Origin of the sequence: Crystallibacter permensis, from assembly GCF_025960875.1 — a bacterium.
GTDB lineage: Bacteria > Actinomycetota > Actinomycetes > Actinomycetales > Micrococcaceae > Crystallibacter > Crystallibacter permensis.
Genome location: NZ_JAODLR010000018.1, coordinates 57,269 through 98,992 on the forward strand (window position 1 = coordinate 57,269; position 41,724 = coordinate 98,992).

At 64.2% G+C, this 41,724-nt stretch carries 46 protein-coding genes and 1 pseudogene (1 of these 47 running past the window's edge); 11 read left to right on the plus strand and 36 right to left on the minus strand.

Going from position 1 to position 41,724, the window contains the following annotated elements:
• The 5 genes from B0G38_RS17735 to B0G38_RS17755 all read right to left on the minus strand — a co-directional run.
• Positions 1-94: the start of a thioesterase family protein gene (locus B0G38_RS17735; protein ID WP_264670647.1), read on the minus strand. It extends 374 nt beyond the left edge of the window; the window shows 94 of its 468 coding nt (coding positions 1-94); the start codon lies at positions 92-94; its stop codon lies beyond the left edge, outside the window.
• Entirely contained in the window at positions 91-1,059 is a 969-nt protein-coding gene (locus tag B0G38_RS17740; RefSeq protein WP_264670648.1) for a 3-hydroxyacyl-CoA dehydrogenase NAD-binding domain-containing protein, read from the minus strand. Before B0G38_RS17740 ends, B0G38_RS17735 begins: the two co-directional genes overlap by 4 nt.
• 4 nt (positions 1,060-1,063) lie before the next feature.
• Positions 1,064-1,951 (minus strand): beta-keto acid cleavage family enzyme, encoded by an 888-nt coding sequence (locus tag B0G38_RS17745; RefSeq protein WP_264670649.1) that lies wholly within the window; start codon positions 1,949-1,951, stop codon positions 1,064-1,066.
• Positions 1,948-2,823, minus strand: coding sequence for a TetR/AcrR family transcriptional regulator (locus B0G38_RS17750; RefSeq protein WP_264670650.1), 876 nt, complete (start codon positions 2,821-2,823; stop codon positions 1,948-1,950). The genes B0G38_RS17745 and B0G38_RS17750 overlap by 4 nt, the downstream gene beginning before the upstream one ends.
• 175 nt (positions 2,824-2,998) lie before the next feature.
• Complete coding sequence (locus B0G38_RS17755; RefSeq protein WP_264670651.1) at positions 2,999-4,108, minus strand: CapA family protein; 1,110 nt, start codon at positions 4,106-4,108, stop codon at positions 2,999-3,001.
• A gap of 113 nt (positions 4,109-4,221) precedes the next feature.
• Between B0G38_RS17755 and B0G38_RS17760 the strand changes: the two genes are divergently transcribed.
• Positions 4,222-4,467 (plus strand): hypothetical protein, encoded by a 246-nt coding sequence (locus B0G38_RS17760; RefSeq protein ID WP_264670652.1) that lies wholly within the window; start codon positions 4,222-4,224, stop codon positions 4,465-4,467.
• Positions 4,468-4,543: 76 nt separating this feature from the next.
• Here the strand turns inward: B0G38_RS17760 and B0G38_RS17765 are convergent, their stop codons facing one another.
• From B0G38_RS17765 to B0G38_RS17810, 10 genes are all read right to left on the minus strand, one after another.
• Complete coding sequence (locus B0G38_RS17765; protein ID WP_264670653.1) at positions 4,544-5,473, minus strand: dioxygenase family protein; 930 nt, start codon at positions 5,471-5,473, stop codon at positions 4,544-4,546.
• 31 nt (positions 5,474-5,504) lie between these two features.
• A complete protein-coding gene (locus tag B0G38_RS17770; protein WP_264670654.1) occupies positions 5,505-6,569 on the minus strand; it encodes a maleylacetate reductase in 1,065 nt (354 codons plus the stop codon).
• The gene (locus tag B0G38_RS17775) at positions 6,566-8,368 is read right to left on the minus strand and encodes an FAD-dependent oxidoreductase (RefSeq protein ID WP_264670655.1); all 1,803 of its coding nucleotides are present in this window, start codon (positions 8,366-8,368) and stop codon (positions 6,566-6,568) included. The genes B0G38_RS17770 and B0G38_RS17775 overlap by 4 nt, the downstream gene beginning before the upstream one ends.
• Positions 8,369-8,505: 137 nt before the next feature.
• Positions 8,506-9,123, minus strand: coding sequence for a dihydrofolate reductase family protein (locus B0G38_RS17780; RefSeq protein ID WP_264670656.1), 618 nt, complete (start codon positions 9,121-9,123; stop codon positions 8,506-8,508).
• Between the two features lie 32 nt (positions 9,124-9,155).
• Positions 9,156-10,175, minus strand: coding sequence for a helix-turn-helix domain-containing protein (locus B0G38_RS17785; RefSeq protein WP_264670657.1), 1,020 nt, complete (start codon positions 10,173-10,175; stop codon positions 9,156-9,158).
• A gap of 65 nt (positions 10,176-10,240) precedes the next feature.
• Positions 10,241-11,248: an alpha/beta fold hydrolase gene (locus B0G38_RS17790; protein ID WP_264670658.1), complete on the minus strand. Its 1,008-nt coding sequence runs from the start codon at positions 11,246-11,248 to the stop codon at positions 10,241-10,243.
• Position 11,249: 1 nt separating this feature from the next.
• Complete coding sequence (locus B0G38_RS17795; RefSeq protein ID WP_264670659.1) at positions 11,250-11,906, minus strand: alpha/beta hydrolase; 657 nt, start codon at positions 11,904-11,906, stop codon at positions 11,250-11,252.
• Positions 11,903-12,475 carry a flavin reductase family protein gene (locus B0G38_RS17800; RefSeq protein WP_264670660.1) on the minus strand — a complete coding sequence of 191 codons (573 nt, stop codon included), beginning with the start codon at positions 12,473-12,475 and terminating at the stop codon, positions 11,903-11,905. Before B0G38_RS17800 ends, B0G38_RS17795 begins: the two co-directional genes overlap by 4 nt.
• Positions 12,476-12,542: 67 nt before the next feature.
• Positions 12,543-13,733: an acyl-CoA dehydrogenase family protein gene (locus B0G38_RS17805; protein ID WP_264670661.1), complete on the minus strand. Its 1,191-nt coding sequence runs from the start codon at positions 13,731-13,733 to the stop codon at positions 12,543-12,545.
• A gap of 32 nt (positions 13,734-13,765) precedes the next feature.
• Positions 13,766-14,719, minus strand: a complete 954-nt coding sequence (locus B0G38_RS17810) for a VOC family protein (protein ID WP_264670662.1) — start codon at positions 14,717-14,719, stop codon at positions 13,766-13,768.
• 416 nt (positions 14,720-15,135) lie between these two features.
• Between B0G38_RS17810 and B0G38_RS17815 the strand changes: the two genes are divergently transcribed.
• Together B0G38_RS17815 and B0G38_RS23355 are read left to right on the plus strand one after the other, a co-directional pair.
• On the plus strand, positions 15,136-15,366 hold the full coding sequence (locus tag B0G38_RS17815; protein ID WP_264670663.1) for a Rossmann-fold NAD(P)-binding domain-containing protein: 231 nt from the start codon (positions 15,136-15,138) through the stop codon (positions 15,364-15,366).
• Positions 15,367-15,482: 116 nt separating this feature from the next.
• Positions 15,483-15,752, plus strand: coding sequence for an NAD(P)-dependent oxidoreductase (locus B0G38_RS23355; protein WP_413542087.1), 270 nt, complete (start codon positions 15,483-15,485; stop codon positions 15,750-15,752).
• A 71-nt stretch (positions 15,753-15,823) separates the two neighbouring features.
• Here the strand turns inward: B0G38_RS23355 and B0G38_RS17820 are convergent, their stop codons facing one another.
• A complete protein-coding gene (locus B0G38_RS17820) occupies positions 15,824-16,723 on the minus strand; it encodes an AraC-like ligand-binding domain-containing protein (RefSeq protein WP_264670664.1) in 900 nt (299 codons plus the stop codon).
• A gap of 394 nt (positions 16,724-17,117) precedes the next feature.
• Between B0G38_RS17820 and B0G38_RS17825 the strand changes: the two genes are divergently transcribed.
• The 7 genes from B0G38_RS17825 (at position 17,118) to B0G38_RS17855 (ending at position 24,766) form a co-directional block, all read left to right on the plus strand.
• On the plus strand, positions 17,118-17,954 hold the full coding sequence (locus tag B0G38_RS17825) for an SDR family NAD(P)-dependent oxidoreductase (protein ID WP_264670665.1): 837 nt from the start codon (positions 17,118-17,120) through the stop codon (positions 17,952-17,954).
• A 61-nt stretch (positions 17,955-18,015) separates the two neighbouring features.
• On the plus strand, positions 18,016-19,521 hold the full coding sequence (locus B0G38_RS17830; RefSeq protein WP_264670666.1) for a sugar ABC transporter ATP-binding protein: 1,506 nt from the start codon (positions 18,016-18,018) through the stop codon (positions 19,519-19,521).
• Positions 19,518-20,552 (plus strand): ABC transporter permease, encoded by a 1,035-nt coding sequence (locus tag B0G38_RS17835; protein WP_264670667.1) that lies wholly within the window; start codon positions 19,518-19,520, stop codon positions 20,550-20,552. The genes B0G38_RS17830 and B0G38_RS17835 overlap by 4 nt, the downstream gene beginning before the upstream one ends.
• A 1-nt stretch (position 20,553) precedes the next feature.
• Entirely contained in the window at positions 20,554-21,504 is a 951-nt protein-coding gene (locus B0G38_RS17840) for a sugar ABC transporter substrate-binding protein (protein ID WP_264670668.1), read from the plus strand.
• A 35-nt stretch (positions 21,505-21,539) separates the two neighbouring features.
• Positions 21,540-22,508: a sugar ABC transporter substrate-binding protein gene (locus tag B0G38_RS17845; RefSeq protein ID WP_264670669.1), complete on the plus strand. Its 969-nt coding sequence runs from the start codon at positions 21,540-21,542 to the stop codon at positions 22,506-22,508.
• Positions 22,498-23,565 (plus strand): zinc-dependent alcohol dehydrogenase, encoded by a 1,068-nt coding sequence (locus B0G38_RS17850; RefSeq protein WP_264670670.1) that lies wholly within the window; start codon positions 22,498-22,500, stop codon positions 23,563-23,565. The genes B0G38_RS17845 and B0G38_RS17850 overlap by 11 nt, the downstream gene beginning before the upstream one ends.
• Positions 23,566-23,605: 40 nt before the next feature.
• Entirely contained in the window at positions 23,606-24,766 is a 1,161-nt protein-coding gene (locus B0G38_RS17855; RefSeq protein ID WP_264670671.1) for an iron-containing alcohol dehydrogenase, read from the plus strand.
• 28 nt (positions 24,767-24,794) lie between these two features.
• Here B0G38_RS17855 and B0G38_RS17860 read toward each other — a convergent pair whose 3' ends face one another.
• Entirely contained in the window at positions 24,795-26,360 is a 1,566-nt protein-coding gene (locus tag B0G38_RS17860) for a sensor histidine kinase (RefSeq protein ID WP_264670672.1), read from the minus strand.
• A gap of 101 nt (positions 26,361-26,461) precedes the next feature.
• On the opposite strand from B0G38_RS17860, the gene B0G38_RS17865 reads away from it, so the two are divergent.
• A complete protein-coding gene (locus tag B0G38_RS17865; RefSeq protein ID WP_264670673.1) occupies positions 26,462-27,208 on the plus strand; it encodes a response regulator transcription factor in 747 nt (248 codons plus the stop codon).
• A 101-nt stretch (positions 27,209-27,309) separates the two neighbouring features.
• Here B0G38_RS17865 and B0G38_RS17870 read toward each other — a convergent pair whose 3' ends face one another.
• The 19 genes and pseudogenes from B0G38_RS17870 to B0G38_RS17960 all read right to left on the minus strand — a co-directional run bounded on the left by B0G38_RS17870 (position 27,310) and on the right by B0G38_RS17960 (position 41,463).
• A complete protein-coding gene (locus tag B0G38_RS17870) occupies positions 27,310-27,561 on the minus strand; it encodes a hypothetical protein (RefSeq protein WP_264670674.1) in 252 nt (83 codons plus the stop codon).
• Between the two features lie 33 nt (positions 27,562-27,594).
• Positions 27,595-28,848 (minus strand): DUF1624 domain-containing protein, encoded by a 1,254-nt coding sequence (locus B0G38_RS17875; RefSeq protein ID WP_264670675.1) that lies wholly within the window; start codon positions 28,846-28,848, stop codon positions 27,595-27,597.
• An 81-nt stretch (positions 28,849-28,929) separates the two neighbouring features.
• Positions 28,930-31,797: a PEP/pyruvate-binding domain-containing protein gene (locus B0G38_RS17880; protein ID WP_264670676.1), complete on the minus strand. Its 2,868-nt coding sequence runs from the start codon at positions 31,795-31,797 to the stop codon at positions 28,930-28,932.
• A 26-nt stretch (positions 31,798-31,823) separates the two neighbouring features.
• The gene (locus B0G38_RS17885; RefSeq protein ID WP_074699440.1) at positions 31,824-32,213 is read right to left on the minus strand and encodes a CBS domain-containing protein; all 390 of its coding nucleotides are present in this window, start codon (positions 32,211-32,213) and stop codon (positions 31,824-31,826) included.
• A gap of 33 nt (positions 32,214-32,246) precedes the next feature.
• Positions 32,247-32,597 (minus strand): P-II family nitrogen regulator, encoded by a 351-nt coding sequence (locus B0G38_RS17890; protein WP_264670677.1) that lies wholly within the window; start codon positions 32,595-32,597, stop codon positions 32,247-32,249.
• On the minus strand, positions 32,594-34,072 hold the full coding sequence (locus B0G38_RS17895) for a DUF1538 domain-containing protein (RefSeq protein ID WP_264670678.1): 1,479 nt from the start codon (positions 34,070-34,072) through the stop codon (positions 32,594-32,596). The genes B0G38_RS17890 and B0G38_RS17895 overlap by 4 nt, the downstream gene beginning before the upstream one ends.
• A gap of 16 nt (positions 34,073-34,088) precedes the next feature.
• Complete coding sequence (locus tag B0G38_RS17900) at positions 34,089-34,406, minus strand: hypothetical protein (protein WP_169991461.1); 318 nt, start codon at positions 34,404-34,406, stop codon at positions 34,089-34,091.
• Positions 34,407-34,638: 232 nt separating this feature from the next.
• A complete protein-coding gene (locus B0G38_RS17905; protein WP_264670679.1) occupies positions 34,639-35,043 on the minus strand; it encodes a hypothetical protein in 405 nt (134 codons plus the stop codon).
• Positions 35,044-35,115: 72 nt separating this feature from the next.
• Positions 35,116-35,955, minus strand: a complete 840-nt coding sequence (locus B0G38_RS17910; RefSeq protein WP_264670680.1) for an alpha/beta fold hydrolase — start codon at positions 35,953-35,955, stop codon at positions 35,116-35,118.
• 57 nt (positions 35,956-36,012) lie between these two features.
• On the minus strand, positions 36,013-37,674 hold the full coding sequence (locus B0G38_RS17915; protein WP_264670681.1) for an alkaline phosphatase D family protein: 1,662 nt from the start codon (positions 37,672-37,674) through the stop codon (positions 36,013-36,015).
• Between the two features lie 86 nt (positions 37,675-37,760).
• Entirely contained in the window at positions 37,761-38,204 is a 444-nt protein-coding gene (locus B0G38_RS17920) for a UPF0158 family protein (RefSeq protein WP_264670682.1), read from the minus strand.
• A gap of 58 nt (positions 38,205-38,262) precedes the next feature.
• Positions 38,263-38,526: a type II toxin-antitoxin system RelE family toxin gene (locus tag B0G38_RS17925; RefSeq protein ID WP_264670683.1), complete on the minus strand. Its 264-nt coding sequence runs from the start codon at positions 38,524-38,526 to the stop codon at positions 38,263-38,265.
• On the minus strand, positions 38,523-38,798 hold the full coding sequence (locus tag B0G38_RS17930; RefSeq protein WP_319801263.1) for a type II toxin-antitoxin system Phd/YefM family antitoxin: 276 nt from the start codon (positions 38,796-38,798) through the stop codon (positions 38,523-38,525). The genes B0G38_RS17925 and B0G38_RS17930 overlap by 4 nt, the downstream gene beginning before the upstream one ends.
• An 11-nt stretch (positions 38,799-38,809) precedes the next feature.
• Positions 38,810-39,322, minus strand: a complete 513-nt coding sequence (locus B0G38_RS17935) for a pyridoxamine 5'-phosphate oxidase family protein (protein ID WP_264670684.1) — start codon at positions 39,320-39,322, stop codon at positions 38,810-38,812.
• Between the two features lie 31 nt (positions 39,323-39,353).
• Positions 39,354-39,791, minus strand: coding sequence for a pyridoxamine 5'-phosphate oxidase family protein (locus B0G38_RS17940; RefSeq protein ID WP_264670685.1), 438 nt, complete (start codon positions 39,789-39,791; stop codon positions 39,354-39,356).
• 59 nt (positions 39,792-39,850) lie between these two features.
• Positions 39,851-40,207 (minus strand): hypothetical protein, encoded by a 357-nt coding sequence (locus B0G38_RS17945; RefSeq protein WP_264670686.1) that lies wholly within the window; start codon positions 40,205-40,207, stop codon positions 39,851-39,853.
• 67 nt (positions 40,208-40,274) lie between these two features.
• On the minus strand, positions 40,275-40,679 hold the full coding sequence (locus B0G38_RS17950) for a benzoate/H(+) symporter BenE family transporter (protein ID WP_264670687.1): 405 nt from the start codon (positions 40,677-40,679) through the stop codon (positions 40,275-40,277).
• A 62-nt stretch (positions 40,680-40,741) separates the two neighbouring features.
• Positions 40,742-41,104, minus strand: a pseudogene (locus B0G38_RS17955) (benzoate/H(+) symporter BenE family transporter); the annotation flags it as partial.
• Positions 41,104-41,463 carry a benzoate/H(+) symporter BenE family transporter gene (locus tag B0G38_RS17960; protein WP_264670688.1) on the minus strand — a complete coding sequence of 120 codons (360 nt, stop codon included), beginning with the start codon at positions 41,461-41,463 and terminating at the stop codon, positions 41,104-41,106. The pseudogene B0G38_RS17955 and the gene B0G38_RS17960, both read right to left, overlap by 1 nt.
• Between the last annotated feature and the right edge of the window lie 261 nt (positions 41,464-41,724).

A 41,724-nucleotide genomic window follows, 5' to 3' on the forward strand; every position in this document is an offset into this window, starting at 1 on the left:
AGAAGGCTTCGGACATGTGGCCGTTGTAGTCGATCCACTCCGGCAGGACCGTGCAGCGGTAAGCGGCGAGTTCGCCGGCCGCAGCGCGGTTCATCTCTCCGCCTTCACCGCGGCGATGGCGTTCCGGATGGCGATGATCGCCTCGTCGCGTGCGGCCACCAGTTCCGGGACGGTCCGCCCGGCGGCTTCCTCGTCGCAGCCGGCGATCACGGCGTCGCGCAGTTCCGGTGTCAGTTCCGGGGCATCCAACCGGGTCCACGGGGACTTCAAGGACGGGCCGAAATGGTCCAGCATGTGGGCCATGCCGCCCTCGCCGCCGGCCAGGTGGAAGGTGAGCATGGGGCCCTGCAGCGGCCAGCGCAGGCCGGGGCCGTCCGTGATGGCCAGGTCGATCTGCTCCACCGTGGCCTCGCCGTTGTCCACCATGTGCAGCGCCTCGCGCCAGAGCGCTTCCTGCAGCCGGTTGGCGATGAAGCCGGGGACTTCGCGGTCCATGGTGATCACGGACTTGCCGATGTGCTCGTACCAGGCCGAAGCCCACTTCACGGCGGCCGTGGAGGTCTGCTCGCCGCCGACAACCTCCACCAGGGGGATGAGGTACGGCGGGTTGAACGGATGCCCGACCACCAGCCGCGACGGGTTGGCGGCCTCGGTAGCCATCTCCGTCATACCGTAGCCGGATGTGGAGGAGGCAATTACGACGTCGGGGGCCGTCACAGCGTCGATCTGGGCCAGCAGCGACTGCTTGAGTTCCAAGACCTCGGGTGCGCTTTCCTGCACGAAACCGACGCCGGCCACGGCCTCTGCCAGGTCAGAGTGGACGGTGAAATTGTCCTTCGAGGCGTTCGGCGCAAGGCCCAGCTTCGTCAGGGCCGGCCAGGCGGCGTCGATGAGGCGGCGCAGCTTCGGCTCCGCATCGGGGGAGGGGTCCCAGGCCTGGACGCGGTAACCGCGGGCCAGGAAGTAGGCGGCCCAGCCGCCGCCGATGGTGCCGACGCCCACGCAGGCGACAGTGCCGACGTCGTTCATGTCCAAGGGGGTGAAATCTGTGGTGGTCATAGGTTCAGGCCTTCTTCTCGAGCTTGAGGATTTCGCGGGCTTCGTCGGGCGTGGCCACCGACGAGCCGAGGTCGTGGACAATCTGGATGGCGCGTTCGGTCAACTGCGCGTTGGTGGCCTTGACACCCTTGCTGAGGTAGAGATTGTCTTCCAGCCCCACCCGGACGTGGCCGCCGAGCAGCACGGACTGGGCCACCCACGGCAGCTGGTCGCGGCCGATGGCGAAGGAGGTCCACTGTGCGCCCTCGGGCAGCATGTTGACCATGGCGTGCAGCAGGCCCGCGTCGACGGGGGCGCCGTAGGGGATACCCATGCACAGCTGGTACAGCGGCGGCGGGGCAATGAGGCCTTCTTCCACCATCACGTTCGCGAACCAGAGGTTGCCGGTATCGAAGATCTCCATCTCCGGCTTCACTCCCAGCTGCTTGATGCGCTCGGCGCCCTCGCGCAGCATGTCGGGGGTGCTGATATAGACCTGGCTGCCTTCGCCGAAGTTCAGCGAGCCGCAGTCGATGGTGCAGATTTCCGGCCGCAGCTCCTCCACGTGGGCCAGGCGCTCCAGCCCGCTGACTAGGTCCGTGCCGGGCAGCTGCTTGGTGGGGTGGCCCGGGTCCAGCACCAAGTCGCCGCCCATGCCGGCCGTGAGGTTGATGACCGGGTCCACGTCGCTTTCCCGCACCAGACGGACAACTTCGCGGTACAAGGCCACATCGCGTGAACCCTGCCCGGTTTCGACGTCGCGGACATGGATGTGGACCACGGAAGCTCCGGCACGCGCCGCGGCGATGGCATCAGCCGCGATCTGCTCAGGGGTGACGGGTACGTGCTCGCTCTTGCCGGTGGTGTCGCCGGCGCCGGTGAGTGCGCAGGTGACGATAACCTTGCGGTTCATTGGGGACTCCCTTGTGGTTTGACAATATTGCGGTCTACAAAACTTTGGATGTGGCTGAACATCTGATCGGAAGTCAGCATGCCGGTCAGGACCTTGATGCCGAGTCCGTCCATCAGGCTGGTCAGGTCCATGGCCAGCTCCCCGGAGGGCGCATCGACGAAGACACCGGACTGCTGCCCGTGGAGGATGGTGTCCTCCATGGTCTGGTACCAGCGGCGGTAACCCTGGGCGTGGTTCTCCTTGCCGGACTCGTCCACGGCGACGTCGGCCCAGGTCTGCAGCCAGATGGACCACTCTGCGTGGCCCCGGTCTCCTGCGGGCAGCTGCAATTCGATCAACCGCTTAAGCCGGTCCACCGGATCCGAAATCGTGTGCAGCTCGGCGATCTGGCGGTCAAAGGCCAGCTTGACAGAGTAGCGCAGGGCCTCGGCGAAGATCTCCCGCTTGGTGGAGAAGTAGTAGTGCACGGTTGCGCTGCTCATCTCGCAAACGTAGGCAATGTCCGCAATTCGTACCGCGGAGTAGCCGCGGCGGGCCAGCAGCCACCATGCCGCTTCGATGATCGCGCGCCGCTTCAGCGCCTGTTCGTTGTTTTCGCGGTGGCGCGTCGGCAGAACCTTGGCCGGCGGCGGCACTGACGGACCCTGGCTTTGATCGGAACCGGAGATCAGCCAGTTCACCGTAACGCCGGTGACATCCGCGAGATTGGTCAACTCCGCCGGCAGGAAGCGCCGCGTGCCTTTGAGGGCCTTGGAGAGTTTGGTTTCATCCAGGCCAATGTGCCGTGCCACCTCCCGTTGGGCGAGGCCGGAATTCCGGATGGAGACGCGGGCTCGTTCTGCTAGTCCCGCGTGATCTGCTGCCGATGCCATCCCCAGACGTTATCCCTTGACTTGCGATCTTGGCAAGACCGTCGATTAAAAATCAGTCAGAGTTGCGAATTTGTGACGTGAGACACGTGAGTGGGGGTTGGGGAAAGTGCGAGGCAGTAATGCCGCACGCCACAATGGTAGGCAAGAGGACGGACGGCGTCGTTGTTATTCAGACCTAAGGCGTCACAACGGTCATGGTGCCGTCGCTTGCCATGCCGATCGTGGTGCCGAAACTGCTGCTGGCGTCGCCGAGCACGCGGTGCAGCCAGACGGCATCATCCCTTGCCGCCCGTTCCAGCCGCATGCGTCGGGAGCGCATGGCCACAAGGCGCAGTTCGCGCAGGTCCTGAGAGGCCGCGTCCATGGTGACGAAGTACAGCAGGCGGAGGTCGTTACGGAACTTTTCATAACCGCTGATGCCCTCGTAGTCGTTGATCAGGTCGCCGCAGCCGTACAGGATCAGCCGGCCGCGGTAAATCTCGATCGGACGCGGATGGTGGGACGAGTGGCCGTGCACTATGTCGATGCCGCCATCGATCAGCCAGTGGGCAAGCTGGACCTGGCCGCGGGGAACGTTGTAGCCCCAGTTCGAGCCCCAATGCAGGGAGGCCACGGCTAGGTCGCCGTCCCGCTTGGCCACGTGGACGCGCTCGATGATCAGCGCTGCGCTAGCCTCGGACAGATCCGGCAGCAAGGCCACGCCCGGCCGGTTGTTACCGGCGGCATTGGCGAAGGAGACGCCGCTCGACTCAAGGCCGGCTGACCAGACAAGCACCCTCCCGTAACCGGTGCTCAGCACCGCCGGGTTCCACGCTTTCGCGGCGTTCCGCCCTGCACCAGCGGTTCGGATACCTACCCCGTGCAGCACGTCCACCGTGTCAGTAAGGCCAGGGATGCCGAAGTCCAGCACGTGGTTGTTCGCCAACACGCAGACATCGATGCCGGCGATGGTGAGACAAGCGATGTTGTCCGGGCGCATGCGGTAATGGATGCCCTTGCCAGGGGCGAAATCGCCGTCGTCGGTAATGCTGGTTTCGAGATTGATAACCCGCGCATCGGGCGCGGCTTCGCCGATGACCTTCAGCGCGTCTCCCCACGGCCAATCCGGTTCAACAGGTCGGGGAATCGGGCCATTGGCTGCTTCCGCCAGCGCAACGTAATCCCGGGCGTCGCGGACGTACCCCTCCCGCAGCTTCGGCGAGCCAGGGCTGGGCAGGATCTGGTCCACACCCCGGCCGGTCATCACATCCCCGGCGAGGAACAGCTTGATTGTTTCGGAAGCCATCAGCGCACCCGATTCATATGCCCGCTTGCAACTACTATAACGCTCTCCTTGCCGGGAAAGCACCGGCGGAAGAGGCCACATTCGGGCCGTATTTTCCCAGTCATAATAGAGGGATGAAGACCGCTGTCTCCTTGCCTGATAAGACCTTTGAACGGGCCGAAGCTCTAGCTAAAGCGCAGGGTCTCGGCTGGTCCGAATTCGTATCTCGCGCCGTTGATCGTTACGCCGACGAGCTGGAACGGTCGTCGCTGACTACCCGGATCGACGCAGCGATTGCACGATCTGGAATCGACGATGAGTCGACCATCGCTGTGGGAGCTAGTCGTTCCACCTTGTCCGCTGATGCTGAAGATTGGTAATCGAGGCGAAACGCTTTTGTTCAGCCCGGCCGCTCACCGAGCAGCCGGGCTGAACGAATTGCCGTTCGGTCTTCGCTTAGGCTTCTGCTGGGGCGAGGACGATGTCGAAGCGGGTGCGGGCCCACGCCTGGGCGGCGAGGTCGCGGCCGTCGGGGGTGGGGGTGCCGGCGGGTTGCTGGTCGAATGTCTTGATCAGGGAGTCTTTGACGCCGAAAACACTGTCGCCGATCTCGATCTGCGGGTCTCCTTCGACGAAGATGTGGGTGACGAGGGTGCGCAGGTTCTGCGCGGTGACCATGAAGTGCAGGTGCGACGCACGGACGGGGGAGCGGCCGACGGCTTCGAGCATTTTGCCGACGGGCCCGTCGTGCGGAATCGGGTAAGGGGTCGGGGTAAGGCCCCAGAAACTGTAGTGCCCGTCCTCGTCGGAGTAGAGGTGGGCGCGTCCGGCGACGCGGCCGTCGGTGTACTGGACGTCGTAGAACCCGTCGTCGTCGGCTTCCCAGACCTCGATCCGCGCGTTGGGTACGGGGTTCCCGCTGGTGTCCTTCACGGTGCCTTCGACCCAGCAGGGCTGGCCGGCGGCGCCGCCGGCGATGTCCCCGCCAATCGGGATCTCGGGCGCGTCTTCGGTGAAGAACGGCCCGAAGACGGTTGCCTCGGTTGCGTCGAGGGTTTGTTTGACGGCTTCATTGTTCACGGCGATGGTCTGCATCGAGGCGCCGAGGACGTCAGAGAGCAGGATGAATTCCTGGCGTTTGTCGTCGGTGATGTGGCCGGCGGCGGTGAGGAACTCGATGCCCTTGTTCCACTCGTCCTCGGTGAGGCGGACTTCGCGGATGAAGTTGTGCAGGTGCTTGGTAAGCGACTGCATCAACTGCTTCAACCGCGGGTCTTCAGCCTTATCGAAGGACGCGATGACGGTCTCGACGAGCTGCTGTTCAACGGCCTGCTGTTCGCTGCTGATGCCGCCGGTTCCTGATGCAGTGGTGCTGGTTTCGGTCATGGTGATTCTCCTAAAACTTTGTGCGTCCCGGTCAGAGGCCGGGGGTGGTGCCGGCAGTGGCGGCGCGGAGCAGTTCGGTGAGGTTCTGCTCGGTGGGGGTGCGCGGGTTGGACGCGGGGATCACGGGCAGGATGATGTCGACGGCCTCGGCGATGTTGTCTTCGGCGAAGCCGTAGTCTTTCAGCGCCTTCGGGGCATCCAACGTTGCGCGGAGCCGGTTGAGTCCTTCCACGGCGTTGTCGGTGCCGAAGGCCGCGGCGATCCGGTTGGCGGCGTCTGGGGCTTCGGGGGCGTTGAACGCGAGCACATAGGGCATCACGGTGGCGTGGGTCTGGGCGTGGGGCATGTTCCAGGTCCCGCCGAGGACGTGGCAGATCTTGTGGTGCATCCCGGAACCGGCGGAGGCGAACGCGACCGCGGCCAGATACGCACCGTAGAGCGCCTGCTCGCGTCCCGCTAGATTCGCGGGATCCTGCTTGACCAGGGGAAGGCCTTGGTTGAGGGCGCGGATGCCTTCCGCGGCCAACGCCTGGTTGATCGGGTCCACCCGCGGTCCCCACATGGAGTCTACGCAGTGCGCCAGGGCGTTCAGGCCGGAGGCGACGGACAGGTCCGCTGGCAGCGAGAGGGTCAGTTCGGCGTCGTACACCACCGTCGCAGGGAGGACGCGGTCGTCGATGCCGGTGGTCTTGCGCGCGGCCTCTGTCAGTCCCCACACATTGGTCGCTTCCGAGCCAGCGTACGTGGTGGGCACCGCGATGATCGGCAGACCAGTGGTGAGAGCGATGGCTTTGGCCAGGCCGGTGGTGGAGCCGCCGCCGACACAGACCAGCAGATCGATGCCGTGCTCAGCTGCCGCGGCGCGGGCTTTTTCTGCCTTCTCGATCGGGACGTGCGGGGCGACGTCGTCGTAATCCAAGGCCACGCTGATGTCCGCGGTGACCCTCTTCGCGATCGGGGCCTCGAACTCCGAGGCGATCACCATGACCTTCTGTGCGCCTAGGCGGGTGACCTCGGCGCACAGGTTTTCGGCGGCTTTGCCGGAGCCGAACAGCACCCGCTGTCCCAACGTGACATGTTCAAAATTCAGGCTCATGCTCGGGCTCCTCGGTTCAGGATGGCGGAAACGGTATCCAGAAGCACGGCTTCCGGGTCTGCGGGCAGGCGGTCGGCGCGCCAGCCGATGTGCTTGTCCGGGCGGACCAATACGGCACCATCTTCTTCTACGCCACGCAGTTTTGCCCAGTCGAAGTACAGGTCCGTAATGTCCTGACCGGGGCCAATCACCACGGTCTTCACTGTCACGCCGAGCTGGTCACTGACCTTCTGAGCGGCGGTGGCCCAGTCCTCGCCGGTGATGCCAGTGAAGAGGGTGAACTGACCGTAGGGCGCCAGATCGTGCGTGGAGTACTTGCGGATGTTGTCGCCGACCCAGGCGTGCGGCAGCCGGACGCCGGGGTGCGTGGACGGTTCGTAATAGAGTTCAGGATCCCGCTGCGGCGCCGGCTTGGTGCTGCCGTCGCCGACCACCGCCGAGGACTCGTAGTGCTGGCCCAGCTCCACACCGTGTGCGTTGAACTCGTAGTTCTTGATCTCCATGGCCTCCTGGACCGCCCGGCGCTTGGCCGCGCCCTCTGGCGTGTTGTCCTTGCGGGATTCGATCAGGGCGAGCATTTCCTCAGGGGTCTCCGCCTTGTCAATGCCCAGTGCCTCGAACAGCTTCACGAACTCGCGGCCGGACTGGTTGGCGCGGGTAACTATTTGCTTGGCCACCGGGGCACGCTCGGTTGAGTAGGTCTCCAGCAGTTCCTCGCCGGCCTGCCCGTTGAGCACGGCGGCGAGCTTCCAGGCCAGGTTGTAGGAGTCCTGGATCGAGGTGTTGGAGCCCAGGCCGTTGCTCGGCGGATGCTTGTGCACGGCGTCGCCGGCGCAGAAGACGCGGCCCTTCTGCAGGTGCGTGGCGTACTGTTCGTTGTTGCCCCAGAGCGAGATGCCGGTTATTTCGACGTCGAGATCCGGCACCCCGATCAGGTTGCGGACCACCTGCCGGGCGTCCTCTTCGCTGACCTCCGGGGTTCCTTCGTTGATGTCGAAGCCCCAGACGATCAGCCACTCGTTCCACGGCCGGACCATGCGGACCAGGCCGGCACCGATGCCGCCGATGTTGGAACCGGGCTGGACCACCCAGTAGAGCACCGACGGCCGGTGCCCCACGAGCTCGGCGATGTCAGCCTTGAAGGTGATGTTCATGGAACCGGCGATGTCCATCTGGCCCTCGTACGGCAGTGCGATATCCGCGGCCACCTTCGAGCGCGCCCCGTCCGCGCCGATCAGGTACTTGGCGCGGATGGTGTACTCGCTGCCCGTAAGCCGGTTCAGCACACGCACGCTAACGCCGTCGCTATCCTGCGTGTGCGAGAGGTACTCGCTGGAGAACTGGGTCTGGGTGCCGCGCATCGTGGCGTTCTTGACCAGGATCGGCTCCAGATACGTCTGCGGGATATCGCAGTTCAACGATGGCGAGGCCAGCTCGTAGTCTGCATGCCGCGCCGGGTGGTTGCCCCAAGTCAGGATGCGGCCGATCTCCTCGCCCGCGATCGACGTGCAGAAGACGGTGTCGCCGATCATGTGGTGAGGGGTGGCGTCGGCGAGGACCTGTTCCTCGATGCCCAGGTCGCGGAAGATCTCCATGGTCCGCTGGTTGGTGATGTGCGCCCGCGGCGTGTTGGCCGTCCAGCGGTACTTGGTGATCATGATGTTGGGAACACCGAGCGAGGACAGGAACAGGGCAGCCGAGGAACCGGCCGGACCGGAGCCGACAATCAGCACATCCGTCTCGACGACGTTGGAATCCGGGGTCTCCGTCTCAGCGACCCCGTCGTTGAAAATCACCATGGCATTACTCCACTTTCGATAGCCGGACTTTCCGGGTAACTGCTACGAGTGTTGCAGACCACACAACCTTTGTGCGTGGAGATCGGGATCACGGCGGAAAGCAGCAAAACGACGGCGGAAATATGCAAAAAGAGGCTCTACGCGCTGCCTTCGTAGATACCGTATTCGGGAAGTCCTGCCGTTTCATAGGTATGGATCGCCACTCCGGCGGGCGTCACCTTGTGGTCGACGAGCTTCAGCCCAGAAGGAGCGCCGCCATCGGTGAACAAGCGCCGCCCGCTGCCCACAACTACCGGGGCGATAACCAGGCGCAGTTCGTCAATCAATCCTGCAGCGAGCATCGACTGACCGAGCCTGGCGCTGCCGTGGATCTGCAGGTCCCGGCCGGGCTGCTGCTTGAGTTCCGCCACCTTTGCAGGAATGTCCCCGGAGAGGATGGTGCTGGGATGCCACTCTGCGCTGGTGAGGCTGTTGGACGCGACGTACTTGGGCACACTGTTCATCTTCTCCGCGAACGGATCGTCAGGATCGGTCATATTCGGCCAAGCCTGCGCGAACTCCTCATACGTGCGCCGGCCCAGCAATAAACCGTCTGCTTCCGCCAGCCAATCGGCGGCCTGCTGCATGAACGTCTCGTCCATGTGCGGGACGAACCAGCCACCCTGAGTGAAGCCACCACTGGTGTCCTCGTCGGGTGAGCCCGGACCTTGGGACACGCCGTCCAGAGACACGAATTCCATCAGGGTCAGTTTCATCGCTGCCAACTTTCTGTCAGTGGCCTGCCGGTTCACGACAGGGCGTCGGTCCAGCGCGCATCTTTGCGGGCTTGCAGCGGGCTGACGCCGAAGAGTTCCTTGTAGGCCCGGGAAAAGTGCGACTGCGAGGAAAAGCCGAGTTCCGCGGCAAGCCGGGCCAAAGGTTGCCGGGGATTGCCCGGGTCGGCCAGCAGGCGGCGGGCCAGCTGCAGCCGTTCTTCCCGGATGAACCGCACCACGCTGATGCCTTCTTGCGCGAAGACCCTTGAGAGCTGTCGATCGCTGATCCCGATCGCCACGGCCACCAGTGCGGCCGACAGCTGCGGGTCGCGCAGCCGCTGCAGGATGAAGGATTTGGCCGCGGCGAAATGGCCTGTGCCCCCGCCGTCGTCGCCGTCGACCAGGATACGGAACAGGTCCAGAGCCGACGCTTCCAGACTGGCGCCGTCCGGCTCCGGATCTGCCAGCGCGCTCTTCATCAGGCCGGCCAGCGCGTTCGCATGCTGCCCAGCAGCCACGGAGCTGCGGAAGTCGAAAATCTGTGGGCGACCCAGGCTGCTTCGCCCTGAAATCTCTTTGTAGACCGGCCGCGGAATCTTGAGCGCGAGTTCGCGCAGCCCGTGCGAAAACCCGCGCATGAACGGTTGGTCCGCGTCATACAGAACGGCTTGGCCCGGGCGCAGCATCTCGCAGCCGTCCCGGTGATAGAAGAAGGCCTCGCCGTCGAGATTGAAATAAACAACGACGGCGTCCGCCGGGTTCGCGGAGATGTAACTTTGGGTGCGCTCAACCACGTGTGGATTACCGGCTACATGCGCGAACTGGATGCGCGGAAGCTGGAGGTTGAGCTCGGTTGCTTCGAGGGCCGCCTCGCTGAGCGTGCGGCAGCCGAGGCCGATGAGCGAGCGGGCATTATGGTTTTCCCACAGTTCCACGCGCCGCGGCTCGGGCAAGCCGGCAGTCGAAAACCGGACCACCCCGTGGGCAGATCGCGTGGCGGCTGAATTCCTCGCGGCAACCGTCGCCGACCGGGTGCCTGTGAGCTGTCTCATACCAGCCAAGCGTACGTGTGGCGGCGGCATTTTTGCTAGCGGAGATCCGGCAGACAATGCGTTGATCAGGCTTCGGGCCAATGTGACTCAATCCAAGCGATCACGGGCTTGATGGTTTCGTCCGAGTTGGACTCGAAAATGAGGCCGTGGCCGTTGCCGTCGATGCCGTACTCCTTCAAGTTCAACCATTCGGCCGCTGCCCCTGCAGTGTTCAGGAAACTGACCACGTCTGGAGTAAAACCAGTGAAGGGGGAGGCGCTGCCGCTGATGACGGCAACTGGCTTGCCTTCGAGCGCGGGCAGCCGCAGTGATTCGGGGTCAGCAGCCTGCGCTTCCTCGGCAGTGCGGAAGGGCGGTCCGTAGTTCAGCGGTGCGGAGGTCAACCCCCAGGACAACGTGCCCATGCCCGGTATCTCCGCGAAGGCCGGTCCCACAGGTTCGACGGCGGCGATGCCCTTCACGAGCTCAGGCCGGGCGTCGGCAACGAGCCAACCGGCGGGCCCGCCCGCGGAGTGCGTGACAATGACCGCTGGGCCGATGCGGTCCAGCAGCCTGGCCAACCGATCAGCATCCATGGCTTGCGAGTCCGCCAGGTCCGCAGGCAGCGGGCCCATCGAAGCGGTCAGTTGGTCGAGATGCGCAGAACCGACCTCGCGGTCATAGCCCCAGGCTGTTTGGGCGTCGGCTGCTTCCGCCGGCAGGAAGAGACCTTGGGCTGCTTCGTACGGGAAGGCGCCGCCCATGGGTCCCACCACATCCGGATGGTAGGGGGAGCGGCCGTGGCCGGGGCGGTCCACCACATAGACGGCAAAGCCGGCTTCGACGAAGCGCTGGGCCCAGCCCGGCCTGCCATCCGGCGTACCGGTCCAGTCTGTGCCCTGGCCGCCACCGCCGTGGACCAACACCAGCGGGTAGGGCTGTGTGACGTTTTCCGGGGCTTCCCAAGCCACAAACATCGGGCCGCGCTGAACGGTGCCTCCCGCCGTCGTCAACCGTTCACCGGGAATCCAGAATTGGCCGCGGCGCGAGGTGACCAGGGGTGCGTCGGAGAGGTGCGGGGCGATTGCAGTCATATCAGGACTCCTTGGAGGACAGAAGGTCGTTCAGCAGTTTGCGGATGCGGGCTACTGAATCGTCATTGATGTGGTGCTCGGTTTCGTCATAGGTATTGAGTACGACGGCGGCGCCCGCCTTGGAGAGGGCGACGGCGGTGGCTTCAATCCGGGGCAGGGGCACCCACACGTCGTCGACAGCCGATGCCATCACGACCGGCACGCCATCCAAGCCGCCTTCTTCAGGCCATTCGTGTTCTTCCGGGCCGATGTACCCGCCGGTGTGCAGCACGACGCCGGCGTACCGGTTCTGGTTTCGCAGCAAGTATTCCGACAACAAGCACGCACCTTGCGAGAAGCCCAGCAGCACGGTTTTCTCCGGACCGATGCCGCGCTCGGCCAGCCAGCCCAGATGCTGCCCGACGGCCTCGAGTGCGTGGTCCAGGCGCGGCTGGTTTTTATCCAAGGGCTCCATGAACCCGGCCGGATACCAAGTAGAATCCTTCGCTGACGGCATCAGGTAGGCAACACCCGAAAGGTCGATATGGTTCGCCAGCTCCTGCATGAATGCAGGCGACTGAGAACGACCATGCACGGCATAGACAACCACGCCTGCGCCGGTCAACGGAGCGCCGTAGAGTACTGGATCTCGCGCAAGGTGGGGATTGAGCTGCGTCATGACATCGCCGAGTGGGCGCCGAGCTGGTGCCAGGTCCGGTTGTGGTAGACCAGCGGATGGGACTGTTCAGCGGGACGGGAATCAACGTCAGGGATGTTCACCTGCAGAACCTGCACGGCGACGACCGTGGAGTCACCGGCTTCCATCTGGTTCACAATCTTGCCGCGGAGCCAGGCGTTGGCGGTGGGAAGGACGGGCTCACCTGTGACAAGACGGGTCCAGATGCTGGTGTCCTCGAAGCGGTCTATGCCGCTGGTGGAGAAAGTTTTGGCCAGTTCGATCTGGTCCGCGCCCAGGAGATGAACGACGACCGTCTCAGCCCGCCGCAGTGCGGGCGCAGAAGACGAATTGCCGGATAGCGAGAAGACCAGCAGCGGGGGATTGGCCGAGACGGAGAACACTGAGGTGGCTGTCAGTCCTACCGGTCCGTCGCCGGGGTCAGCAGTAACGACCGAGACGCCGGCGGGATGGTTGCGGAAGGCAGCTTTGAAATCGTCTGCCGTCAGCATCTGGTCAAAGTGTCCCTCGGCCATGCGCGCCGGGCTGGCTTGGGTTGAAGGGCGGGTCATAGTGGCTCCTGGAATCTTGGGGCGTGCCGACCGTGAGGCGACCGGCACGCCAAATGGGGAGGACGGGCTACTGGTCTTTCAGATCGAGGAAGACCCACTGCGCGTTCGGCGCCAGACCGGCCAGCTGGCGTCCGCAGTTCTGCAGGACGACTGGGCCGGAGGTGACGTGCTGAGTGCCGGCATGCATGTCCCGGAAGAAGCGCTGCATGTCGCCGGAACGCAGAGCCGCGGTGGCAGCCCACTTGTACACCGTCTGGGTCACCTCGTGTGCTGACCACGTGGTGTTATTCAAGGCCAGACGGGTCAGGGTTTCCTGCTCGGTCGAGAGTAATTCACCCCTGTCCAGGGTCGCCTCGTTGTCTGCCCAGGTCTCCATGACCAGAGCGCGGGCCGAACGCAGCTTCGCTTCGGCCTGGGCATAGGCGGCATGGAATTGGTCCGTGTCCACTGAAGCCCCGGGGGCGCCCGATTTCTTCTGAGCGAGTTCCCTCATTTCGTCCAGCAAACGCCGCGCTACACCGAGAGCCCAGCCCGTGTGGCAGATGCCGGACATGTTGGCCAACCCGAGGTGGTAGAGCGCGCCGCCGTTGAGGGCATCCATGATGGAAACCTCGTAGGTGTAACTTTCCGGCACAAAGAGATCCTCGATCACGTAGTCGATGCTGCCGGTCGCCCGCAGGCCCATGACATCCCAGTTGTCAATCAGGGTGGCCTGTTCCTTGGGCAGAGTGAAGACCAGCGCTTGACCGGTCTCTTCGCAGAAAGCGGCCGTGTGGATGTGGGTTGCCTGGTGCATGCCGGAGGCAAAGGACCAGGATCCCGAGAGCCGGAAGCCGCCGTCGACCTTTGCTGCCATTCCCAGACGCGTACCCTGTCCTGCGATCAGTGCGTAGTCGTCACCGCCGGGGAAGAGGTCCTGAGTGGCTTCTTCACCAAGCCACGCCGCAGTGGTACCGGTGATCATCTGCAGTGCCATGAACACCCAACCCGCTGACGCATCGGCGTACGAGATCTTTTCGATCGCTTGGATTACCTGCCGGGGCGAGAATTCGTAGCCGCCCAGGTTGCGTGGAATGCCCACTTTATAGGCGCCGGATTCCTTCAGCGCGGCCTCCACCTCTGGGGTGAGCCGGCCGCCGGCCTCGTTCGCCTCCGCGTTGGCCTTGAGCAGTGGGGTGATGGAATCCAGACGCTCCATCAGCGCGTCGAACTCATTGCTGACGTGAAGCCGGGAATCCGTAATCGTCTGTTCACTCATGGAGATTCTCCTTCAAGTAGTTTCAGGGCCGGTCAGACGTTAATGTGCTCGAGCTGTTCGAAAATCTGCGTGCGCTGGTTTTCGAACTGCTCGGGCAGCTGGAAGCGGCTTCCGAGTTCCTGAGGTGATTCGTCGCAGGTCCAGCCGCCGTCTTCGTGCGTTACGGCGAGTTCGAACAGGGCGCCGCCGGGGGTACGGACGTAGACGGACTTGAAGTACTTGCGGTCCTTGAGTTCGGAGATGTCGGTGTAGCCGGCACCTTCGATGCCAAACTTAACCTCGTCCTGGTTCTTCAGGGTGTCCAGGTTCCAAGCGAAGTGGTGGTACGTGCCCGAGCCGTAGTGCCAGGTGCCTTGATCGTCCGAGATGTTGGCCGTCAGTTCCACATGGTTTCCATACTTGGCGTTACCGACCTGGAAGACCGCGCGGTCGCCTTCTTCGCTGATCTGTCCCTGGGAGAAGAAGGTGTTGTTCGCGAAGTCCACCATGCGTTCGGGGGTGGTGACATGAATGCCGACGCCGTGGATGCCGTGGATGGCGTGCTCCTGCGGCACACCATTCCCGGCGAAGCCTTCGCGTTCGTCGCCGTCCGTACCGACAAAGACATACTCAATGCCGGAGGGATGGCGGAAGGCTAGACGGCGCTGGTCGAAGGCCTCTATGTTCTGGACCTCGACCTTGTGCTGGTTGAGGCGCTGGTGCCAGAAGTCCAGTGACGTCGACGGGACCGATAGCAGGACCTCGCGGGCTTGGTTTGTGCCGCGCTTGCCGTACAGCCCGGCTTGAGCCCACGGGAACGTGGTGACGACGGAGGACGGATCGCCATTGGCATTGGAGTAGTACAGGTGGTAGATCGGCTTCGAACCGTCGAAGAGCACGGTGCGCTTGATGAAGCGCATCCCCAGCGTTTTGACGTGGAAGTCTACGTCTTCCTGCGCGGTGCCGACGGACAGGGTCACATGGTGTGAACCTTCGATGTAAGTCATGATGTGTCTCCTTTGACGTGGTCTCTACCCGGAGTTCTTGGGGTTGGTTTCACCGTAGTGGTGATTCACATCACTGAAATCACGACAGAGCGCCCGCCGATATCGAATGCGTGCAGCGTTGACAGGAAAGTGTGCTCGGTCTCTGGCGACAGCCCATTCTTGAACGGGTTGACCCAGATACTGCTGCACGAAGCGAGGACTTTCATGTCGCCAAGCCCCCTTTATGCAGTCGCCTTGCCAACCAAGGAATGGCCGAAAGTCAAGGTCAGGCACCGGATGGAATCCGCTACGTGGTCGCGGATGTAGGTCTGCGCACTGGCATGAAGTGTCAGGGGAAACGGACATGCTGGTCCTGCCAAGAGGCTGTCCGGATCCGCTGTTTCGTAAGTGCAGAGCCAGACAATGGATACGACGGCGTGGCTGACTACCCGCCGGACGGGTTTGGTTTCTGCAATGCAGCCGGCGTGCATGAAACGGCCACAGGTGAACTCGCATTGACAATGATCTTGGCCAGCTTGCGAGGCATTCCGGTCGCCGTTGGCGGGCAGCATGCGGGTGAATGGCGCCATAAATGGCATCCGGGACTAGCTAATAAGCGTGTGCTCGTTATTGGCACCGGTGTGGTGGGGCAGGAAGTTGTCCGATGACTTGAACCCTTTGAAGTCAGCATCACGAGGGTGGCGCGCACAGAGCGGACGGATGGTTTCGGGATCGTACATCAATCGTGGATCTTTCCGGCCCTGCTGCCTGAAGCCGACGTCGTTTGGCTGTACCGCTGACGGCGGAAACCAAGGGCCTCGTGGGCGCGGCATTTTTGGCATCGATGGCGCATGAGTGGTCAATGTGTCGAGAGGTCCGGACGGGCCAGCTGGTCGCCGAGCTGAGCACGGGCAGCTTGATGGCAGCACTCGATGTGACGGACCCGGAACCGTTGCCAGCGGGACATGCCTTGTGCAGGACACAAAATACGCCGAGCACTCCGCATGTCGGCGGGCATACGGCGCCATGTTGCAGCGGGTTACGGAGTTGTTGAAACGACATTCAGCACGCGTGGCTGCGGGCCAGCCTCCGTTGAACCGGTGCTCTAGTAATCCGACGGATGCACTAGGAAGCACCTTCCAGAGCAGCCCTGCGGAAATCTGCGGGTGTGAGTCCGGTTGAGTCCTTGAAGATTTGCCCGAAGTGTGAGGCGCCTTTGAACCCCCGGCGCTTGGCGATCGCAGCGGCGGGCACATTGATGAGCATGGGGTCGGCCAGATCGCGGCGGCAGCGCTCGACACGCCGTTCCCGGATCCATGCGGAAACACTGATCCCGCTGTCTTGGAAGAGGCTGTGCAGATACCGCAAGGAGATGAAGTGTGCGCCCGCAATTTGCAGCGGGACAAGATCTGGGTTCCCCAGATGCTCATCAATGTACTCGTGGATCCGACGCATCAGGGATTCGCGTGTCTCCGTCTGGCGTGGTGGGACCTGTATTGCAGTTTGGCTCAGCAGCATAGATCCCACGAGATTCATGACACCGCTGACAGTCGAGTAACGATTGACATTAGCCATGGAGTCCAGTGTCTCGTTGAGGGTGCTGAGGAGCGCCCACACGGAAGGAGCCAAGCCAGAGCCAGCATCGATCCGCGTGGCAGTCATTTCGTTCAGAGCATCGTTTGAGGTGCTAATGAGCTTCTGCGGGAACTTGATGCACAAGGCTCGGTAGCCATCACTGCTGGCCAGCGAGGCTGGTTTTGTTGAATCGTAAAAAGTGAATTGCCCGGGCCTGAGGACGGCCGTCCGGTCATCCTGTGTCAGCCGGAATTCGCCCGAGAGTTGCAGCGTCATCAGGTACTCGGGGCGCTGACCGTGTTCAATTTTAGAAGCATCACGGTAGGCGGCGTGCCGATCGCAGGTCATGTTGATGAATTCGAGGTCCGCAAATGGCCTGCTCTGTACAGACCCCTTGAAGGACTGCGGTTCATCGAAATCGAAATCAAAGCTCAGCAGCGAGCGTGCCACAGTGTCACGCCAACTGGTGAACGACGCCGGTTGATCTGTCGATGTTCTTTGTTGCGCTGAGCCCGCTGAGCCCGCTGAGTTTGCATGAGCCATGGCAAACACCCTCCTCGGATCGCCTGGTTGAATTCCCCGTTCCTGCCTGCCGCGCTGCGCAACTGGTAGGTGGGTGCATTCTACCGCGTTGGTTGTGGCGCGCGTCACCCGTCAAGTTTCGTCGCTTCCGTGCATGTCCGAAGCAATGCACGGATTCGACAGCAGGGTGCACGGTGCTTGGATGCCGGTGATCTGGATCACTAATACGCTCTGGGGGAAGGCCAGCAAGGCCATCCAGCGGCTAGCTTCACTGCGGCCGCCAGATGAATCCGATTACCGACATAAGGACGTGCGGACGACGATGTCTACTGCCCGAACAGCTGCGGACACAACGCCGCGAAGCATCCAGGAACTTTTCGATCTGACCGGCGAGACGGCCGTCGTTACAGGAGCCGGCAGCGGACTAGGCAAAGCGATAGCCGAGATTCTTGCTCTGGCCGGAGCCCAAGTGGGGTTAATCGATGTAAACCAAGATCGCCTTGCCACGGTCGGGGCCGGTATCGAGGCCAACGGTGGGAAGACTTTCAGCCTGACCGCCGACGTCTCCGATTCCACCTCGATTGCCTCCGCCATCGAAGACATCAAGGACCACTTCGGCGGACTGAACATCGTCTTCGCCAACGCCGGAATTTCCCGCGGGCCAGGTTTCCAGGAGGCCGAGGGTACGCTGACGGGCACACGGCGGGAGGACTGGAACGCGGTGGTGGACGTCAATCTCAATGGCGTCTTCAACACCCTCGGGGTCGCATCGGGAGCGATTGCCGACGGCGGGCGGATCATTGTCACCGCGTCCACCGCTGGACTCCGTGCAGATCCAATGGTCGGTTATGCCTATGTGGCCACCAAGGCCGCCGTCCTCAACATCGTGCGTCAGGCGGCACTGGAACTGGCTCCACGAAACATCCGGATCAATGCAATCGCACCAGGTCCGTTCCGAACGAATATTGCAGGCGAAGGAGCTTTGGACGCCCCCGAGCTCAACAGTATGTGGGCGCAGACCATCCCCTTGGGCCGGATGGCTCATCCGGAGGAACTGAAGGGGCTGGCGCTTCTCCTGGCATCCAACGCCTCGAGCTTCATGACCGGCGGCGCCTACGCCATCGACGGCGGCGCCCTCGCTCTGTCGCATGCGCACTGAACCACATGCTGCACCGGCCGCTTCGGCCGGTGCTCGGACGACAGGCACGGATGGACACACTATGAGCACAGCATCCCAGTACGTCCTTGAAGCCAGGGACATCAGCAAACACTTCGACGGCGTGTTCGCATTGAACGAAGTGGACCTTCAGATCCGGACGGGTGAGATCCATGCACTGCTGGGCGAGAACGGTGCCGGCAAAAGTACACTCATCAAGGTCCTTACCGGTGTTTACGCTCCCGACTCCGGCACAATGCACCTTGAAGGCGAGGGCATAACGTTCAAGGGGGTAAGCAGCGCGCATAAGGCCGGCGTCGTAGCGCTCTACCAGGAACTGTCCATCGTGCCCAACGTCTCCGTTGCGGAGAACATCGTGCTGGGTGACGACATGCCAACCCGTGCCGGGCTGGTCGATTGGAAAGAGCTTCGCCGGATTGCCCGTGAGCAGCTCGACCGGCTCAATCAAGGCCAAATCCCGGTTCAGCGAATGGCCGGTCGGCTCACTCCGGTCCAGCAGACCATGGTCGCGGTCGCGCGTGCCATCGCCGTCAAAGCCAAGGTCCTGATTCTCGATGAGCCAACTGCCGCACTGACGGACCATGAGATCCAGGATCTGTTTCGGGTGCTCCGCAACCTCCGCGCCGAGGGCGTCGCCATTGTCTACGTTTCCCACCGGCTGGAAGAAGTGTTTGAGCTCTGCGATCGGGCAACCATTATGCGCAACGGTCGCGTGATGACGACGACGGATGTAGCTGACACGACCATCCGCGAGGTCATCTCCACCATGGTGGGGCGGAACCAAGAGGACCTGTTCCCCACCCGGGGGATTCCGGGTGCCAGTACGGCAGTGGAAATCCACAACCTGTCGGGCCAGCGGGTCAAAGATGTTTCGCTTTCGGTTAAGGAAGGCGAAGTGCTCGGAATCGGAGGTCTGGCCGGATCTGGCCGCAGCGAACTGCTACGCATTATCGCCGGCGCACAACGGCATACTTCTGGTCGGATTGTCATCGACGGGCAGGAGACCAACCACAAGTCGGTGGCTGCCGCGCTGAGCCATGGCGTAGCTCTCGTCCCGGAAGAACGGCGCAGTCAGGGAGTGGTACTGTCCCAATCCATCGGTGAGAACATCGCCGTTGGGAATTTGACGTCGATCAGCAAATGGGGACTGGTAACGCGGGCCCGCATCAAGTCCTTGGCATCGAACTCGATAGCGGAGCTCCAGATCAAGAGCCGCGGACCCCACCAAACGGTAGGCCAGCTCTCTGGCGGAAACCAGCAAAAAGTTGTGCTTGCCAAATATTTGGCACGGAACCCCAAAGTCCTGCTGCTTGACGAACCAACCCGGGGCATCGACGTCGGCACGAAGTCTGAAATCTACGGGCTGATACGAGGGCTGGCGGCAAAAGGCGCCGCCGTCATCGTGGTCAGTTCCGAGTTGCCGGAATTGATCGGCTTGGCCGACCGCATCGTCCTGATGCACGAAGGACATATCTCCGGCGAAGTCTCGGCAGCAGGCGCTGACGAAGAGCAGCTTCTGTCGTATTGCTATGGAAGGGCAGCATCATGAACACTGCACAGAAAACACCGGTGGAGAACAAGCCGCCGCAAGGATCAACTATGCAGACCCGCGCGGCAGCAGGGGAGGGTGCCCGCCGGTATACCTCGGCGCTTGGTGCCATGAAGTCCGGCGGGACAATCATCGGCTTCATCCTGCTGGTGGCCGTCTTTGGCATGATGCGTCCGGAGGTGTTCCTGACCTTCGGGAACCTGCGCAACGTGCTGGAGCAGGTGGCTATCTTGGCGATCATCGCCTCGGTGCAGACCGTGGTGATGGTAGTGGGGAACTTTGACCTCTCCGTCGGTGCGACGGCATCGCTTTCCGGGGCCGTTGTCGCCCAGCTGTTGATCGGCGGCCAAGGAATCGCAGTCGCCATTGCTGGCGCGTTGGTGGTAGGAGCCCTCGTGGGCGCGGTCAACGGGTATCTGACTGCCTACCTGAAACTTTCTGCTTTCGTGGCCACCCTTGCCACCATGACATCCGTCTCGGGGTTGGCTTTTATCGTCACCGACGGCACCACGCTGTTCGGGCTGCCGCAGGGGTTTATGTCCCTCGGGCAGGGCCGTTGGCTGGGGCTGCCGATCCCGATCTTCGTGGCCATTGCCATTGCAGTCATGGTGTGGTTTGTGCTTCGTAACACCACCATCGGACGTCGCTGGCACGCCGTTGGCGGCAACGCCGAAGTCGCCAAGCTCAGTGGGGTCCACGTGAACCGGGTCCGTTTCCTGGCCTTCGTGGTTGCCGGTGCTGGTGCTGCCTTGGCCGGCGTGGTCCTCACCAGCAGGCTGGCCAGTGCTACGGCCACCAGCGGAGACTCCTACATGCTGCTGGCCATCGCCGCTGTCTTCCTGGGCATGACGATCTCCAAGGAAGGCACAGCGAACATCGGCGGAACCCTGATCGGCGTGGGCATACTCGGCGTCCTGAGCAACGGCCTGAACATCATCGGCGTCAGCACCTACGTGCAGCAGTTCCTGACCGGCATCATCATCATCGCTGCCGTGGCGTTCTCGCGGCTGGGCAACAAGGGAGTTTCCTAACGTGAAAAAGTTACTCGCACTGATCAGCAGCCTGGCAATGGCCCTCATCCTCGCCGGTTGCGGGGGAAATGCAGAATCCTCCGAAGGAGCATCGGACGACGTTGAAGTCGCCGTCATCACCGGTTCCTATGGCACCCCGGCTGCCAAGTACGCCATCGATGCTTTCAAAGAGCTCGGCACAGGCAAGGGCTGGAATGTCACCGTGGCGGATACCGACTTCGACTTCAACCAGGTCAACTCCCTAATGCAGGATGCGTCGCTGCGCCAGGTGGACGCGATTGTGCTTGGGTTCCCCACACCTGAACAGATCACCGTTGGCCTGCGCGCGGCCAATGACGCGGACGTGCCCGTTTACGTGATCGATGGCGGAACAGCGCCGATGGAAGGAGTTGCACTGAACGTCACCAGCGACTCTGTACAGCTGGGCGAAATCAGTGCACAGGCCCTGCTGGACGCCATGGGCGGCCCCGGCAAGGTACTGGTCATTGGCCATGATCCGCATCCGGGCATCCGGCTGCGGACTCAGGAAGCCATTTCCTATCTGGAGAAGGCCGGTGCCGAAATCGTAGACATCAAGCAGGTAAAAGAACCGGCCTCATCCCAGGGTGAAGCACTAAACTTCGCCACTGATTTCCTGCAGGCCAATGCGGATGATCTCGACGGCGTATGGGCCGGCTGGGACGCAGCAGCAATGGGCGTGGTGCAGGCGCTCAACTCTGCTGATCGAACAGAGATCCCCGTTACGGGCATTGAGGCCACCGATCAGGCAGTGGCGGAAATCGGCAAGGACGGGCCTTTTATGGCTACCGTCTTCCAAGACTGGGATGCCATCGTCGGACGCATGGCAGAAGTCATGGAGGCAGATTTCAACGGCACTGACCCTGTCACTAACTACGAAGAAATGCCGGGAATCCTCGTGAACCAGGACAACCTGGACAGCTTCAACTCCTGACTTCCTCACTCCTTTTCGAAAGGCAACGATCAAAAATGCGCAATAACAGATTCCTGGCTGCCGCGGCTACAGCTGCAGTCACCCTCCTGGCCGTCACCGCTTGCGGCGGAGGCGCCGACGCATCAGCGGAGCCTGAAGACAACGGGGCCCCGGTGGTGGCCGTCTTCACCGCCTCCTATGCCACACCCGCCGTCAAGACTGGCGTGGACATGTTCGAGGATCAGGCCACCGAGAAGGGTTGGCAGGTGTCCGTGTCGGATAGCGCCAACGACTACAACAAGCTCAATGCCCAGATGCAGGATGCCATTTCCCGGGATGTGGACGCCATCGTCATGGGATACACCTCGCAGGAAAAGACCAGCCTGGGAGTTTCAGCTGCCAATGATGCCGACATCCCGGTCTTTGCCATCGACGCCGGTATCGAACCGTACGAGCCCTATGCGCTGAACGTGACCAGTGACAATACACAGCTCGCGACCGCGAGTGCCCAGGCGATCATCGATGCCAATCCCGACGGCGGGGATGTTCTGATTGTGGGCTGGGACTCTCATCCGGGCATCCGCCTTCGCACCGACGTGGCTACCGAGCTATTCGAGAAGAACGGCTTCAATGTTGCCGCCAATCACCAGATCCAGTCACCCGGGGCCGCCCAGGAGGAAGCACTGTCCTTCGTGCAGGACTACCTCCAGTCACATCCAGGCGAAGCAGCGCCGGTTGGTGTTTGGGCCGGGTTCGATGCTGCCGGTTTCGGAGCGGTCCAGGCAGCCGAGGCCGCCGGCGCCGAAGGTATTGCCGTGGCCAGCATGAATGGCGATGATTTCGCCATTGCCGAGATCGCCAAGGGTGGTCCGTTCATTGCCACTGTGCTGCAGGACTGGCCCACCATCATCGGCGATGTGGTCAGCGCAATGGACACCTACTTCACTGACGGCACCCTTCCCGAAAACAACCACATAGAAATCGAGGGAACCCCGATCACCAAGGGCAACGCCAGTGAGTTCTAAAATCCAGGGGGCAGTGCTGACCGCCCCGGGCTCCTTGGAATTGAAGGCGTTGCCCGAACCGGGAGAACCAGGACCTGGGCAGGTCCTGCTCAGTCCGGAGGCCGTAGGAATCTGCGGTTCGGACCTGCACTATTTCAACGGGGACATAGGTGCTTTGACCGGTGAGAGCGACTGGTTTCCTCGAGTGCTCGGCCACGAATTCGCGGCCATTGTCGTGGCGATCGGCGACCGAGTGGATCCGGCCCGGATCACTCCGGGAAACCGCGTAGTGGTCTGGCCGCTGGAAACCTGCGGCAGCTGTTACGCCTGCGACCACGGAAGGGAAAACGCCTGCTACGACATGCGAATTATCGGTGTCCACCGGGACGGAGGCATCAGCCAGCGGCTTCTCGTCCAGCAAAGGGCCGTGTTCCCGATCGCCGATACGGAGCCGGAAATCGCTGCCTTCACTGAACCGCTCTCCGTGGCCGTACATGCACTGGCCCGCGTCAACATCGGTGAAGATCAACCCGCCAAGGGAACGCGCGTAGCGGTACTGGGCGGTGGGCCGATCGGGCAGGCTGTTTCTCTGGCCGCAACAGTTTGGGGTGCAGACACCGCCGTCGTCGATCTTAAAGCGGACCGCAGAGCGATGGCGGAGCGTCTCGGGGCAAAGCTGACGTTGGGCGCCAGTCAGCGTGCTGTGCCAGAGGAGCTGCGGAAGTGGAGCGGAGGCTACGGGCCAGATGTTGTCATTGATACCACAGGGGTTCCTTCGGTCTTGTCGCAGGCAGTCGACATTGTCGCGCGCGGTGGGGACGTCGTCGTCGTTGGTCTGACCGGAGGAAGCGCGCCGTTTTCGTCCGGCGTGCTGCCGGAGAAGGAGGTTTCCATCCATGGGGCTAGCTGCGCGGGCCCGAAGGATTTTGCTGCTGCAGTCCGGTTGGTTGAATCCAACAACGACGCCGTTGCCGCCTTGATCTCCCATGTCCTCCCCTTGGAGAGGGTCAAAGACGCGTTCGGGGTGGCGCATGAGGCAGCTGAGGGAACAATGAAGGTAGTCGTCAGAATTCCGTGAACCAGTTGCAATTGCACTACTTCGAAAGGGCATTTTCCAGATGGTTTCTTCCATTGCACTTCCCCGCATCATGCGGATCGGCGGCGGAGCTGCCGGCGAGCTCGGCAGCGTTCTAGCAGGTTTGGGCCTGTCCAGGCCACTGCTCGTCACCGATAAGTTCCTGGCCAGCACCGGCGCAGCTGACCGGTTACTCGCCAACCTCAGGGATGCAGGGCTGGATGGTGAGGTGTTTTCCGAAACTGTTCCGGACCCGACCACCGACTCGCTGCTCGGAGGACTGGAAGCGGTTGCAGCCCACCGCGCCGACTGCCTTGTCGGCTTCGGCGGCGGCAGCCCGATGGATACGGCCAAGGCTCTGGGGCTGCTTTCGGCGCAGGGCGGAGAAATGCGCGACTACAAGGCGCCGCGGAACAACAGCGGCCCCGCCCTGCCCGTTATCGCCATCCCGACAACTGCCGGAAGCGGATCCGAAGCCACGCAATTCACGGTCATCACGGACAGTGCAACTGACGAGAAAATGTTGTGCACGGGTCTGGCTTTCCTTCCCGTGGCCACGATTGTCGACTATGAGCTGACCATCTCGATGCCTGCAAGGCTGACCGCAGATACCGGGGTTGATGCACTCACCCACGCCGTCGAGGCGTATGTCAGCAGGAAGGCGAACGCGTTCTCAGATGGCTTGGCTCTGACCGCTATCGGCACCATCGGCCGGAACATCCGCCGGGCGTATGCGGACGGTGACGACGGTGAAGCGCGGGAAGCCATGATGTTTGCCGCCACGCAGGCCGGCATCGCTTTTTCGAATTCCAGTGTGGCCCTGGTGCACGGCATGAGCCGGCCGATCGGGGCGCATTTCCACGTGGCCCACGGCCTGTCCAATGCCATGCTGTTCCCGGCAGTCACGGCCTTTTCCGTGCATGGCGCGCTCAGCAGATATGCAGACTGCGCACGTGCCTTCGGAGCCGCCGGGCAAGGCGATTCCGATGCACTGGCCGCTGGCAAGTTGGTCGAAGCCCTTGCTGTCCTCTGCAAGGACCTGGACGTTCCGACGCCGCAGAGCTACGGCATTGACCAAGAGAAGTGGACTGAGCTGACCCCGCTGATGGCACAGCAGGCGCTCGCTTCCGGGTCCCCGGGAAACAACCCCATCGTTCCTACAGCAGACCAGATCGAGGATTTGTACGCCCGGATTTACAGCTGAGAACGATACGGGAGATTCGTCTTGGCAGTTACCCCGCGTGCTGGACGCCGGCGCCCGGAAGACGGACGATAAACTCCGTCTTCCCCTCGCTGCTGCTGACGTCGATGCGGCCGCCGTGCGACTTCACGATGGCATCCACGATGGACAGGCCCAGGCCGTGGGTGCCGCTGCGGTCGGAGCGGGCGGTGTCGGCCCGGGTGAAGCGGGAGAAGATCTTGTCGATGAAGTCCGAGGGGATACCGGGGCCGTCGTCGGCCACCGTCAGGACGGCGGCGCCGGGCTCGGCGGCCAGCGAGGTGACCACGGTGGTCCCGGGGCCGGTGTGTTTGTGCGCGTTGGTCAGCAGGTTGATGAGGACCTGGCGCACCTGGCCGGGGTTGGCCCGCACGGTCACCGGGTCATCGGGCAACTGCAGGACCCAGCGGTGTTCGGGGGCGGCGGCGCGGATGTCGCTGACGGACTCGACCACCAGCTGGGTCAGATCGACGTCGTGCTGTTCCGCCCGGTGCCCTTCCTCCATCCGCGCCAGCAGCAGCAGGTCTTCGACCAGCGCCGTCATCCGTTTGGACTCGGACTCCACGCGCGAAATGGAGGAGCGGCCTTCTTCGCTGAGGTTCTCGGTCAGCCGGATCATTTCGGAGTAGCCGCGGATGGCGGTCAGGGGAGTGCGCAGTTCGTGGCTGGCGTCGGCGACGAACTGGCGGAGCTTGGTTTCGCTGCGGTGTCGGGCACTGAACGCGCCGGCAACGTTGTCCAGCATCAGATTGAAGGCGTGGCCCAGCCTTCCCACTTCGGTGGCCGGGACCGCGATCCCGGCGGGCACGCGTTCGGCCATGGCGACTTCGCCTTCGCCCAGCGGCAGCCGGGAGACGCGGGTTGCAACGCCGGAGAGCTCCTCCAATGGGCGCAGGGTACGGCGGATAATGAGCGTGCCCAGCAGCGCCGCGGCGACCAGTCCTGCCGCGGAAACCACCGTCATGGTCCGGGTCAGGGAGGCCAAGGTTTCCTCCTTGGCGAGCAGCGGCAGGCCGGTGACGATGGTGTATTCGCGGTCCGCGTTGTAAGTCGCCACCAGCCGGTAGTCGCCCACCGAAAGCGTGCGGTCAACAGGCGGAACGTCGAGGGACAACTCGTCGAGGATCTCTTCATCCGCCTCTGTCAGCTCCTGCCTGCCGCCGTCGGGGGTGAAGATGCCGGCGCCCCGGACGCCGTGGTGGCTGATGCGCGCGTTCAGCGTTCCCCCCTGGGTGCCTGGTCCGCTGAGCGGATCCGCAACATTCTCCGAATCCTGGGCGCCGCCGTCGTCCTCTTCATCGTCTTCATCGTTACGGTCCCGGCGGAACTCTTCCTGCGACCGGTTGGCCCGGAAGGAGGCCTGCGCCAGCTGCTCGTCCAGCTGCCCGGTCAGGAACGAGGTCATCGCCGCGTGCGCAGAGAGGCCGACGGCGAGGCAGATCGCGGCCAGCAGCGCCAGCGTGATCAGGACCAGCTTGGTGCGCAGCTGCCATTTCCGGAACGGGCGCCACCCGCCGCTGCGCCCGTGGCCGGACGCAGGCGCCGACGGCGGGAGGGAAGGCCGCTTGTCGCTCTGCATGGGCTTCTCTTTCAATCTGACCGATCCACTGATGGGATGTAGTAACTGTAGTGGTTATTGTTGAAACAGTATCCGCGCAACTTGTTACCAGGGGAGTAATCATGGCCGCACAGGATCCCACCGAACTGGTCAGCGGGTTGCCCAAACTCCGCCATCCGGACGGCAGCCCCGTCCGGGCGCTGGTGGTCGATGACGAGCCGCAGCTTTCGGACCTGGTGCGGATGGGACTGCGGATGGCCGGCTGGGACGTGCACGTGGCCCATGACGGGCCGTCGGCGGTGAAAATTGCCCGCGATATCCGCCCGGACGTGCTGGTGCTGGACGTGATGATGCCAGGGTTCGACGGCGTGGAGGCGCTGGGCCGGATCCGGTCTTTCTCGCCCAACGTGCCCGCCCTGTTCCTGACCGCAAAGGATGCCGTGGCGGACCGGATCACCGGCCTGGCCGCGGGCGGGGACGACTACGTGACCAAGCCGTTCAGCATGGAGGAAGTGATGCTGCGCCTGCACCGGCTGGTCCAGCGCTCCGGCGTGGCGGCAGCGGCAGCGGCCGAACTGGTGGTGGGGGACCTGGTCCTGAACCTGGATACGCGCGAGGTCACCCGAGCCGGGACGGACTTCCAGCTCACGGCCACGGAATTCGATCTGCTGCATTACCTGATGGACAACGCCCGTACGGTGGTCAGCAAGAGCCAGATCCTGGACCATGTGTGGAACTACGATTTCGGTGGGCAGAACAACATCGTGGAGCTCTACATCTCCTACTTGCGCAAGAAGATCGACGCCGGCCGCTCGCCGATGATTCATACCGTCCGCGGCGTGGGTTATGTCCTCAAACCAGCCGTTTGAGGGGCCGGTCGAGGGAAGAAGTTCGGCCGGTCCGGCGGCGTGCACCGGGCCGGCAGGGCGGCCGGTCCGAAGGGGGCGGTTCGGACCGGCGAGACTCACGGTTACAGCGGCTGGGTGACGAATTCGAGAAGCTCCGGAATGACCGGCTGGATTTTCGTCACCCAGAAATAGATACCGCAGGCGATCAGGCCTGCGGCCAGGATGGTCCACGTGAACCACGACGATGACCAGAAATGCCCGCGGCTCCCCGCCCCGGGGGAGCGGGTGGTACCGGGGGATTTCGTGGTCCGGTTGGTCCCGCTTGTCGTGGCCATGGCCCGTGCGCCGGGCAGCCGATGGAATTTGTTTGCCATGGTTTAAGGATGGAACCGCGGCATATGCGGGCCCTATGGTGAACCTGTGGACGGGCTGTGTAGGGAAACCGGACCGCGCCCCGCCTTGCTGGCGGTGAAGGCCAGCAGCTCCAGGGGGCCCCGGCGCGCGGAAACCCGGTAGGCAATCCCGACGGCCGTGAAGACGAGGACCTGGCCCCAGAAGAGCAGGTTTTCCCCGACCTCGATTTCAGTGGTGTAGACGAAGCTCATGACCAGCACGTGCGCGCTGTAGAGGGTCAGCGTCATACCGCCGGGACCTGCGAGAGCCAGCATTCCCCGTCCGGCAACGCGGGCAAGCAGCAGGCACAGTCCCAGCACCATCGCCGCGCTGCCCATCGTGTTGAGCAGGTCCAGCGTGGTCCCGGAGTGCGGGGCACCGACGGCCAGCCACCAGCCCGATGTCGTCTGGTCCACCTCCGAAACGTCCAGCAGCAGCCGGTTGTCCCACTCCGCCAGGTCCCCGCTGTCGACCTCGCCGGTGGCCAGCAGGGCGCTGCTGCCGCCGAGGCCATTGAGCAGGAACGCGCTGGTCAGCTGGGCCGCGACCACCGCGGCGGCACCGCCGGCGGCCAGCCACAGCTGGACCCGGACGGAATCCAGCGCCAGCCGGCCCAGCAGCAGGCCGAGCAGCAGGTAGCTCAGCCATTGGAACACCGGGTAGGGCCCGGTAAAGAACAGGCTGGAAAGCAACGCGACCGGGTCGGCCAGGTTGGTCCAGCTGGGATCGGTGTCAATGACGGCCATGAACGGAGCTTCATAGAGCACCGGCCGCACCAGATACGCGATGGCGGGGGAGAGCAGCGTCCACGTGGCGGTGAATACGGCCAGCTGCCTGATGCCCATCGTGAGGAACGGCAGCGCGAGGACGAACAGCAGCGAGTAGCAAACGAGGATGATCGCGACATCGACCCAGAACAAGCCCAGCGTCAGACCGACGACGGCGATGACCGCGGCCCGTGCCGCGATGCCGCGCCGGCCGGCTGACGCCTGCGCTCCCGTATGGCGGTGCACGCCGCCGCTGACCAGGGCCAGTCCGACGCCGGCCATCACGGCGAACAGGGCGGAGGCCCGGCCGTGGAAGACGGCCGCCAGCCAGGACACGGAGTCCGTCTGCTCGTTGTACAGGCTGAAGATGTGGACTGCCATCATGCCGATCAGCGCGATGCCTCGCGCGGCATCCACCCCGACGAGCCGGGGTCTCTTCGGCGGCGGCCCCTCGCCGGGGTGGTCGGACTGGTTGGCGGAGAGGCGCGATGAGATTGACATGTCCCCAGCCTTCGGGGCCCGGTTAAGCAGTCCTTATGTCCTTCCTATGAACCCGCTGTGAAAGGGGGTCTCCCAAGGAAACTATAAGGACGGCGGCTGGGCAATAGCTGAGGCTACTTGACTGATGGTGCCCGCCGCGCCGTCCACCGTGATGGTGTCGCCGGTGGCGATGCGGGTGGTGGCGTCGGGGACACCGACGACGGCGGGGATGCCGTACTCACGAGCGACGACGGCGCCGTGGGAGATGGGTCCGCCCATCTCCATGACCAGGGCGCCGGCGGTCAGGAACAGCGGAGTCCAGCCGGGATCGGTAGACGGTGCGACCAGGATTTCGCCGGGCTCCAGGTGGGCGCCGGCCGGGTCCAGGATGACCCGCGCCTGGCCGGTCACGGTGCCTGCCGAGGCGGGTGCCCCGGTGAGGGTGCCGGGCGGAAGGTGGGCCCCCGCCGTCGTTGTTGCGGAAGCGCTTGCCCCCATGGCGGCCTCGACGTCCGTGCCGTCGGAGAGCAACAGGCGGGGGATGCGGCGGCGTCGCAGTTCGCGGTTGTAGGTGCGGCGGCGCTCGGCGGCGAGCTCGTGCAGGTCCGCGCCGCGCAGGCCTACGCGGGTTTCGGCGAGGTCCAGGAAGAAGATGTCCTCGGGGTTGGCGATCCGGCCCGCACCGGCCAGGACCGTTCCGACCTGCCGGAGCTGGGCACGGAGCGCGGCGAGGGCCACGATGAGGCCGAACTTCGGGTACTCGCGCCGGCCCGCGGTGGCCCTGACCCTGCGCAGACCGTAGGCCACGAGCCTGCCGCGGATCCGGCCTCTGGTCCGGGCGCGCTGGGTCAGCTCCGCCGCCTTGGCTTCGGCGGTTGCGGCGGCGCGGGCGAATTGCCGGTCCGGGGCCTGGTCCGGATCGTTCAGGCGCAGGTAGTTGGCGAGCACATTGATGATGTGGGCCGGCTCCTCGGACCAGCGCGGGATGCCGAGATCGATTTCCGCCACCGCGCGGTGGCCGTACTTGTCGAGGAACGCGGTCAGCTCGCGCTGGGCGACGGCGGGGAGCGAGCCTTCGGCATAGCGGCGGGCAAGCTCCGGCGGGTCCTCATGGGTCAGCGCTTGCGCTGCGTCGGCGTCGTCGCGGATGATGGTGGCGGCGTGCCACAGCTCCAGATCCATCTGCGTGGTCACGTTGTCCGGCAGCCCGCGCAGGACGGCCTGCAGGTCACCGGGCTGCACCAGCGGGCCCAGCAGCCAGCGCACGATGCCCAGCCAGATGTAGCCGGCGGCCGGGGGCGGCAGCTGCTTGAGCAGGCCCGGCGTGATCATCCTGCCGAGCATGCTTTCGACGAAGTCCAGCCGCCGGGCGGGCGTGGCAGGCTCGGGAAGCACCAGCATCCGGTGGAATTCCTGCTCCGCCCGCCTGCTGCGTTCCAGCGCGGCGGCAGGCCGGACCAGGCCGTGGAGCACCTGGGGAATCATGGCCAGCTGCGGCATGGATTTGAGCGAGCCTTTCAGCGATCCCCTTAGCGAACCCTTGAGCGCGCCCCGTTTCGGCGTGCTGAGGATGGAGAACCGCGGATCCTCCATCAGGTACTTCAGTGCTCCGACCGAGCGGGCATCGGCCGCCCTCATGGCAGCAGGGATGATGCGCCGTCCGGTCTTGCTCCGCAGCACCGGCGTCACATCCACGAAGAGCCGCAGCCCGGCCTGGCTGTAACTGAAGGGGACCGGCGCCCCGTAGTTCCCGCCCGCCGGCCGGTAGGCGTCGGCCAGCACCTCGAACGCGGACAGCCCCATCGGCGTCAGCGGCCGGGTGAGCCCCTGCAACAGGCTTGCGCAGAGGTAGGCGCGGGTGCCGCCGTCGTTCGCGCTGCCTGTCTCCACGGGCTCGGGCAGCGGGTACAGGGTGGTGATGGGGCGCGATTGCACCAGCTGGATTGCACCGTCGGGCCCGATGGCCCACTCCAGATCCTGCGGTTCGCCGAAGTGTTCCTCCGCTCGGGCGCCGAGTTCGGCCAGGGCCCGGACCTGCTCATCGTCCAGGCACGCCTCGCCGCTGCCGGCGGGGTTGTCGCCCGGCGTCCGCCCGGGTTCGTCGTCCGCAGTCCGCCCAAGAGTGTCGCCGAGCGTCCGCTCGAGGATCCGCCCGCTGGCGGTGTCCACCACGATCTGGTCCGGATTCACCGCGCCGCTGACCACCGCCTCGCCCAGCCCGGGTGCGGCATCGATCACCGCCTCGTGGCGCCGGCCGGTGAGCGGGTTGGCTGTGAACAGCACGCCGGAAACCTCGGCGTCCACCATCCGCTGAACAACGACGGCGATGCTCACCGAACGCTGGTCGATTCCGTTATCGCTGCGGTAGGCCACCGCCCGTTCCGTCCAGAGCGAGGCCCAGCACCGGCGGAGCGCATCGAGCAGCGCGTCCTCGCCGACCACGTTGAGGTAGGTGTCCTGCTGCCCGGCGAAACTGGCCTCCGGCAGGTCTTCGGCGGTGGCGGAGGAACGCACCGCCACGGCCAGGCGCCCATCGCCGTCGTTGTTCCCGAGCTCCGCGTAAGCAGCGCGGACGGCGTCGGCGATATCGTCCGGCATCGGCGCAGCTTCCATTGCGGAGCGGGCACGTTCCGCCAGCCCGGCCAGCGCGGCAGCTCCTTCGGCGGAGGTGTCCCGGCTTCCGCCGGCGCTTGCCCCTGTACTGGCGCTTGCCCCTGTACCGGCGCTTGCCCCGGCACCCACTCCCGCCTCCAGTTCAGCCAGGATTGCATCCAGGCCGGCCTCCGCCGCGACCCGCTGGTACGCCGTCGTCGTAATACAGAATCCATCCGGCACCGGCAGGCCGGCGTTGATGAGCACGCCGAGGTTCGCCGCCTTGCCGCCCACCCAGGCGAGCATCCCGCCGTCGACCTTCGCCAGCGGGAGGACGGTTCCGGGCCGGTCCAGCAGGTGGCGTGCGGCGCTGTTCATCATCGGGCTCCTTTAAGTTAGGTCGTCTAGATCAGGTCGTCCATCAGCCGGGCGAGGATATCGTTCATGGCCAGCAGGCCGATCAGCTTGTTGCCCTCCACCACCACCATCCGGTTGAGGTGGTAGCGGCTCATGAGCGCCGCGGCCTGGTGCACGGAGAGGTCCTCGCCCACAGTGATCACCGGTTTCGACGCGGCGTCGTACACATTGAGCAGGTCCACATCTCCCTCCTCGGCGACCACGGTGCGCAGCAACTCGTTGTAGGTCAGCAGCCCCCAGGCATCGTGGGGGTGCTGGCGCTCCACCACCAGGCTTTTCACCTGGCGGGTTTTCATCACCGACAGCGCATCGCGCAGGGTGCTGAACGGGGAGATGGTGACGATGTTGCGCACCATGACGTCCTTGACGGTCAGCATGGGACTCCTCCTGTGATCTCGTGTCCTCTAGTATCAGCTGTCTTCATGGCGCATGCGCTCCTCGAATTTGGCCACCTGGCGCAGGTCGATCCCGGTCAGGTGCTCGATGGGAATGCTGAAGGCGAGGCCCCGGGAGTTGCCGTCGTTGACCAGGATGGTGTGCAGTTCCTTCAGGATCGAGGTGGACAGGTGCGAGCCCACCACCATCAGCAGCACGGACTGCGAGCCCTCGAACGTCAGGCCGAAAAACGTCCGCTTGGACTCGCCGCCGATGCCTTTGCCCGGCAGGATGGTCACACCCGTGGCGCCGGCGCGCTGGGCGTGCTCGATGACCCGGTCCTCCAGATGGTCCGGGGCGATCACGACGACGGCGGTGAATTTCATGACGTTTCCTTCCGCAGGGTGGGAATTCTTTCCAGGAGCATGGCATAGAGCAGGACGGAGATGATCGGGAAAATGGACGCGAAGGCGATCAGCCCGAAGCCGTCCATCAGCGCATCGCGGCCCTCGAGCGCGGTTGCCAGCCCGATGCCCAGGGCGGTCACGAGCGGGACGGTGACTTCCGACGTCGTGACTCCGCCGAGGTCGAAGGCGAGGGCGACAATGTATTTGGGCGCCAGGAAAACCAGAACAACGACGACGCCGTAGGACGCCATGACGTAGTAGTGGAACGGCCCGCCGACGAGGATGCGGTAGACGCCCAGTGTGATGCCGGCCGCCACCCCGACGGCGACGACGATGCGGATGACGGAGCCGTTGAGCCTGCCGCGGGAGGCGTCCTGGGCCTGGCTGCCGATCGCCACAAGCGCCGGCTCGGCCATGGTGGTGGCGAAGCCGATCAGCAGGGCGAACAGCAGGATGAGCACCGGCACGTCGCGCTCGATCAGCTGCTCGGCCATCTGCGTGCCGATGGGGAAGAGCCCGATTTTGAGTCCGACGACGAAGGCATACAAGCCCACCAGGACCATCACGAAGCCGACCATGACCCGCACCGGGTGGGCGATCTTGTGCTTGAGCACCAGATAGTGGAAGAACAGGACCACCAGGACGATAGGCAGCACATCGCGCACCGTCTCGGCGAGCCCGAGGGCGAAGTCCGCCGCCCAATGGCCGGGCCCGGCCCCGGGTGCGGCGGCAACGGCTCCGGTGTTGCCGAAGGTGTAGACCCAGACCCCGTACAGCTGCACGCCGATAATCGGCACCATCACACACAGTGCCACCAGGCCGAAGCCGTCCGCGAGCACGCTGCGCCCCCTGATCGAGTTGGCAAGACCCAGGCCGATGGCGGCGATCATCGGTACGGTCACGATGTTGGTGGTGACGCCCCCGGAGTCGTAGGCGAGGCCGACAATCTCATCCGGCGCGATGAAAGTGATCGCCAGGGCCAGCGCGTAGCCGCCGATCAGCAGCCGGTGCACCGGCCAGCCCCGCAGGATGCGCAGCAGGCCCAGGACCAGGACAAAACCCACGGACACTGCGACGACCACGCGCAGCGTCAGCCCGTTGATCCTGCCATCGCTGACTATTTCGGCCTGTTCCGCGACGGCGATCAGGGCCGGCTCGGCGACGGCCGCCGCAAACCCGATGGCGAAGCCGAAGGCCAGCAGCAGTCCCAACGCACCGCGGCGGGTGAACTGGTTGGCGATGTTCTTGCCCACCGGAAAGACACTGAGGTCCAGGCCCTGCAGGAACAACGCGATGCCCACGCCCACGATCAGCAGCCCAACCACCAGCTGCAAGGGATCGTCGGGCAGCCCGCGGAAGACCACCAGTTGGAACACCGCCACCACCGCCACAATAGGCAGGAGATTCCTCATCGCCTTCAGGAATTCGCGGGCGAAGCCGGTGAGGTGTTCCATCTCGTCGGGGCTTTGTCTACGTGGCCTGCGCGTCCTGCCCGGTGTCGGCCCACAGTACGTCCAGGTTGCGGAAGACAGGCGGCCCGTCGCACAGAGAGGCGAACTTCTCGGCGAATTCGGAAGTCTCCGGACGGGCCGAATTTTCCATCGCCGACTCATACGAGTCGAACTCCACAATGGTGTAGTAGTTGCCGGGCCGGTCCCGGTCCGCGGTGACCTTTACCCCGCGGAAGCTGGCAGGCGTGCTACCTTCGGCCCTCGACGGCGTCCCCAGTTTTTCAATCTCCTCGATGCGCGAGGTTTTGAACTCGATGATCTGCACAAACCCGGCCATGGCGGTTCCTTGTTAGCGGTGGATGCTGATGCGCATCACGCTAGACCCCGCGGGGGAGCGGCGCAATAGTTGATGTCCCGGGCCACCAGGTGGCTGACCGCCCGGGACAGATCCCCCCAACAGCCACAGATCGAGCGAACGGTCCCGATCAATGGTTGCCGGGCAGGAGTGGGGTCCTTCCCGGCTCCTTACATGATCGGGGCAGTACCCCGTGCTAACGCTCAAGAACGGCTCAAGTTTTGTGCAAGAAACCGAAGTCCGCCAACTGCACGATGCTCCAGCGGCCTACCTGCTGCCGTTCGCCCGGGGTAAAGTGCACGGACGCGTCCGCCGCCAGCTCGTCCAGCACCCCGCCGTGGCCGGCGTCCTTCCGCTCGGTGGGCGCGGCGGCCGCACCGTCCTTGCCCTCCGCCGGGGCACCTTTCTCCTCCGCAGGGGCACCTTTGCGCTCCGCCGGCGGCATGTACGTGTGCACCAGCTCCCAGTTGCCCTCGAGCAGCTCGTGGTTATCCAGCGCCTCGGCCAGCTGCGCCGCCAGCAATCCCTCGGCGCCACGGTAGACGAAAACGGGAGGCGGGGCGCCGCCGTCGTTGTTGGGGGTTTCTGCTGCCGCGAAATACTCACCCTGAATGCTCATGCGAGCAGTGTAAGCACACAAATAACGACGGCGACAGGCCCCCCGGGCTCCGGCGCCGGCTCCTGCCGTGCGTCAGCCCTTGCCGAGGAAGCGCAGCAGGGCCTCGTTGACCTCGGCGGCGTGCGTCCAGAGCAGGCCGTGCGGCGCGCCCTCGATCTCGACGAACTCGGCGCTGGGCAACGCCTTGGCGAACTCGCGCCCCGTGGCGTCGATGGGCAGGATGTTGTCCGCCGTACCGTGCACGATCAGCGCGGGCACATCGATCTTGGGGATGTCCGCGCGGAAGTCGGTCAGCCACGCCGGCTGCGCGGCGATCGAGGCGACGGCCCCGGAGCGGGCGGCAATGTTCCAGCTGGCGTTGACGTGCTCCTGGCTCAGGCGCTCGGTGCCCAGAAACGTGTCGGAATTGTAGAAGTTCTTGAAGAACTCGGTGAAGAACGCGTACCGGTCCGCCGTCACCGCCTGGCCCAGCCCGTCGAACACCTCCTGCGGGACGCCGGTGGGATTGTCCTCGGTCTGCAGCAGGAACGGTTCGAGCGAACCGAGGAACGCGGCCTTGCCGACCCGCTTCGAGCCGTACGTGCCCAGGTAGCGGCCCACTTCGCCGGTGCCCATGGAGAAGCCCACCAGCACCACGTCGTTCAGGTCCAGGGTCTCCAGTACCGTGTTCAGGTCCGCGGCGAAGGTGTCATAGTCGTAGCCGGTGGTCGGTTTGCTGGACTGGCCGAAGCCGCGGCCGTCGTAGGTGATGACGCGGTAGCCGGCTGTCAGCAGCGCGGCGGTCTGCTTCTCCCAGGACGAGCCGTCCAGCGGGTAGCCGTGGATGAGGACAACGGGCTGGCCGCTGCCGTGGTCCTCATAGTGCAGTTCGATATTGGTGCTGTTCTCGGTTCCAACCTTGATGTAACCCATGGCAGACGTCCCTTCGACAGATGGCAACTCGGGGGTTTCCCCGCACTGCCCCCCAGCTTAGGCCCCGCGCGGCGGGACCGTCACGGCGGCGACCTCCTGCACCCGCGGACGGTCGTGGTCCCCATTTTCGACGACGCCGGTCTGCCACCAGAACTTCAGCCCGTCCGGGGTGTCTTCGAGGCCGGCCAGGTTGTTGTCGAACCACGGCCCCTTGATCGTTTGCCAGCTGAACGGCGGATCGGGCACCTTCGCGGACTTCGCCATCAGCGCGCCCACCGGGCCGGCAACGCCGTAGGACATGATCGCGGTGAAGGAGCGGATCAGCCGGGGCAGGGGGTTGCGGATCGGCGAGCAGACCGCCTGCACTATGCGGCTGCCGACGGGTCGCTGTACTTCGGCGACGTAGGAGAAGTGCACGTCCCCGGAGAGGAAGGTGATGGTTTCCGGGGCCGGCCCGCGCTCGCCGTCGGCCACCTCGAGCACCATGGCCGCCACTTCCTGGAAGCTTTTCTGGAAGGCGCCCCAGTGCTCCAGATCGATGGCCTGGCGCAGTTTCTCCCCGAGTTTCGCCGCGGGCTTGCCCCAGACGCCTTCGGAGAGCGCTTCGTTCCAGGACTCGAGATGGTGCAGGCCGGTGGGCAGCAGGAACGGCAGCGAGGTTGCCACCAGCACATGCCGGAAGCCGCCCTGCAGCCGGCCGTCCAGCCACGCCATTTCCTGGTCGTCCAGCAGCGCACGGTGTTCCGGCTCCAACACCCGTGCGGCGCGGGAGTCCAGCACAATCAGCCGCACGCCGCCGATATCGCGCGAGAAACTCCACCGGTAGCTCTCCGGATAATGGTCCGCCTTCTCGGCAAAGGCATCCAGCGCCTCGCTCAGGTCCAGTTCCTCCTCGCCGTGATGCTCAGCAATCAGCCGCCAAACGACGTCGTCGGCCCTTTGCCGCGGGGAAAGATTGCCCAGGTGCTGGTAAACCCAGTACGAGGCGAGCCCCGACACGATCCTCCCGTGCCACCACGAGGTCTCCCGCATCTGCTGCTTCCAGGTCTGCGAGGCGTTCCAGTCGTCGCGGATGTCATGGTCGTCGAAAATCATGGCGCTCGGCAGGGTGGAGAGCAGCCACCGGTTGGCCTCGTCCGACCATGCGAGGTAGTAGAGGTGCGCGTACTCCTCGTAATCCTTGAGCTCCTCGCCGGGAGGTTCGCTCATGTCGCGGCGGGCCCGGATGAACTCCTGCATCTGGTCGCTGGTGGAATCCGCGTAGACCTGGTCGCCCAGGAACAGCAGCAGATCCGGCCAGGACACGTCGCCGCCCTTGGCCATGTCCAAGGCATAGGCCCGCATCGAGTCGACGCCGTGTGTGCGGTTGCCGTGCTTATCGTGCGGCACACTGGTGCGGCAGGTGCCGTAGGCCAGCCGTAGCGGTTTGTCCGGCTTGAGCGTTGCAATGCACGACGGCGGGAATTCGGCTCCCGCTGCAGGCCAGATTTCCTCGCCGTCGATCTCCACTGTGTAGGGAGTGACGCTGCCCGGCTCCAGGCCGGATACTTCCACCAGGGCATAGTGGTGGCCGTGAACGGCGAAAGTCCGGGCTTCCCACGATCGGCCGCCCGCCCGGACGGCGACGTGCGCGGCGTCCCGCGTTTCCGCCCAGATGCTCGCGGTCGTCTGGTCCACATAGCGCATCATCGGGCCGAGCACGAGGGGCGATGTCGTCATGAATCAGTTCTACCTGCCCAAGCGGTCCGCGGCTACAGAATCGGCCAACCCAAAATCGACCGCCCCTGCTCCTGCCGCCATCGCACTCATACCTCTGTGCCCAGGGCGCCCTGGGCTTCCTGTTCGTCAATGAGTCCTTCGGACAGGAGCCAGGTGATGGCGTGGTGGCGCATGCGCTTTTCGTGGAAGGCATACCAGTCTTCCTGGACCTTGGGATAGTCGTACAGCGCGTCCTTGAAATGGCGGAAAGGACGATTCCTCTCGATGGCTCGGAACAGGGCGGCGCGCACCCGCTCGTCTTCGAGCGTGGCGATGAAGTCTTCCATGTCCCGGTAGCTCCGGTGCGAATCCGCTTCCACAACCACAAAATCGCGCTCTTCAAGTTCCTCCGGCGAGAGGCCCTCGTCCACCATGTCGCCACTCATCTCCAGCTCGCCGGTGTCCCGATCCAGCCACCACCGCATGTCATAACTGGCGTTCTCCATCGCCGTCGTCAGCATGTCCATGTCAATGTTCTTCAGGCTGAGCATTCCCTGCCTCCCTTGAGTCGCGGCCGAAGCGTGGACACCAGCGTACTGCCGCCAGCTCCTACCGGTAGATCTCCCGCCGGTGGCCGACCCTGAGAACGAGGATGACCAGGGCGCCGTCGTTGATCTCGTAAATGATTCGGTAGTCGCCGGTACGTATCCGGTATTCGCCGCTGCCGCCGACCAGCTTTTTCGCTGTGGGCGGCCGAGGGTTGTGCTGGAGCAGTTCTATGGCTGCGGCAACCCGGATTCTGGCCTTGGCATCAAGCTTTCGAAGCGACCTCTCCGCCGCATGGGTCAGCCTGATCTCATACGCACTGGTCACTCAAGTCCGAGGTCTGCTTTGACCTCTTCCCAGGGGATGGAACCGCCTTCGGCGCGGGCTTCTCTGGCGGCCTTGAGATCCTCGGCATCTTCCAGCGCTTCCAACGCGCGCTCAGCGAGTTCGGCATTCATCAGAACTACAGCTTCTCGTCCATGCCGGGTAATGGACACGGGCTCCCGTGACGCCTTGTCTATCGTTTCGCTCCAGTGCTGGCGGGCAGAAGCAGCGGAAACGGAATCACCCATGTACAAAACGTACAATCGGTACGTCATGCAGTCAAGGCTCAGCGCTCCAGCTTGAACTCGTCCGCCAGAGCGATCCGGCGACCTGTAATCCGCGAGGGCGTGATCTCCACGTAGGTGGTTTTGACCGATGCTGTCCACGAACGCAGGGACAGTTGCTCCGCCGTCGTTATTTCGGCTTCGGTGGTGAGCTCACGGACGGTGCCTTTGACCACCACGCTCCAGACCGAGTGGAGGGAACGGCCGTCCGCCTCCAGCGCCACCTTGTTATTGATGGCCATGGAGACCAGCTTGGTGCCCTGCATGGTGCGGATCAGGATCCGGCGGTCGTGGGCCAGGAAGTTGACCGGGTACAGCTCCGGCTTGTCCGCCACGCTGACCGCCAGCCGGCCCAGCATCGTGCCGATCAGCAGGTCCCAGCATTCGTCCTCGGTGAGCTCGATGACAGGATTGTCCAGGTCCGGAATGGCGGGCAGACTGGCGTCTGGCTCATCGCCGGCCGGAACATTCTCCGTAGGGATGGTCGACGGCGGACCGTTGGGATGCCGGGGCATGGAGGATTTCCTTTCGGCGGGCCAAGCTGGCTCAGTCATTGATTTCAGGTCCGACGGCGATGCGCCGCCCGGTAAGTTCCGAGGGTTGCAGTTCCAAATACATCAATTTGCGTGTGAGGGTCCAGGGCTTGAGTTGCCGGCGCTGGGCCGCCGCGATCTCATCCGGGCCGGTCAGTTCACGGAGCGTGCCCTTGGCCATCACGCTCCAGACAGATGACCCGCTGCGCCCATCTGCCTCCAGCACTACATAGTGCCCGGCCCGGCGGACGATATCCCTGACGTGCTCGGACCCGTGAAGCAGAATGCTCTTCTCCGCGGCCCAGAAGTTGACCGGAATGACGTCCGGCTCGTTGCGGTAGCTGACCGCCAGCCTGCCCAGCGTCGTGCCCGCGAGAAGTTCCCAACATTCGTCCGGGCCCAACCGGAGGGTCGGATGGCCGGCGTCGGGCATCCGCAGATCTTCGCTCATGGCGCCACTTTGCCATGAACCGGCCGCGCTGGATAGGGGCGGAACGGCAGCGTTAGATGTTAGGCGGTTCCCTGTTGGTAGTCGAGGTAGATCTTGGTTGGCAACGGGGATTCGAGGATCTCCTGCGATATCCCATGGACTTCCTTGAGCTTGCCGCGGAACCAGACGTCAAAGGGGTCGTCCGAGCGGGCAATGGCGCTAAAGGCCTCGGACAAGTTTTCGGCCTCGTGGAAGAGGCAGCAGACGTCGTCGCCCTGCGGCGTCTGCATGTGCCCGGCGGCTTCCCGGACCAAGCCGATGCACTGGCGGGACCGTGCGAGCTCTTCGCGCCGCGGCCCTTGGCACTCTTGGACGAATTCCTTCCAGGCCTCCAGTTTTCCAGGCACGATCGGCGCAAACCAGGTAATACATTCCATGGCACATCCCTTTCCAGCGAAGTAGCGCCAATGCTAGCGACGCCGCCGTCCTAGGGACATCCTCAGTTCAGGGGGTGGCCGGCCCATTAGTTGTGCTGGCCTCCCGTAGCGCCTTCAACTCATCGCGTTCCAGCAAGCGGGACGCGAGCACGCCAATCGCCAACGCCCAGAAGGCCGGGCCAAGGCCGAGCAGCGAGATGTCGGACAAGGTCACGGCAAAAGCAAAGAGCGGCCCCAGCTTCAGCGGGCCTGCCGTGACCTGCCCCAGAGCCATGCCGAGGACACCGATGACCGCCAGTCCGGCTATCGCCAGCATCAGTTGCCTCGGCACCAGTTCGATGACGTCCGCGGCAAAACCGGCCAGCGCCAGCATCGCCAGAAAGGCACTGCAGACAATGAGATTTGCGCGGTACCGGTGTTCCGGCCGGCCCGCGTCCGGTCCGGCCACCAGCGCTGTAGCGGGCAGGGACATGGAACGCCCACAGGCCCGAGCAGCGATCCTGCCATGGTGCCGATACCGGAGAGGAAATCCAGCACCCGCACCGGTGGAGAGTAGTCCTGGCTCCGCAGGAAAACCAGCGAGGGCACGTTGGCCTGCAGCACAATCAGCACCACCAGCACCGGGGTGACCGTCAGTATCGATTCCCACGAGAACACCGGAAGGGTAGGCTCCACAATCGGCGCACGGAATCCGCCGTCGATGCTGCCGAAGCGGCCCAGCACTGCCGCGCCCACCAATGCCACCACCAGCGCAGCGAAGATCGGCGGCACTTTGCCCAGGAACAGCGAACTGAGCAGGTACGCGGCAAACGCACCGCCGATGATGAGCGGCTCCTGGCCAAGGACGGTGAAAATCCCGGCGACCAACGGCAGCACCGATCCGGCAAGCAGCCCCATCACCACCGGCGCAGGAACCCATTCGGCCAGGAACCCGTTGAGCCCCAGAAATTCAGGATAATAACGACGGCGCCCGCAGCCACTGCTGCCCCGGCCAGTTCCGCGAAGCTCAGCCGCCCGTTCAGGGAAACGATGAAGATCAGGACAAAGATGTTCCCGGTCAGCAGCAGCGGCTGGCGGTAACGCAGGGCCAGCACCAGTCCCAGCACCGACGGCAGCTCGTAGATCGCCACGATCCAGGCCGTGATCTGCGGACGGGGCAGGTCCAACTGCTCGGCCGCCGCCAGCGGGATGGTAATGACGGAGGCGGCCACCGTAAACAGCGAAAGTGCCGCGCCGAGCTGGCGGACATCCCTCATGGTGCCACTTTCCCACAATCCCCTCGGCCCGCACAGGGCACGCCGCTCTGGTCGCCCTGGTCGCCATTGTCGGCGTTGGCAAACACAGCCGTCGGAAAGTTTTCTCGTGTTTTCCACCCCATGGTGTGTGCGCGGTCACAAACTGTCAGAGGCGGTTCGTAGGGTTGGTGTATGGAAGATTTCCAGTTTGATTTCATACCCGCGCCGGAGCCGGACAGGGAGCGTGGCCTGCGGGCGCTCGGCCTGGCGGGGAGTTCGCTG

Bases quoted from the DNA above. Each gene is read 5' to 3' on its own strand.
- B0G38_RS17740 (WP_264670648.1), bottom strand. From the start codon at position 1,059: ATGACCACCACAGATTTCACCCCCTTGGACATGAACGACGTCGGCACT.
- B0G38_RS17745 (WP_264670649.1), bottom strand. From the start codon at position 1,951: ATGAACCGCAAGGTTATCGTCACCTGCGCACTCACCGGCGCCGGCGAC.
- B0G38_RS17750 (WP_264670650.1), bottom strand. From the start codon at position 2,823: ATGGCATCGGCAGCAGATCACGCGGGACTAGCAGAACGAGCCCGCGTC.
- B0G38_RS17755 (WP_264670651.1), bottom strand. From the start codon at position 4,108: ATGGCTTCCGAAACAATCAAGCTGTTCCTCGCCGGGGATGTGATGACC.
- B0G38_RS17760 (WP_264670652.1), top strand. From the start codon at position 4,222: ATGAAGACCGCTGTCTCCTTGCCTGATAAGACCTTTGAACGGGCCGAA.
- B0G38_RS17765 (WP_264670653.1), bottom strand. From the start codon at position 5,473: ATGACCGAAACCAGCACCACTGCATCAGGAACCGGCGGCATCAGCAGC.
- B0G38_RS17770 (WP_264670654.1), bottom strand. From the start codon at position 6,569: ATGAGCCTGAATTTTGAACATGTCACGTTGGGACAGCGGGTGCTGTTC.
- B0G38_RS17775 (WP_264670655.1), bottom strand. From the start codon at position 8,368: ATGGTGATTTTCAACGACGGGGTCGCTGAGACGGAGACCCCGGATTCC.
- B0G38_RS17780 (WP_264670656.1), bottom strand. From the start codon at position 9,123: ATGAAACTGACCCTGATGGAATTCGTGTCTCTGGACGGCGTGTCCCAA.
- B0G38_RS17785 (WP_264670657.1), bottom strand. From the start codon at position 10,175: ATGAGACAGCTCACAGGCACCCGGTCGGCGACGGTTGCCGCGAGGAAT.
- B0G38_RS17790 (WP_264670658.1), bottom strand. From the start codon at position 11,248: ATGACTGCAATCGCCCCGCACCTCTCCGACGCACCCCTGGTCACCTCG.
- B0G38_RS17795 (WP_264670659.1), bottom strand. From the start codon at position 11,906: ATGACGCAGCTCAATCCCCACCTTGCGCGAGATCCAGTACTCTACGGC.
- B0G38_RS17800 (WP_264670660.1), bottom strand. From the start codon at position 12,475: ATGACCCGCCCTTCAACCCAAGCCAGCCCGGCGCGCATGGCCGAGGGA.
- B0G38_RS17805 (WP_264670661.1), bottom strand. From the start codon at position 13,733: ATGAGTGAACAGACGATTACGGATTCCCGGCTTCACGTCAGCAATGAG.
- B0G38_RS17810 (WP_264670662.1), bottom strand. From the start codon at position 14,719: ATGACTTACATCGAAGGTTCACACCATGTGACCCTGTCCGTCGGCACC.
- B0G38_RS17825 (WP_264670665.1), top strand. From the start codon at position 17,118: ATGTCTACTGCCCGAACAGCTGCGGACACAACGCCGCGAAGCATCCAG.
- B0G38_RS17830 (WP_264670666.1), top strand. From the start codon at position 18,016: ATGAGCACAGCATCCCAGTACGTCCTTGAAGCCAGGGACATCAGCAAA.
- B0G38_RS17835 (WP_264670667.1), top strand. From the start codon at position 19,518: ATGAACACTGCACAGAAAACACCGGTGGAGAACAAGCCGCCGCAAGGA.
- B0G38_RS17845 (WP_264670669.1), top strand. From the start codon at position 21,540: ATGCGCAATAACAGATTCCTGGCTGCCGCGGCTACAGCTGCAGTCACC.
- B0G38_RS17855 (WP_264670671.1), top strand. From the start codon at position 23,606: ATGGTTTCTTCCATTGCACTTCCCCGCATCATGCGGATCGGCGGCGGA.
- B0G38_RS17860 (WP_264670672.1), bottom strand. From the start codon at position 26,360: ATGCAGAGCGACAAGCGGCCTTCCCTCCCGCCGTCGGCGCCTGCGTCC.
- B0G38_RS17865 (WP_264670673.1), top strand. From the start codon at position 26,462: ATGGCCGCACAGGATCCCACCGAACTGGTCAGCGGGTTGCCCAAACTC.
- B0G38_RS17870 (WP_264670674.1), bottom strand. From the start codon at position 27,561: ATGGCAAACAAATTCCATCGGCTGCCCGGCGCACGGGCCATGGCCACG.
- B0G38_RS17875 (WP_264670675.1), bottom strand. From the start codon at position 28,848: ATGTCAATCTCATCGCGCCTCTCCGCCAACCAGTCCGACCACCCCGGC.
- B0G38_RS17880 (WP_264670676.1), bottom strand. From the start codon at position 31,797: ATGAACAGCGCCGCACGCCACCTGCTGGACCGGCCCGGAACCGTCCTC.
- B0G38_RS17885 (WP_074699440.1), bottom strand. From the start codon at position 32,213: ATGCTGACCGTCAAGGACGTCATGGTGCGCAACATCGTCACCATCTCC.
- B0G38_RS17890 (WP_264670677.1), bottom strand. From the start codon at position 32,597: ATGAAATTCACCGCCGTCGTCGTGATCGCCCCGGACCATCTGGAGGAC.
- B0G38_RS17895 (WP_264670678.1), bottom strand. From the start codon at position 34,072: ATGGAACACCTCACCGGCTTCGCCCGCGAATTCCTGAAGGCGATGAGG.
- B0G38_RS17900 (WP_169991461.1), bottom strand. From the start codon at position 34,406: ATGGCCGGGTTTGTGCAGATCATCGAGTTCAAAACCTCGCGCATCGAG.
- B0G38_RS17905 (WP_264670679.1), bottom strand. From the start codon at position 35,043: ATGAGCATTCAGGGTGAGTATTTCGCGGCAGCAGAAACCCCCAACAAC.
- B0G38_RS17910 (WP_264670680.1), bottom strand. From the start codon at position 35,955: ATGGGTTACATCAAGGTTGGAACCGAGAACAGCACCAATATCGAACTG.
- B0G38_RS17915 (WP_264670681.1), bottom strand. From the start codon at position 37,674: ATGACGACATCGCCCCTCGTGCTCGGCCCGATGATGCGCTATGTGGAC.
- B0G38_RS17920 (WP_264670682.1), bottom strand. From the start codon at position 38,204: ATGCTCAGCCTGAAGAACATTGACATGGACATGCTGACGACGGCGATG.
- B0G38_RS17930 (WP_319801263.1), bottom strand. From the start codon at position 38,798: ATGACGTACCGATTGTACGTTTTGTACATGGGTGATTCCGTTTCCGCT.
- B0G38_RS17935 (WP_264670684.1), bottom strand. From the start codon at position 39,322: ATGCCCCGGCATCCCAACGGTCCGCCGTCGACCATCCCTACGGAGAAT.
- B0G38_RS17940 (WP_264670685.1), bottom strand. From the start codon at position 39,791: ATGAGCGAAGATCTGCGGATGCCCGACGCCGGCCATCCGACCCTCCGG.
- B0G38_RS17945 (WP_264670686.1), bottom strand. From the start codon at position 40,207: ATGGAATGTATTACCTGGTTTGCGCCGATCGTGCCTGGAAAACTGGAG.
- B0G38_RS17950 (WP_264670687.1), bottom strand. From the start codon at position 40,679: ATGTCCCTGCCCGCTACAGCGCTGGTGGCCGGACCGGACGCGGGCCGG.
- B0G38_RS17960 (WP_264670688.1), bottom strand. From the start codon at position 41,463: ATGAGGGATGTCCGCCAGCTCGGCGCGGCACTTTCGCTGTTTACGGTG.